The following is a 57,325-nucleotide window of genomic DNA, read 5'->3' as shown; positions in this document are numbered from 1 at the left end:
GGTTCGAGCTCAACGACCGCGACTGGCTGCCCGCCTCCACCACCGCCACCATCAAGTACCGGAATCTGGTGGGGCAGCGCTATATCGCGCTGGAGCAGGGTGCGGGAGAGCAGGGGCGCAAGATCAACGAGGGCGCCACCATCCCGCTGGAGCGCACCACGCCCGCACTCAACCTCACCGAACTGTTCAACGGCTTCCGGCCGCTGTTCCAGACCCTGACACCGGATGACGTGAACAAGCTGTCCTACGAGATCATCCAGGTCTTCCAGGGCGAATCCGGCACCATCCGGGATCTGGTGGCCAGCACCGCCAGCCTCACCAACAAGATCGCCGACAAGGACGCGGTTATCGGCGCGGTGGTGGAGAACCTGAACGCCGTGCTGGACGCCGTCAACTCGCGGGACGGGCAGCTGGACCAGCTCATCGTCAACACCGAGGCGCTGATCTCCGGACTGAACGCCGAACGCGGCACCATCGGCCGGGCGGTCGGCTCGCTGGGCGATCTGGCCGCGGCCACCGCGGACCTGCTGGTGCCGACCCGGCCCAATCTGCAGGGCGCGATCGCGGGGCTCAACCAGCTCACCGGCACCCTCAACGCCAGGCAGCCCGAGGTCGACGAGGCGCTGACGAACCTGCCCATCAAGATGGAGAAGCTGGGCCGGGCCGCGAGTTACGGCTCCTGGTTCCAGTTCTACCTGTGCGGCATCGACATCGTCGCCGGGCCGGGTGTGCAGGACGCGCCGCAGCTGAACCTGCCCGCCGACATGCCCACCGTCAACCAGCCGATCTACACCAACCCCGCACCGCGCTGCCACGGAAAGGGAGGCCGCTGATGGACGACCGGACCGTACTCGGCTCGCGCAGCCCGGCCTTCATGGGCGGGATCGGCCTGGCCATGGTGCTGCTGGTGACCATGACCGCGTTCAGCCTGGACCGGCTCCCGATCATCGGCGCGGGCACCAAGTACACCGCCGAGTTCTCCGAGGCCGCCGGGCTGAAGCAGGGCAACGAGGTGCGCATCGCGGGCGTCAAGGTCGGCTCGGTGCAGGATGTGCGGCTCGACGGCGACCGGGTGCTGGTGGACTTCCGCACCCAGGACGCCTGGATCGGCAACGAGACCACCGCCTCCATCCAGATCAAGACGCTGCTGGGCCAGAAGTATCTGGCACTGGACCCCAAGGGCTCCGGCGCGGCCGACCCCTCCGAGCGAATCCCGCTGTCGCGCACGGTATCCCCCTACGACGTGGTGGACGCCTTCAGCGACGCCGCCGAGGACATCGAGCAGACCGACACCGCGCAGCTGGCCCAGAGCATGCGGGTGCTGTCGGAGGCGTTCTCGGCGACCCCGCCGGAGATCCGCGGCTCCATCGACGGCGTCGCCCGGCTCTCGGAGTCCATCGCCAAGCGGGACGAGAAGCTGCGCACCCTGTTCGCCGCGACCAAACAGACCAGCCAGGTGCTCGCCGACCGCAATGCCGAATTCGAGCGGCTGCTCGCGAACGGCGGACAGCTGCTGGCCGAACTCAATATCCGGCAGCAGGCGATCCGCCAGCTGCTCGTGGGCGCGAAGACCATCGGCGCGGAACTGAGCGCGCTGGTGCACGACAACGAGGAACAGATCGGGCCCGCCCTCACCAATCTGCGGAAGACCATCGACATCCTCAATGCCCACCAGGCCGACATCTCCAAGACGCTGACGCTGGCCGCGCCGTTCTACGGCCTCTACGCCAATGTGCTCGGCACCGGCCGCTGGTTCGACGCGGTGATCACCAACCTGATTCCGCCCGCGCTGCCGGAAGTGCCCGGCTACCGCGAGCCGATCCGGAAGATGGGAGGTTAGGCATGGCTCGCGACGTGCTGACCGGCCTGCGCGAATCCCCGCGCGGCAAGGCCCTGCTCGCCGCCGCCGTCGCGGGTGCGGTGCTCATCGCCGCCGTGGCGTGGTGGGGTTTCGACAAGTTCACCACCACCCGGATCACCGCGTACTTCGACAAGTCCATCGGCATCTACGAGGGCTCGGATGTGCGCATCCTCGGCGTGCCGGTGGGCCGGGTGGACTCCATCGAGCCCATGGGCGATCAGGTGAAGATCGTCATGAGCGTCGATCGCGAATACGACATCCCGGCCGACGCCAAGGCCGCGCAGATCACGCCCTCGGTGGTGTCGGACCGCTACGTCCAGCTCACGCCGGTGTACCGGGGCGGGCCGAAGATGGGGCGCGAGGCCACCATTCCGAAGGAGCGCACCGCCACCCCGGTCGAGGTGGACCGGCTCTACCGGAGCATCACCGAACTCTCCGACGCGCTCGGGCCCGACGGCGCGAACTCCGACGGGGCGCTCAACGAGTTGGTGCGCACCACCTCCGCCAATCTGGCCGGCAACGGTGAGGCGTTGGCCAACAGCTTCGAGCAGCTGTCCAAAGCCGCCGCGGTACTGGGTGATTCGCGCTCCGACATCTTCGACACGGTGAAGAACCTGCAGGTGTTCGTGACCGCGCTGGCGCGCAACGACGCCCAGGTGCGGCAGTTCAACGCGCAACTGGCCGATCTGGCGGGCTTCCTCGCCGACGAACGCAGCACCCTCGGGGACGCGCTGAACCTGCTGTCCGTCGCACTCGGCGACGTGGCCCGGTTCATCGACGACAATCGGGAACTGGTGCAGTCCAATGCCGACGCGCTGACCCAGCTCACCCAGACCCTCGCCGACCAGCGCGAGGATCTGGCGGCGGCGCTGCCGCTCATCCCGACCGCATTGAGCAATCTCATCAATGTGCACAACGGTGAGACCGGCACCCTCGACATGCGCCCGAACTTCACCGATCTGCAGGACCCCTTCGGAGTCATCTGCAAGATGCTGGACCTGGGCAAGCTGCGGCCGGGCGACCCGAAGTTCGACGCCATCACCCGGCAGATGCGGCCCATCCTCGACCACTGCGAGACCATTGCCGCGCAGATCACCGCGGGTGTGACGACCCCGTCGCTGATCCTGCCGTTCGGCATCCTCAGCGGCGAGAACCAGCAGCGAGCCCCGGTGCCGGGCACCGTGCCCGGCAATCCGTCGGACCAGGCCCCGCCGTCGGAAGGAGGTGGACAGCGATGAGCGCCCCCCGCTGGCCAGGCGTGCTCTCGGCCGGAATCCGCCGCCGCGGCCGCGCATTCGGCCGTCGCCTCGCCGCCGCGGCGACGGTCCTGGGTGCGGTGACGTTGCTGGCCGGATGCGGTGACGGCGCGTACAGCATTCCGCTGCCCGGCGGTCCGAGCGTCGGCGACGACCCGCTGCACCTCGACATCCGCTTCGACGATGTGCTGGACCTGGTGCCGCAGTCCACCGTCAAGGTGGACGGGGTGGCCGTTGGCCGCGTCGACAAGATCGAACTCGCGCCGGACGGCTGGACCGCCAGCGTCAAGGCCGTGGTGCGGAATACGGTGGACCTGCCCGCCAATGCCCGCGCCGAGGTGCGGCAGACGAACCTGCTCGGCGAGAAGTTCATCGAACTGTCCGTGCCCACCCACGATCCCGCCCCGGCCAAGCTGGCCGACAACGCGGTCATCCCGGTGGCGAACACCCGGGCCGCCACCGAGGTGGAACAGGTGCTCGGCGCACTGTCGTTGCTGCTCAACGGCGGCGGCGTGGCGCAGTTGCAGCCCATCGTGGTGGAGCTGAACAAGGCCCTGGAGGGTCGTGAGAGCACGGTGCGCGATCTGCTGGAGCAGGCGAACACCCTGATCGGCGGGTTGAACCAGCAGGTCGACGACATCACCCGCGCGCTGGACGGACTCGACACCCTCAGCAGTCGGCTGAGCGGGCAGACCCAGCAGATCTCGCTCGTACTCGACGAACTGCCCGCGGGCATCCGGATTCTGGAGGAGCAGCGGCCGCAGCTGATCCAGCTGCTCGGCCAGCTGGACCGGGTCGGCCAGGCCGGATTCGACGTCCTGGACAACTCCAAGGACGACCTGATCCGCGACCTGAATTCCCTGCGCCCCACGCTGCAGGCGCTGGGCAACGGCGCCGATGACCTGATCACCGCGTTCCCGCTCATTCCGACCTACCCGTTCCCGGACGAGGCCATCAAGTCGGCCTTCGGCGGGCAGGTCAACACCTGGTTGTCGGTGGATCTGCAGATCGGCACACTGCTGTCGAATCTCGGTGTGGGCAAACAGGATCCGGTGTACATCCCACCGAACGGGCGGCCGGTGCCGGTGGACGGCTCCAACCCGTACTACAACGGCAACGGCCCGCGTCCGGGCTGGCCGACGGTCTCGCTGCTGCCGCTGCCGCCCACCGTGGTGCGCCCGCAGCTGCCCGCCGGGCTGCCGATTCCGACCGATCCGCTCGGTTCACTGCTCGACCAGCTGGGAGTGGGTGGTCCGCGATGAGCAAACTGGTGCGCTACCAGCTGATCGCCTTCGGACTGATCGCCGTGCTCGGCGTGGTGTTCGTGGGCGCGAAATACGTGCGCCTGGACAATATGCTGGGCTTCGGCCAGTACCGGGTGCAGGTGCGGATCGTCGACACCGACGACAAGCGGGCGACCACGGGCAATCTGTCCCCGCGCGCGGAGGTCACCTATCGGGGCGTTCCGGTGGGCCGGGTGGGGGAGCAGGAGATCATCCCCGACGGCGTGCTCATCACGCTCGAGCTGGACTCCGGCGCGCCCAAGGTGCCGCAGAGCGCGAAAGCCGTGGTGGCCAACCGATCCGCCATCGGTGAGCAGTACGTGGACCTGGTGCCCGGCACCGCGGGCGCGCCGTATCTGCGGGACGGCTCCGTCATCGACGGCGCGCGGACCCCGATCCCGGTCGAGGATCTGCTCGCCAGCGTGAACCACTTCGCCAGCACCACCGATCTGGTGGCGCTGTCCACCACCATCACCGAACTCGGCAAGGCGTTCGACGGCAAGGGCGACGAACTCCAGGTGCTGGTGGATTCGCTGGCCCGGTTCACCGAGACCGGCGTGGACGCGCTGCCGCAGACCCTGCAGCTCATCCGGGACGCGCAGACCGTGCTGACCACCCAGGCCGAACAGTCCCCGGCCATCCGGCAGTTCAGTGACGGCCTGGACCGGCTCTCGGCACAGCTGCGCTCCAGCGACCCGGACGTGCGGCGGCTGATCGGCACCGGCACCGACGCGGGCAGCCAGATATCGCAGCTGCTGCGGGAGAGCGGTGACGCGCTCACCCGCGACCTGGCGAACCTGCGCACCCTGCTGCTCACCATCTCGCCGAAGTTCTACGCGCTCGGACCGGTGCTGCAGATGCTGCCGCTGCTGTCCATCGGCGCGTCCGCGACCGCGCCAGGGGACGGCACCACCCACTTCGGCCTGGTGCTGGAGACCAACAATCCGCCCGCCTGCACCGTCGGCTACGAGGGCACCCGGCGGATTCTGGACGAGATGCGGGCGCAGAACCCGGATTTCGATGACAGCCGCGATGACTTCCCGTTCAATACCGAAGCCAAATGTCTTGTGCCACAGGGGAATCCAACGGCCGTACGCGGTGGTGAACGCGCGGAATTCGCCGATCCGAGCGTGCCGCAGCCGTGGGACGACACCCCCAAGGTCGATCCAGACAAGCTGAATCTCAATCCGGTCGCCACCCAACTGGCCACGCTGCTCGGCGTGACGCCGAAACGGTGAGGAATCCGGCGGAAAGTATGGTGGCGGCGTGAGTCAGCAACACGACAGCGATTCCGTCGACGGCTCCGTGCGCACGGGCGTCACGGTGGCCGCCGTCGCCCTGCTCGTGGTGGCCGCGGTGGCGGCGGCGTGGTTCGGCTACGCCTGGATCGCGGGCGGGCTGGTGCGGGACAACGGCCGTGCCGACGCCCGCGACACCGCCTTGAACGACGCCCGGCAGGCCGCGGTCAACCTCATGACCTTCGACCCCGACGACGTCGACGGATCGCTGCGGACCATGCTGTCCTCCACCACCGGTTCGCTCCGGGCGGAGCAGACCGAGGATCTGGATTCGCTGAAAGCCAAGGTCTCCGAGGCGCAAACCCGCATGCGGGCGGAGGTGGAGGGGGCGGCCATCACCTCGCTCGCCGGCGAGAACGACCGTGCCACCGCCTTCGTCGTGCTGCGCATCACCCGCGCCTGGCCCGGCGGCCAACCCGCCACCTTCCGTCAACTGTGGAATCTGGACATGGTGAAGGAGGGCGACACCTGGAAGGCCGAACAGGCGCGGAATCTGGGTGAGCCGGTATCACTCGACGCGGGCGCACCGCCCACCGAACCCGCCCCCGCCGAGCAGCCCGAACCCAACGGTCAACCGCAGTCCGGCGATCAGCCCGAGTCCGCCGGGCAACAGCCAGCCGATCAGCAGCCGCAAGAGCCGGGCCGGTAGGAGGCAGCGACCATGGCCGACAAGCGACCCGTCAACCGCGTCACCCCCAAGCGCCGCACCTCCGGCACACCCCAGGACTCCTCCTCCCGCCGCGCCCTCGGCCGCGAGGGACAGCCCGCATCGACGCGACGGACATCGGCGGATGCCGACCACCCGCGCGCCAGCACCGCGCACGGGAGCGCCCGCACGAATACCGGGGGCGCGGAGACCAGAGCTGCGGAGATCGGGGCCACGAAGGCGGGGGCCGAGGTCGGGTCTGCGAAGGCCGAGTCCGCGAAGGCCAGGACCGCGAAGGCCGAGTCCGCGAAGACTAGGTCCGCGAAGGCCGAGATCGTGAAGACCGGGTCCGCGAACACCGGGACCGCGAAGGCCAGGACCGCGAAGGCCGAGATCGTGAAGACCGGGTCCGCGAACACCGGGACCGCGAAGGCCGGGGTCGCGAAGACCGGGACCACCGAGGCGACAGGGTTCGCGAAGGCTGGGCTCGCGAAGGTCGGGCTGGTGAAGACGCGTGCCGCCGTGAATTCGTCGCGGGGGAGGTCCGCGTCCCGCGGCGCCGATGCCGCGTCCGGTCCCGATCGGCCCGCGCGCGGCGGTTCCTGGCGGCTCGCCATCGGCTGCGGCCTCGCCGCGGTCCTGCTCGGCGTCTTCGCCGTCGTGGCGGCCCTGCGTCCCGGTGTCGACGACGACAATCTCGCCTATGTCGACAATCAGGCCACCGATGAGGTGAAGGCCGCCGCCGATCACGCCCTGTCCACGCTCTACGGCTACCGGGCCGCCGAGATCGACCGGTGGAAGGACGACGTCGGCGCGGTGCTGACCGAGCGGATGCGCGCTGACCTGGAGAAGTACATCGACACCACGGTCAGCACCATCAAGCAGGCCGCGACCGATACCGAGGTGACCACCGATCCGATCGGTGTGACTTTGCTCACTTCCGATCGTGCCGAGCTGCTGGTGAACCTCAATGTCTCCGCGGTCCGGGACGGCACCCCGGAACCGCTCGCGTCCGGTCCGGTGGTGCTGCGCATGCAGAAGGTGGACGGCCGCTGGCTGGCCGCCGAGATCGCCGACAACTGATCCGTCAAGGAAATTCGCGCCCCTGGTGGGGGCCGCTTTTTCGGTGATCCGCCAGCGCGCCAAACGATCTCGCGCCACGCGTCGGACCGGCCGCACTTGACGAGTTTCGTCCGAGCCGTCACGCTATTCACAACAGCGGCAGCTGTCACAGGGGTTCGCCCCGATCGGTGACCCGGCAATCGCAGCCAGCGGACGACGGGACTCCCGGTGCGCAGCGGATGTGCCTGTCCTGGGCGCGAATTGTGCACCCCGGCGGGCCAGGGATGCGCACCCCGCCGAGCGGGAAATGCGCACCCCGGCGAGCCGGGAATGTGCACCCCGGTGGGGCCGGGAATGTGTACTCCCGGCGAGCCGGGAATGTGTACAGCGCCACAGTTGAAGCGATACGGCGCGCCAGCCCGCCGCAACCCGCTACGGGTGGTACTTTGACACCCCCGTAGGTTTGGGTGTAGTTTTGGACGTTGCGCTGGCTGCCTCCTGTCCATACCTTGTTCGCATCGACGAAAGTTCACCCTTCCGGTGTTACTTCCGCTGGTTGCTGTTCGGGTTCGTTCGGGTGGGGACCAGCGGAATTCGTAGCAGACAAGCGACGGTCGCGGACCACCACGCGACTGCGCGTGAGGTGCTGGAAGGACGCATCTTGGCAGTCTCCACCCAGACCAAGGCCACCACGGCGGGCCGTGATTTCTACACAGTCCCCGGAGCCCCGAAGCGGGTGTCTTTCGCGAAGATCCGTGAGCCTCTCGAGGTTCCGGGTCTTCTCGATCTACAGACCGATTCGTTCGACTGGCTGATCGGCGCGTCAGACTGGCGGGAGCGAGCGGCGGCGCGCGGCGACGTCAATCCCACCGGCGGTCTCGAGGAGGTGCTCGAGGAGCTCTCGCCGATCGAGGACTTCTCCGGCTCCATGTCGCTGTCCTTCTCCGACCCGCGCTTCGAAGAGGTCAAGGCCTCCATCGAGGAGTGCAAGGACAAGGACATGACCTACGCGGCGCCGCTCTTCGTGACCGCGGAGTTCATCAACAACAACACCGGTGAGATCAAGTCTCAGACGGTCTTCATGGGCGACTTCCCGATGATGACCGACAAGGGCACGTTCATCATCAACGGCACCGAGCGCGTCGTCGTCTCGCAGCTGGTGCGTTCGCCCGGTGTCTACTTCGACGAGACCATCGACAAGTCCACCGAGAAGATGCTGCACTCGGTGCGCGTCATCCCGTCGCGCGGTGCGTGGCTGGAGTTCGACGTGGACAAGCGCGACACCGTCGGCGTGCGCATCGACCGCAAGCGCCGCCAGCCGGTCACCGTGCTGCTGAAGGCCCTGGGGCTGACCACCGAGGAGATCACCGAGCGTTTCGGCTTCTCCGAGATCATGATGTCCACCCTGGAGAAGGACAGCACTCCGGGCCAGGACGAAGCGCTGCTCGACATCTACCGCAAGCTGCGTCCGGGCGAGCCGCCGACCAAGGAGTCCGCGCAGACCCTGCTGGAGAACCTGTTCTTCAAGGAGAAGCGCTACGACCTCGCGCGCGTCGGCCGCTACAAGGTCAACAAGAAGCTGGGCCTGCACGCCGGTGAGCCGGTCGTGGGTTCGGTGCTGACCCGGGAAGACATCGTCGCGACCATCGAGTACCTGGTCCGTCTGCACCAGGGCGACAAGGTCATGACCGCGCCCGGCGGCGCGGAGGTGCCGGTCGAGGTCGACGATATCGACCACTTCGGCAACCGCCGCCTGCGCACCGTCGGCGAGCTGATCCAGAACCAGATCCGCGTCGGCCTGTCCCGCATGGAGCGCGTCGTGCGTGAGCGCATGACCACCCAGGACGTCGAGGCCATCACGCCGCAGACCCTGATCAACATCCGCCCCGTGGTGGCGGCGATCAAGGAATTCTTCGGCACCTCGCAGCTGTCGCAGTTCATGGACCAGAACAACCCGCTGTCGGGTCTGACCCACAAGCGCCGCCTGTCGGCGCTGGGCCCGGGCGGTCTGTCCCGTGAGCGCGCGGGCCTCGAGGTCCGCGACGTCCACCCGTCGCACTACGGCCGCATGTGCCCCATCGAGACCCCGGAAGGCCCGAACATCGGCCTGATCGGCTCGCTCTCGGTGTACGCGCGGGTCAACCCGTTCGGCTTCATCGAGACCCCGTACCGCAAGGTCGTGAACGGCATCGTCACCGATGAGGTCGTGTATCTCACCGCCGACGAGGAGGACCGCGAGGTCCGCGCCCAGGCGAACTCGCCGATCGACGCCGACGGCAACTTCCTCGAGGGGCGCGTGCTCGCCCGCCGCGGCAACGAGGAGATGGAGTACGTCTCCCCGGCCGAGGTCACCTACATGGACGTCTCGCCGCGCCAGATGGTGTCGGTGGCGACCGCCATGATCCCGTTCCTCGAGCACGACGACGCCAACCGCGCCCTCATGGGCGCGAACATGCAGCGTCAGGCCGTGCCGCTGATCCGTTCCGACGCGCCGCTGGTCGGCACCGGTATGGAGCTGCGTGCCGCCGTCGACGCCGGCGACGTGGTCGTGAACGCCAAGGCCGGTGTGGTGGAGGAGGTTTCGGCCGACTTCATCACGGTCATGCACGATGACGGGACTCGTCGCTCGTACCGGTTGCGGAAGTTCGAGCGCTCCAACCAGGGCACCTGCGCGAATCAGCGTCCGATCGTGGACGAGGGTCAGCGGGTGGAGGCCGGGCATGTGCTCGCCGATGGTCCGTGCACCGAGAACGGTGAGATGGCCCTGGGTAAGAACCTGTTGGTGGCGATCATGCCGTGGGAGGGTCACAACTACGAGGACGCGATCATCCTGTCGCAGCGTCTCGTGGAGGAGGATGTGCTGACCTCGATCCATATCGAGGAGCACGAGATCGACGCTCGCGACACCAAGCTCGGTGCCGAGGAGATCACCCGCGATATCCCCAACGTCTCCGACGAGGTGCTCGCGGATCTGGACGAGCGGGGTATCGTGCGGATCGGTGCCGAGGTGCGTGACGGTGACATCCTGGTGGGCAAGGTGACCCCGAAGGGTGAGACCGAGTTGACGCCGGAGGAGCGGTTGCTGCGTGCGATCTTCGGTGAGAAGGCGCGTGAGGTGCGTGACACGTCGCTCAAGGTGCCCCATGGTGAGTCGGGCAAGGTCATCGGTGTGCGGGTGTTCTCCCGTGATGACGATGATGATCTGCCGCCGGGTGTCAACGAGTTGGTGCGGGTGTATGTGGCGCAGAAGCGCAAGATCCAGGATGGTGACAAGCTCGCGGGTCGGCACGGTAACAAGGGTGTGATCGGCAAGATTCTGCCCGTCGAGGACATGCCGTTCCTGCCGGACGGCACGCCGGTGGACATCATCCTCAATACCCACGGTGTGCCGCGCCGTATGAACATCGGCCAGGTGCTCGAAACCCACCTGGGCTGGATCGCCAAGACCGGCTGGAAGGTCGAGGGCGATCCGGAGTGGGCCAAGAACCTGCCGGAGGAGATGTGGGGCCAGGAGGCCGACACCAATATCGCCACCCCGGTGTTCGACGGCGCCCGCGAGGAGGAGCTGACCGGTCTGCTCGGCTCCACGCTGCCCAACCGCGACGGCGAGAGCATGGTCGACGAGAACGGCAAGGCGGTGCTGCTGGACGGCCGCTCCGGTGAGCCTTTCCCGTACCCGGTGGCGGTGGGCTACATGTACATCCTGAAGCTGCACCACCTGGTGGACGACAAGATCCACGCGCGTTCGACCGGCCCGTACTCGATGATCACCCAGCAGCCCCTCGGTGGTAAGGCGCAGTTCGGTGGTCAGCGCTTCGGTGAGATGGAATGTTGGGCCATGCAGGCCTACGGCGCGGCCTACACGCTGCAGGAACTGCTCACCATCAAGTCCGACGACGTGGTCGGGCGCGTGAAGGTATACGAGGCGATCGTCAAGGGCGAGAACATTCCGGAGCCTGGTATTCCGGAGTCGTTCAAGGTGCTGCTCAAGGAACTCCAGTCGCTGTGCCTCAATGTGGAAGTGCTGTCCTCGGACGGTGCGGCCATCGAGATGCGCGACGGCGACGACGAGGACCTGGAGCGCGCCGCGGCGAACCTGGGTATCAACCTGTCCCGCAACGAGGCTGCGACGGTCGACGACCTGGCGCAGTAAGAGCGATCGGTCCCGGAGCTCTGAAAGGAGCTCCGGGGCAACGGATTTAGCGAACTTTTGCTCATACTCAACCCGAACAGGGGAAAGGAAGTTACGTGCTAGACGTCAACTTCTTCGATGAACTCCGGATCGGCCTGGCCACCGCCGAAGACATTCGCAACTGGTCCTTCGGCGAGGTCAAGAAGCCGGAGACCATCAACTACCGCACGCTGAAGCCGGAGAAGGACGGCCTCTTCTGCGAGAAGATCTTCGGTCCCACCCGGGACTGGGAGTGCTACTGCGGTAAGTACAAGCGCGTCCGCTTCAAGGGCATCATCTGTGAGCGCTGCGGCGTCGAGGTGACCCGCGCCAAGGTGCGCCGTGAGCGGATGGGCCACATCGAGCTGGCCGCCCCGGTCACCCACATCTGGTACTTCAAGGGTGTGCCGTCGCGCCTGGGCTACCTGCTCGACCTGGCGCCGAAGGATCTCGAGAAGATCATCTACTTCGCCGCCTACGTCATCGTCGGTGTCGACGAGGAACTGCGCCACAACGAACTCTCCACCCTCGAGGCGGAGATGGAGGTCGAGAAGAAGGCCGTCGCCGATCAGCGCGACGCCGATCTCGAGGCGCGGGCACAGAAGCTCGAGGCGGATATCGCCGAGTTGGAGGCCGAGGGCGCCAAGTCCGATGTGCGCCGCAAGGTCAAGGACGGCGGCGAGCGCGAAATGCGTCAGCTGCGCGACCGCGCCCAGCGTGAGCTGGATCGTCTCGACGAGATCTGGACCACCTTCACCAAGCTGGCCACCAAGCAGCTCATCGTGGACGAGGTGCTCTACCGCGAGCTGCAGGACCGCTACGGCGAGTACTTCACCGGTGCCATGGGTGCCGAAGCCATCCAGAAGCTGATGGAGAACTTCGACATCGAGGCCGAGGCCGAGAACCTGCGCGAGACCATTCGCACCGGCAAGGGCCAGAAGAAGCTGCGCGCCCTCAAGCGCCTGAAGGTCGTCGCCGCGTTCCAGGCCAACGGCAATTCGCCGATGGGCATGGTGCTCGACGCCGTGCCGGTGATCCCGCCGGAGCTGCGCCCCATGGTGCAGCTGGACGGTGGCCGCTTCGCGACCTCCGACCTGAACGACCTGTACCGCCGCGTCATCAACCGCAACAACCGCCTGAAGCGCCTCATCGACCTCGGTGCGCCCGAGATCATCGTGAACAACGAGAAGCGCATGCTCCAGGAGTCGGTGGACGCGCTGTTCGACAACGGCCGCCGCGGCCGCCCGGTCACCGGTCCGGGCAACCGTCCGCTCAAGTCGCTGTCGGATCTGCTCAAGGGCAAGCAGGGTCGTTTCCGTCAGAACCTGCTCGGCAAGCGCGTCGACTACTCGGGCCGTTCGGTCATCGTGGTCGGTCCGCAGCTGAAGCTGCACCAGTGCGGTCTGCCCAAGCTGATGGCGCTCGAGCTGTTCAAGCCGTTCGTCATGAAGCGGCTGGTGGACCTGAACCACGCGCAGAACATCAAGTCCGCCAAGCGGATGGTGGAGCGGCAGCGGCCCCAGGTGTGGGATGTCCTCGAAGAGGTCATCGCCGAGCACCCGGTCATGCTGAACCGTGCGCCCACCCTGCACCGCCTGGGCATTCAGGCGTTCGAGCCGCTGCTGGTCGAAGGTAAGGCCATTCAGCTGCACCCGCTCGTCTGTGAGGCGTTCAACGCCGACTTCGACGGTGACCAGATGGCCGTGCACCTGCCGCTGTCCGCGGAGGCGCAGGCCGAGGCCCGCATTCTGATGCTGTCCTCGAACAACATCCTGTCGCCCGCCTCGGGTCGTCCGCTCGCCATGCCGCGTCTGGACATGGTGACCGGCCTGTACTACCTGACCCGCCTGCAGGAGGGCGCGCAGGGCGAGTACCGCGCGGCCACCAAGGACGAGCCGGAGTTCGGCGTCTACTCCTCGCCCGCCGAGGCGCAGATGGCCGTCGACCGCGGTGAGCTGACGGTGCGTTCGCTGATCAAGGTCCGCCTGACCGATCAGCGTCCGCCCAAGGACGTCGAGGCCGAGCTGTTCCCGGACGGCTGGCAGCGGGGCGACGCGTGGACCACCAAGACCACGCTGGGCCGCGTCATGTTCAACGATCTGCTCCCGGCGGACTACGCGTTCATCGACGAGCCGATGCCGAAGAAGCGGCAGGCCGCGATCATCAACGATCTGGCCGAGCGCTACCCGATGATCGTGGTGGCGCAGACCGTCGACAAGCTCAAGGACGCGGGCTTCTACTGGGCCACCCGCTCCGGTGTCACCGTCTCCATGTCGGACGTGCTCGTTCCGCCGGAGAAGGCGGAGATCATGGAGCGCTACGAGGCGCAGTCGGATCAGATCGAGAAGAAGTACCAGCGTGGTGCGCTCGATCACCAGGAGCGCAACAACGCCCTGGTCAAGATCTGGCAGGAGGCCACCGAAGAGGTCGGTCAGGCGCTGCGCGCGCACTACCCGGCCGACAACCCGATCATCACGATCGTCGACTCGGGTGCGACCGGTAACTTCACCCAGACCCGGACCCTCGCCGGTATGAAGGGTCTGGTGACCAACCCGAAGGGTGAGTTCATCCCGCGGCCGATCAAGTCCTCCTTCCGTGAGGGCCTGACGGTGCTGGAGTACTTCATCAACACCCACGGTGCGCGTAAGGGTCTGGCCGACACCGCGCTTCGCACCGCCGACTCGGGTTACCTGACCCGTCGTCTGGTGGACGTGTCGCAGGACGTCATCGTGCGCGAGACCGACTGTGGCACCGAGCGTGGCATCGTCGTCCCGATCGCGGAGAAGCTGGCCGACGGCACCGTCATTCGTGACGCGCACGTCGAAACCAGCACCTACGCACGCACTCTGGCCGCCGACGCGATCGACGCCAAGGGCAACGTGGTGGTCGAGAAGGGCCACGACCTGGGCGACCCCGCCCTGGAGGCGCTGCTCGAGGCCGGTATCACCGAGGTGAAGGTCCGCTCCGTGCTGACCTGCACCACCGGCACCGGCGTGTGCGCGACCTGCTACGGCCGCTCCATGGCGACCGGCAAGCTGGTCGACATCGGTGAGGCCGTCGGTATCGTCGCCGCGCAGTCCATCGGTGAGCCCGGTACCCAGCTGACCATGCGTACCTTCCACCAGGGTGGTGTCGCGGGTGACGACATCACCGGTGGTCTGCCCCGCGTGCAGGAGCTCTTCGAGGCTCGGGTGCCCAAGGGCAAGGCCCCCATCGCCGAGGTCTCCGGCCGCGTGCGCCTGGAGGACGACGACCGCTTCTACAAGATCACCATCATTCCGGACGACGGTTCGGACGAGGTGCTCTACGACAAGCTGTCGAAGCGTCAGCGTCTGCGGGTGTTCAAGCACGAGGACGGCACCGAGCGCCTGCTCGCCGACGGCGATCACGTGGAGGTCGGTCAGCAGCTGCTCGAGGGCTCGGCCGATCCGCACGAGGTGCTGCGCGTGATGGGCCCGCGTCAGGTGCAGGTCCACCTGGTCCACGAGGTCCAGGAGGTGTACCGCTCGCAGGGTGTGTCCATCCACGACAAGCACATCGAGGTGATCGTCCGCCAGATGCTGCGCCGCGTCACCATCATCGACTCGGGTGCGACGGAGTTCCTGCCCGGTTCGCTGGTGGAGCGCGCCGAGTTCGAGGCCGCCAACCGCCGCGTGGTCGCGGAGGGTGGCGAGCCCGCCTCGGGTCGCCCGGTGCTGATGGGTATCACCAAGGCGTCGCTGGCCACGGATTCCTGGCTCTCGGCGGCCTCCTTCCAGGAGACCACCCGCGTGCTCACGGACGCCGCGATCAACTGCCGCTCCGACAAGCTGATCGGCTTGAAGGAGAACGTCATCATCGGCAAGCTGATCCCGGCCGGTACCGGCATCAACCGCTACCGCAACATCCAGGTCCAGCCCACCGAGGAGGCCCGCCAGGCCGCGTACGCGGTGCCGTCCTACGACGACACCTACTACACCCCGGACGGCTTCGGCACCACCACCGGTGCCGCGGTCCCGCTGGACGACTACGGCTTCAGCGACTACCGGTAGTCAGCGGAGCTGTCAGCTCGATACCGTTCGGCCCCCGTTCCTCGGAACGGGGGCCGAGCCATGTTCTTCACCGTCGTATCCGATCGGTCGCCAAAAGGAACCGATTGGGTGCCTCGTGCCCCCGATTGGGTGCCACGGTCGGATCGATGGGCGGTAGTGTGCTGGTATGACTGCCGCCCAGCCCTCCGGCGAACCGATTCACGGTCGGATGGTGCTGCTGCCCACGCCACCGCTCGACGGATTCACCGCCGCGGATCTGCCGCGTCTGATAGAAGTTGTCGATGGCCGCTTCGAGCTGCTGGACGGTGAAGTCATGATGATGGCTCCCGCCACGCACTGGCATGACGAGGTAGTCGACATCTTGAAACACCTACTACGTCCGGCTGCGCCGCGACAGTTCGTCATCGCGACGGAAAAGGGCATCGATCTTGGCACGAGCGTGCCGGAACCCGATGTGCTGGTAGTCAATCGCGAGGTGGTGCACTCCCGCAGCTTGGTCTTCCAGCCCGAAGACGTTCACCTCGCAATCGAGGTGATGTCTCCAGGAACGAAAACCAAGGATCGCCGACTCCGGCCAGCGCAGTACTGTGAAGCCGGCATCAAGTGCTTCTGGCGTGTGGAGAACGAGGACGACGCTATCGTCGTCTACACGTTCGAACTGCTTCCCGAGGGCGGCTACGCGCCCACCGGAGTGCATCGTGGGCGGGTGAAAGTCGACCGGCCTTTCCCTATCGATATCGAAGTGCCCGAAGTGACCTGGTAGTTCCTCGGCGAGGAGGGTGGCGTGCACGGTTCTCGCGGCATCGTTCTGGTTGTGTTCGTCGGTGCGGTGGTGGCACAACCGCTGCCCGGTCCGGCCGCGGCCGGACCGGGCAGCGAACTCGGGGGGTGCTATCGGGGCAGCGTGCTTACCGCCGAACTGTTACCGGGGAGCGGCAGCGCCGGACAGAGTGTGCGGCGGGCAGGGGAGGTGTGGGACTGCCGGAGTTCGCTGCTGCCGGGGATCACGGCGGGGCGATTCCGCGCCGAATTGCCCTGGCGTGGTTTCGGATCGCCGACATCGGGCAGTTTCACCTGGTCGGACGGCAGTGTCAGCGCGGTGGCCGGGTTGCCCAACAGTCTGTGGACGATCACGTCCGGGCCGGGGAGCGGGCATGCGGTGCGCTTCGACCTCGCCATGGAGATGACCGGGGACTGGTATTACACCGAGCATCCCATGGCGATCGAGTCCTTGTCCTTCGTGTCGTGACGCGCGCTCGAATTCCGACGTGCGCTCGAATTCCTCAGCGCGGCTGGGGTTCCGGGAGGGCGTCGAAGGCGGGGCGGATGGTCTCCGCGGCACCCGGGACGAGGGATTCGGCGTAGGCGAGGGCGGCTTCCACCGCCGGGTCGCCGCCCCCCTGCTGCAGGCCGACGGCCCCGCCGATCAGGGCTCCCACCACGGTGGTGATGGGGATGGTGATGAAGTCCAGGATGAACAGCCCCGCGGGGAAGCCGATGAGGAAGCCGATCGCACCGCCGATGGCGGCTCCGGTCGCCACGGCGGGCAGGTTGGCCTGCACCACGTCGAAGAAGTGCTGCTGGGCGTTGATGTCGCGCAGCGGGACCGGGGATTGGGCCACCGGGGTGAGGGTGAGGCGGCGGCTGCCGTCGGTGATGCCGGGGGTGAGTTCCAGGGTGTGGCCGACGATGTCGTGCCGCAATGGCACGGTGGCGGCGAGCAGGCCGTCGTCGTCGGTGACTATGACCGCCTCGCCGTCCCAGGTGGGCAGGAAGCGGCCCGAGGCGATGGTGGCGACGACGGCGCGGTTGTCCGGCGACAGTTCCACCGCGTAATCGATGCCGTCCTCGCTGCCCTGCACTCGCAGCGCGGGCTGTGCCGGTCCGGCCGTCGCGGTGGTGGCGACGGCGACCGACATCGTCAGGCAAAGCAGCAGTGGCGCAATCGTTCTGGCTAGGCGCATCGGTGTCCCTCGGGGTTGCGGGCCATACGGCCCCGACGTCTGCGAAGAACCTACCCGGGCGGTGCGCGGATCGGAACCCCGCCGACACATAGTGGACACCTCACCCCGAGCGGTGCTCGCACGCGTAGGCCGGTCGGGCTACCCGGTCTCGGTGGTCTCCTCCTCGCCGCGGCGCACCGCCACGACGCCGATGAGAATCAGTGTGCCGCCCAGCAATTGGATGGGCCGCGGCGCTTCGCCGAGCAGCACCCAGGCGAAGGCCAGCGCCGCCAGCACCTCGAACAGCGCCACGAAGGAGGCCAGGCGCGAGCCGAGCATCCGGGTGGCCGCGATGCCGGTGACATAGGCCAGCGCCGCCGTGACCACGCCGAGGAAGATCAGCGGCAGCCACCAGGTGGTGGTGAAGCCTTGGAAGACAACGGGTTCGGTGGTCGCCCGGAACGGCAGGACGCCCACCGCACCCGCGGCCAGCAGCGCCGCGCCACCGATCAGCAGCCCGCTTGCCGCCAGCACCGTTCCGGGCAGGGAACCGTCGCCGTGCGCGGAGAGCACGAAGTAGGAGGCCGCGCCGACCATCGCCGCCAGCGCCCACGCGATCCCGACCCCGCTGGTTTCCGCCCCGGAGGTCAGGTCCAGCACCAGCACCAGCCCGGTCAGGCCGACCACGGCGCCGCCGACGGTGGTGGCGCCGGGCCGTTGCCGGTGCCGCAGCCACAACCAGCCCACCACGGCCACCGGTGCGGTGTACTCGACGAGCAGGGCCACGCCCACCTCCATGTGGGCGACGGCGTTGAAATAGGCGAGCTGGGTGCCCGCGACCGCCAGCAGGCCGTATCCGACGATGAGAGCGGCGTTGTCGCGCAACAGCTTCCAGTTCCCGCGCAGGTGCACCAGCGCGATGGGCGCCAGCACGGCGGCGGCCAGCAGCACGCGTACCGCCACCACCGCCGCGGAACTCCACCCGGCGTTCATCATGCCGCGCGCCAGCGACCCCGAGAGTCCGAACGACGAAGCCGACAGCAGGGCGAACAGCAGCCCGGTACGCAATCTGTTCCGAACGGCCGTGTCATGAGTCAACTGCGTCATGACAAATGACGCTAAGGTGGGCTTGGTAATATGTCAACATGATTTTCGCTCATGACACCGAAGCGTCCATGGCCGCTGCGGTGGAGCTGGTGAACTCGGCCGAGGAACCGGACACCATGACCGAAACCGCCCAGCTCGCCGATTTCTTCGTGCGGCACGGCTACACCGGCGTGCGCTCCGGCGACGAACGCGAACTCGACCGGGTCCGCGCGCTGCGCCCGGTGCTGCGCGAGCTGCTCACCAGTGACCGGGATACGGCGGTGGAGCTGGTGAACGACATCCTCGCCGAGCATCGCGCCGTCCCCCGTCTGGTCCGCCACGACGACCTCGACTACCACATCCACGCGGTTCCGCCCGAAGCGCCGCTGCCCGTCCGCATCGCCGTCGAAACCGCCATGGCGATGATCGACCTCATTCGCGCCGACGAGCTCTCCCGTCTCGCCGTCTGCGCCGACGACAACTGTGCGGGCATCGTCCTCGACCTCTCCCGCAACCGCTCCCGCCGCTATTGCAGCACCGCCTGCGGCAACCGCAACGCCGTCGCGGCCTACCGGGCGCGGAAGAAGTAATCCGCGACGGTCGCCCAGCCCTTCGCGCCGGGTGGAACGAAACGCCGACCGCGACCGGAATCGGAGCGCCCGACTCGGAAATGCGCGACCAATTCGCCCTCCGACGTCGCAAAAGTGTCAGCTGTTGGGTTTCTCACTGTCGCTTCCGCTTCGGCTATACGCGCGTACAACTCCGGTGTTAGCGTGCCCGTGCTCGCTCGAGGATCGGTTGGGAGTCTTTCGGCAATGACGACGAGACGGCATGGGCCGCTGGGTACTTACGACGTGGTGTTGATCGGCGGTGGAATCATGAGCGCCACGCTGGGAATCCTGCTGCGGCACCTGGAGCCGACCTGGTCCATCGCGGTGTACGAGCGTCTGGCGGAGGTCGCGGCCGAGGCGTCGGCGGCGTGGAACAATGCGGGCACCGGGCACGCGGGACTGTGCGAACTGAACTACACCTCGGAAAAGCCGGGCGGTGGCGTCGATATCGAGAAGGCGCTGCGGGTGAATGAACAGTTCCAGCTGACCCGCCAGCTGTGGGCGCATCTGGTGGAAGAGGGAATCCTGGACAAACCGCGGGAATTCATCAATCCGGTACCGCATATGACTTTCGTGCGGGGCGCCGACGATGTGGATTTCCTGCGCCGCCGCCATGCCGCGCTCACCGAGCATCCGCTCTTCGGTTCCATGCGGTTCAGCGCGGACCCGGAGATCATCGGGGAATGGGCTCCGCTCCTGCTGCGCGGTCGCGCCAAGGGCGAACCGATCGCCGCCACCCGCGATATCACCGGCAGCGATGTCGATTTCGGGGCGCTCACCCGGAAACTGTTCGCGCACTTGGAAACTCTCGGTGTAGACGTGTATCTGCGGCACGAGGTGCGTGGCCTGCGCAAGAACAACGACGGCTCCTGGAAGCTGCGACTGGTCGCGGCCGATGACACCGGCGACCGCATCACCTCCCGGGTGGACGCCCGCTTCGTCTTCGCCGGTGCGGGCGGTTGGGCGTTGAAACTGTTGCAGCGGGCCGGAATTCCCGAGGTGCGCGGTTACGGGCTGCTGCCGGTGAGCGGGCGCTTCCTGCGCTGTGACAATCCGGCCGTGGTCGAGCGGCACGACGCCAAGGTGTACGGCAAGGCCCCGGTCGGAGCGCCGCCGATGTCCATGCCGCATCTGGACACCCGAATCATCGACGGCCGCCAGTCGCTGCTGTTCGGCCCGTACGCCGGTTCCAGCCCGAAGTTCCTGAAGCAGGGCTCGCTGCTCGATGTCGCGGCCTCGCTGCGGCCGCACAATATCGGCCCGCTGGCGGCCATGAGCGCGAACAATCTCGGATTGGTGCGGCTGCTGGCCGGCCAACTGGTGTCCACGCGGCGGCGCAAGGTCGCCGCATTGCGGGAGTTCTTCCCCGCCGCGGTGGGCGACGAGTGGACCATGATCAGCGCCGGGCAGCGCGCCCAGATCGTGAAGGCCGACCCGGTGCGCGGCGGCGTCCTCGAATTCGGCACCGAGGTCGTCGCCGCCCAGGACGGGTCCATCGCCGCCGTGCTCGGTGCCTCACCCGGTGCGTCGACCGCCCCCGCCATCATGCTCGAGGTGCTGCGCCGCTGCTTCCCCCACTATCGCCGCCTGTGGGCGCCGCGCCTGTGTGAACTCATGCCCACCGTCGGCCGCTCGCTGATCGACAACGAGGCTCTGGCGCGGCGCACCGCCGCCCGCACGGCCGAGATACTCGGCCTGGCGGCCCCGGTCACCGACTGACCCGACTCCGGCACGGTTGCCCGGCCGGTCATGATGGCGGAGCCTGTCCCGCACGCCCGTCGGGCCGCCGGGTGCGTCGTGACGACAATGTCCCGCGGCACCGGAATGTGCGGCGGGGCATCGTCTTCGGTGTTCTTCGGCCGGGTCAGGGTTGTCCGGTGGCGTAGGCGACCGCGGCGTCGATGAGGGGCTGCCCGCCGCCGACGGCCAGGCCCGCGAGCCCGCCGATGACGCCGCCGACCACGGCGGCCACCGGCACGGTGATGAAGTCGAGGACGAACAGGCCGAGCGGGAAGCCGAGCACGGCGCCGATGGCCGCGCCGATGACCAGTCCGGCGATACCGGCGGTCTTGGCCTTCTCGAATTCGGCCCAGAAGGTGTCCTGCGCGGAGATGTCACGCAGCGGTGTCGCGGCCGCGCCGCCGGGGGAGAGGGTCAGCTGTCGGCCCGACGCATCCACGGACGGCAGCAGTTCCACGCGCTGTCCGGCGACATCGAAGGCCAGCGGCAGGGTGGTCACCGTGCGCCCGGCGTCGTCGAGCAGGGTGACGGTGTCGGCGGCCGCCACGAAGCGGCCCGAGCGCAGGGTGGTGACCGCCGAGCGCTGGTCATCGGACAGCGCGACGAGATAGCCGACGCCGTGGTCGTTCCCGTGGATCGCCACCGTCCGGGGCGCGGGCTGGACCCGGGTCGGCGAATCGGCGTGGACGATTCCGGCGGAGAGGCCGGTGGCTCCCAGGGCGAGCAGGGCGGTCGCGGTGATCTTGCTGAGGGTCATCGGGGGGAGGGTCATCGTGTTCTTTCGTCGGCGGCTGCGGTGGGCACGTCGCAGAAAACTTACCGCTTTTGCCGTTTCGTCCGCTTGTCGAGCATGGACAACCACCGTGCGCACCCGGTATAGAAAGTGAAACACGTTTCAATTCGATCGGAGATGCGATGGACAGCGCGACCATGGGTGCCCTGGTGATGGACGGTTTCAAGAAATTGGGCTTCATTCAGTTCGCCGGTATCGACGCCGAGGAGTTCGCCAGCGGCCGCAATGTGGTGCGAATGGCGGCGCGGCCGGAGCACCTCAACCACAACGGTGACGTGCACGCCGCCATCCTGTTCGGTTTCGCCGAGACCGCGGCCATGGGCGCGGCCGTCTCCGGCATCGTGGATCTGATGGGGGAGACCTTCATCGTCGCCCGGGACGGGAGGATCGAGTACCTGGCCCGTGCCAAGGGCACGGCGAGTCCCTTCCTCGCCACCTCCGAGTTGCCCGAGGGCGCCGTTGCGAGCATGCGCGCGAATATCGAGTCGCGTACCGAGATCGAACTCGCCGTCCCGGTCACGATCACCGACGGCACCGGAAAAGCCGTCGCCACAGCGAGTTTCACCGCCGTCATCCGGCCGCGGCGGAGCTGACCGGCCGCGCCGGAGTTGACCGGCCCGCCGATGCCGACCGGCCCGCCGGAGTTGACCGGGCCACCGGAGTTGACCGGGCCGCACACCCGGGAGCAGCTGGATCTGTCCAGGGTCACCGGGAAGCAGGTGATGAGCGGGCACCAGCCCGAATCGTGTTGCTAGTAACGCCTTTTGCGTGGCTTCAGGTGCAGTCCGGGCAGCGGTGGTGCCGGGATGCGCTGCTCTCGTGTGTGCCCCGCGATGTCCGGGAAGCGCTCGAGATCGTGTTTCTCCCAGTCGTTTCGGGCCGCCTCGATCTCTTCGTGACTGCGTCCCACGAAGTTCCACCACATGACCAGATCCTCGCCGAACGGTTCGCCGCCGATCAGCAGCAGCCGCGCTCCCGCCGTATCGTGCAGGCGGATTCCGGTGCGATCACTGCCCAGGTAGAACAGGCTGCCGGGCTCGACCGGGGTGCCCGCGACGGACAGTGCGCCGTCCACCACCAGCACGGCGTGCTCGTACGCCGGGGTCAACGGCAGTTCGACATCGGTCCCGGCCCCGACGCGCAGATCCGCGCCCACGATCGGGGTGTAGGCGGTGGCGGGTGAGGTCACGCCGCCGAGCGATCCGATCAGCACGGTCCCGGACAGTCCGGGCAGCTCGAAACTCGGCAGCGTCGCATGCTGTTCGAAATGTGGTGCGATACCGCGACTTTCGTCCGGTAGCGCGATCCACAGCTGGAGCCCCCGTCCGGAGGGGTGCCCCGGCACGCGGTACTCCGAATGTGCGATACCCCGTCCGGAGGTCATCAGGTTCAGCTGACCGGGCCGGATCTCCACATCCGAGCCGACGCTGTCGCGGTGGCGGACGCGGCCCTCCAACGGCCAAGTGACCGTTTGCAATCCGATGTGCGGATGGGGGTCGATGTCGTGGCCCGCCGGATTCGCGGGCGAATTCGATCCGAAGTAGTCCAGGAAGCACCACGCGCCGACCGTCGGCAGGTCACGCTGCGGCAGCGTACGGTGCACGGTCACCCCGCGCACCCCACCGAGGGGCACCTCGCGGGACGGGAAGAACTCCGCCCGCGGCCCCGGTTTTCCGGAGGACTCGCACAGCGACTCCTCCGGACGCGACTCGAGGTCGCTCACCGTTTGATGCCCTTGCCGACGACGTGCTCGTCGTACTCCGGATGCTTGTCCAACCAGCCCTTGATGAAGGGGCAGCGCGGCACGATGACCCGCCCTCGCTCGATCACGTCCTTGACCGCCTCCTCGGCGAGCACCTTGCCCAGCCCCTTGCCGCCGAACTCGCTATCCACCTCGGTATGGATGAAAACGGTGTCGTTGTCGCGTTCCCGAAACTCGCTGAAACCCGCGAGCGAGTTGCCGTACCACACCTCGTACCGGTGTTGCGTGTCGTTGCGCACGACCGCGGCCACGACGGCCTGTTCGCTCATTGTTCAGTTCTCCTTCCGCACCCGCACCGGATGTTTGCTCAGGATCGACACTCGGTTGAACGCGCCGATAGTGGTCGCAGCCCAGATCACAACGGATAACTGGTCATCCGACAAATGTTGCCGCGCAGCAGCATACTCACGCTCCAAGATCGCATCATCCGGAAGATTCGTGACACTCTCGGCCAGGGTCAGCGCCGCTCGCTGCCGGTCGGTGTACAGCTCGGGGTTGCGCCGCCAGGCGGGGAGCACCGCCAATTGCTGCCGGGTGACCCCGGCCGCCCGGGCGGCCCGCTCGTGGACGTCGAGGCAGACGGGGCAGGCGTTGAGCTGGGAGACGCGCACGTTCACCAGTTCCATCACGGCTCGATCGAGATCGACGGCCGCGGCGGCGGTGCGTACGGACAGCGCCACACCCGCGAGGGCTTGGTATATCGCCGGTGACTGTTTGTCGATCCAGACCCGGGCAGGAACCGCTGGAGACTGCATAGTCGGTTCATCGTAAGCGGAAGGGTGGCTCCGCGCTCCCCGATCCGCGCCACCGCGCGTCGCGAACCGGGGATCGAGCGTGGAAGACACACCGCGGGAGCCGAATTCACGTCTCAGACGACGGTGAGCACCATCTTGCCGCGGGTACGCCCGCGCTCGCCCGCGACGTGCGCCCGCGCCGCCTCGGTGAGCGGCAGCACGGTGTCGATCTCGACCCGCAGAAGGCCCGCGGTGATCAAACCGACGATCTGCCGCAGCCCCGCGGCGTCGGGCTCGACCACGGTCCAGCCCGCCCGCACGTCCAGGCCGGTGGTATCGGGCACCGAGTCCGCGTCGGGCAGGGTCACCAAGCGGCCGCCGGGCCGCAGCACGCGCAGTGAGCGTTCCCCGTACGTCCCGCCGATTCCGTCGATCACGATGTCCACATCCCGCAGCGCCTCCGCGAAATCGACGGCGCTGTAATCGATCAGCTCGTCCGCACCCAGGTCGCGCAGGAAGTCGTGGTTGTCCGCGCGGGCGGTGCCGATGACGTACGCGCCGCGCGCCTTGGCGATCTGCACCGCCAGGTGGCCCACCCCGCCCGCGGCGGCATGGATCAGCACGCGTTGCCCCGCGTGCACCCCGGCGGTGTCGACCAGCGCCTGCCATGCGGTGAGGGCGGCCAGCGGCAGGGCGGCGGCCCGGATGTGGTCGATCTCCCGCGGTTTGCGCACGAAGTGCCGGGTCGGACCGACCACGTACTCGGCGTACGCGCCCGCCTGCGCCGGGAAGCTCGGCATGCCGAACACTTCGTCGCCGGGTTGGAAAAGGCTCACCCCCGGGCCGACGGCGGTCACGACGCCCGACACGTCCCAGCCCACGATCGGCGGCGTACCCCAGCCGATCAGCGCGCCGCTCGCCCGGGTCTTCCAGTCCACCGGGTTGACGCCCGCGGCGTGCACGCGCACCAGGATCTCGCCGACGCCCGGCTCCGGACGCGCGATCTCGGCGAGGGTGAGGACCTCCGGGCCGCCCCACTCCCGAACGACCATGGCGCGCATGGTGTCACCGGTGCTCATCAACTGTCTCCTCTCGTCGGTGAATTACCGGTCACCACAGTGCGTCGGATTCGCGGGCCGCAGTAGTGGCCGAAAGGACAACATGTGACAGGATTCGGCCATGCCCGTTCCGCACCGTGTCGTCGTCCTCGCGCTCGATCAGGTGCCGGTGCTGGAGCTCGGCATCCCCTCGCGGGTCTTCGGATTCGCGGACGACGAGGGCGGCGGCGGGCTGTACGAGGTGGTCGTCTGCGGCGTGGACGGTGGGCCGCTGCGGACCGCCGAAGGGCTGTCGCTGGCGCCGGCGCACGGTCCCGAGGCCCTCGCGAGCGCCGACACCGTGATCGTGCCGCCCACCGAGGACCTCGGTGACCTGGAGCCCGGCGGTGCGCTACCGGAACCGCTGGCCGCCGCGCTGGCCCGGATACGGCAGGGAACCCGCATGGTCTCCATCTGCACGGGCAGCTACGTGCTGGCGGCGGCCGGGCTGCTGGACGGCCGGACCGCGACCACGCACTGGATGCACTCCGCGGCATTCCGTCGCGCCTACCCTCGGGTCAAGATCGACGAGGACGTGCTGTTCGTGGACAACGGCGACGTGCTCACCGCCGCCGGGGTCGCCGCGGGCCTGGACCTGTGCCTGCACCTGCTCCGCCGGGACCACGGCGCTACCCTCGCCAATCGGGTCGCCCGCCGCCTCGTGGTGCCGCCGTGGCGGGACGGCGGTCAGGCCCAGTTCATCGAGCGCCCGGTGCCGCAGCCTGACGCCGCGTCCACCGCCCCCACCCGCGCCTGGCTGCTGGACCGGCTGGCGGACCCGGTCACCCTGGACGAGATGGCCGCGCACGCGCGGATGAGCGTGCGCACCTTCACCCGGCGATTTCGCGCCGAAGTCGGTACCACACCCGGCCGCTGGCTCACGGTCCAACGGCTGGACCGCGCCCGGGAGCTGCTCGAGCACACCGACCTGAGCATCGATCTGGTGGCCGAACGGTCCGGCTTCGGCACCGGCAACTCACTGCGGCAACACATGCGTGCCCTGCTGAACACCTCGCCCCACGCCTACCGGCGCACCTTCCGCCGCACCGCCTGAGCCGCGTCCGGCCGCGGTGGGCCTCCGCCCGGAATAACCGGGCGCGCGATCGAGTTCACTGTCGATCGAACGGTCACTGCGATCTCGGAGCCGCTATGGAGAGCAGTACTCGCGTCGGCGCGGGCGTGCGGACGCGCGTGCGCATTCCGCTGACATTCGGGGACGGGTATTCGACCACTGCCGAGGCGGTCACCTTCGACGGGCTCAGCGACGGCCGGGAACATCTCGCTCTGGTGCTGGGCGAACCCGACCCGCGGCGGGCGCCGCTGGTGCGGCTGCACTCCGAATGCCTGACCGGTGACGTCTTCGGCTCCGCGCGCTGCGACTGCGGTCCGCAGCTGCGCGAAGCGGTGGAGCGCATCGCCGACACCGGCGGCGTGCTGCTGTATCTGCGGCAGGAAGGACGCGATATCGGGTTGTACAACAAACTCGACGCCTACGTGCTCCAGGATTCCGGGCTCGACACCTACCAGGCCAATGCCGCGCTCGGCCTGCCCGAGGACGCGCGCGACTACACCGCCGCCGCCCAGATGCTCACTGCGCTGGGCATTTCCGAACTGGAACTGCTCACCAACAACCCCGACAAGGCGCGCCAGCTCGGCGTGCTCGGGGTGGCCGTGCGCCGCACCGTCCCGACGGGCGTGCACGCCACCCCCGGCAACCTGCGCTACCTGCGGGCCAAGGCCGACCACACCGGCCACACCATTCAGATCGCCTGAGAGTCGGCGGACTGCGCGTAGTCCTGGGCGTACTCCCCGCTCGGCGGGATGGGCGTGATCACGTCGACCAGCGCACCGCTCGGGTCGACGGTCATGAAGTGGCGCTGGCCGAAGTCCTCGCTGCGCAGCTCGAGCGGCATCTTCAGCCCCATTTCCACGGCCCGGGCGTGCACGGCGTCCACATCGTCCACCTCGATGGCGACCAGGAATCCCGACGGCAGCACCCGGTACGCCTCCGGCACGCTTTCGTGCGTGCGCTCCACCACACCGATCTGCGGCTTGGCCCCGTCCGGCGCTTCCAACTGCACGTACCACCCGCTGTCGAACACCACCTGGAAGCCGAACAGCTCCACGTAGAAGTCCCGGACCGCCGCCACATCGTCGGCGCAGAGGGTGGGGAAGATGCTGGTGATCATGGCTGAAACCCTTTCTCGTTGGTATGACCAGCATCGGGTCTCCCGCGGCGGGAGAGTCAACCCCCCGGGTTCGCGGACGTGGCACCATCCGGCCGCCGAGCGTTTCGACATGACCCCCACCCGGGCTTCGGCCGACGGAACACGCGAAGCCGACGGAACAACGGTGGCGGTCTTCGCTATTCGCGACCGGCTGAGGTGAAGTTCATGTCCGCGTACCGGTTTCCGGCGACCCGCTCGGCGATCGGTTCCAGGGCGGCCAGCTCGTCGGCGGTCAGCTCGACCGTCGCGGCGGCGACGTTCTCCGCCACCCGGTTTCGGCGGCGGGTGCCGGGAATCGGCGCCACCGACAGGTTGTGCACCCGCGACTGCGCGTGCACCCAGGCCAGCGCGACCTGCCCCGGGGTGATGCCGCGCGACTCCGCGATGGTCCGCAGCGGAGTCAGCAGCTCCGCGTTGCGCACCGCGTTGTCTCCGGACAGCCGCGGGAACGCCCGGCGCACATCACCTTCCGCCAGTTCGCCGGTCACCGCCACGGTGCCGGTGAGGAAACCCCGCCCCAGCGGCGAGTAGGGCACGAAGGTAACGCCCAGTTCGGCGGCGGCGGGTACCACGGCCCGCTCCACATCCCGGGAGAACACCGACCATTCCGACTGCACGGCCGCGATCGGGTGCACCGCGTGCGCGGCGCGCAACTCCGGCCCGGTCACCTCGGAGAGCCCGAGCTGACGCACCTTGCCCGCCGCCACCAGCTCGGCCATCGTGCCGACGGTCTCCTCGATCGGCACCCGCGGATCCCGCCGATGCATGTAGTACAGGTCGATGACGTCGATACCCAGCCGGGTCAGGCTGGCGTCCACCGCGCGCCGGATGTATTCGGGGGAGTTGTCGATACCCCGGTAGCTCGGTTCGTCCGCCTTGCGCACGATGCCGAATTTCGTCGCCAGCACCACCTTGTCGCGGTGGGCGCGGACGAATTCGCCGACGAACTCCTCATTGTGTCCGGACCCGTACATATCGGCGGTGTCGAACAGGGTGACCCCGAGTTCGAGGGCGTGCTCCAGTGTCGCCCGCGCCTCGTCGGCATCGGTCGGACCGTAGAACTCGCTGATGCCCATGCAGCCGTAGCCCTGTACCCCGATCCGGATCTCGCCGAGGGCCGTGGTGGGCAGTACCCGCGTCGTGGTCATGTGCGCTTCCCTTCGCTTGCGTTCGGTGTGACCACGGTCCGCCAGTCGCGCGTCGGATCGCCCTCGTAGAGCGCGATCTTGCAGTCGAGAACGGCCACGGTCTGCTGTAGTTCGGCGATGCGGGCGAGCACGTCCTCGCGGGTGCGGCGGAACATCTCGAGTCGCTGTGGGAAGGTGGCGTCACCCTCGCGCACCAGTTCCGCGTAGCGGACCATGTCGGCGACCGACATCCCGGTGCGGCGCAGTTTCCCGATGAGCGTCAACCAGTCCAGATCCCGGTCACTGAATCGCCGCTGCCCGGTGTGATCGCGGCCCACGTAGTCCATCAGCCCGATCCGCTCGTACCACCGCAGCGTGTCCCGCGTCAGCCCCGACCGCTCGGACACCTCACCGATCGAGTACCTCGGCAGCTCGTAGTCCGCCTCGTACCGCACCGCCGCCACGCTCACCGCTCGCTCCTCTCGTCGAACTCCACCGACGCTAATCACCTGGAGTGCACTCCAAGCAACCCCTGAACTCGGCTACGTTGCCGAAGACGAGGCGACCGGGATCTACCGCACCGGCTCACCCTGCGAACTCACCATCGACTTGGATCGACTGCGCTGACCTCGCCGCCGGACGCGCCTACGCTGGTGCCATGGCTGGAAAAGACATAGATCGCATCCGGGGCCGGTCGGCGCTGGAGACGGTGCGGGAGAATCCCGTCATCGCCGGGATCGCACTGTTGCCCGTGGCCGCTGTCTTCGGTGTGGTGTGGTGGCTGCTGGGGTTCTTCCCGGCGCTGCTGCTCCTGCTGGTGTTCGGCGGTGTCGTGGTGTGGAAGGGGAAGCTGCTCGGCTGAGCCGGGTCCCTCGATCGGGGGTGCGGTCCCTCAGCGTGGCACGTGGAAGAGCCGGAGATCGCCCGTGCCCGGATCGGCGTCCCGCCATGCCCGATCGAACTCCAGCACCGCCAGGGCGGAGGTGGGGAACTTGCGGCTCATCCGCTCCGCCGGTTCCGAGTCGCGGTTGCTCGCCAGCTCCCATGCCGTCCACGGCATTCCGGGCGCGTGCCCGATCACCAGCAGCGTGTCCACCGTGTCGTCGGTGAGCTGGACGAGTTCGACAAGGGTGCGCGGGGACGCCTCGTAGATCGATTTCTCGAAGGACACCGGTGCGCTGATTCCGGTCGCGGACAGGGTTTCCCGGGTGCGGGTGGCCGTCGAGCACAGCACCGCGTCCACCGCCGGTTGCGTCTCCCGCAACCAGTCCCCGGCCAATGCCGCCTCCCGCCGCCCGCGCGGGGCCAGGGGCCGATCGTGGTCGGCGACCCCGTCCGGATAGCCCGATTTGCCGTGCCGCATGAGGATGAGCGTCCGCGCCATGCGCACCACCGTAGGTCCTGCGGTGCCCGCTCGGTGGCAGGATGCGGACACGGTTTCACCCGATCGGCCACGGGTGGTCATGCGGGCTACCGGGGCCGGGAGACGCAGTTCACATTTCGGTCGGTGGCCCGACGGGAGATCGTCGTCACACTCGAGGCACACTGAAGGGGACGTCACGTCGGTGTGCCGATCCATGCCGCGTGGCACCTATATTAGAACGTGTTCTACCGACCCCTGCTCGAACCCGAGCTGAGTAGCACCGCGACTGTTTCGAGGATCTGCGAGATATGGCCTATGTGATCACGCAGCGTTGTTGCAACGACGCCAGCTGCGTTCCGGAGTGTCCGGTCGACTGCATCCGTCCTACGCCGGAGTCTCCGGAGTTCGCGACGGCGGAGCAGTTGTATATCGACCCTGACACCTGTATCGACTGTGGTGCGTGTGTGGACGCGTGTCCGGTGGAGGCCATTTTCTCCGAGGACGATCTGACCGCGTCGCTGGCCCGGTTCCGCGATGTCAACGCCGCCTACTTCCAGCGGCATCCGCTGGAATCGAATTTCGATCCGCTGGTCGCGCCCACGCGCGTGCCCAAGGAGTTGGGCACGTTGCGGGTGGCGGTGATCGGGGCGGGTCCGGCCGCCTGCTACGCGGCGGAGGAGTTGTTGCGGCGCGCGGACGCGGAGGTGGAGCTGTTCGACAAGCTGCCCACCCCCTACGGGCTGGTGCGTGCGGGTGTGGCTCCCGATCACGCGGGCACGAAGCTGGTGGCGAATATGTTCGAGACCGCGTTTCGCCGCGACGCCTTGCAGTACTACCTGAACGTGGAGGTGGGCAGGCACATCAGCCATGCGGAGTTGATGGCGCACCATCACGCGGTGGTCTACGCGGTGGGCGCGTCGACCGACCGGCGTCTGGGGGTGCCCGGCGAGGACCTTCCGGGGTCGCATTCGGCGACGGAGTTCGTGGCCTGGTACAACGGGCACCCCGACTACGCGGATCGGGAGTTCGATCTGTCGGGACAGCGGGCGGTGATCGTGGGCAACGGCAATGTCGCCCTGGACGTGGCGCGGATTCTGACGATGGACCCCGAGGACCTGGCCAAGACCGATATCGCGGATTACGCGGTGGATGCGTTGCGGCGCAGCAGCATCACCGAGGTGGTGGTGCTGGGGCGGCGTGGCCCGTTGCAGGCGGCCTACAGCAGCCCGGAGTTCATGGCGCTCACCCATCTGAAGGGGGTGGACGTGGTGGTGGACCCGGCCGATCTGGAGTTGGATCCCGAGTCCCGGGCGTTGCTGGATGATCCGGAGGTCGAACCGCACCTGAAGCTGAAGTACACCCTGGCGCGGGAGTACGCGGCCACGACGCCGACGCCGGGCAACAAGCGGATCGTGTTCCGGTATCTGGTCTCGCCGACCGCCATCACCGGTGACGGCAAGGCCGAGTCGGTGGAGTTCGTGCACAACGACCTGGTGACCGAGAACGGTCGCACCGTCGCCCGCGCGTCGGAGCGGACCGGTTCGCTCGACGCGTCGTTGGTGTTGCGGTCGATCGGGTATCGAGGTGAGCCGGTGGCCGATATTCCCTTCGACGAGGTCAACGGGGTGATCCCGAACGAGAAGGGTCGGGTGTTGGCCGCGGATGGGTCCCCGGTGCCGGGGGTGTATGTGTCGGGGTGGATCAAGCGGGGTCCGCGGGGGGTGATCGGGTCGAACCGGGTCGATTCCGCGCAGACGGTGGATCAGGTGATCGAGGATTTCACCGCCGGGAAACTCGCCGCGCCGAGCGCGGACCGTGCCGCGTTGAAGGCGTTGCTGGCGCGGCGGCAACCGGATCTGGTGGATCGGGCGGGGTGGAAGGCCATCGACGCCGCGGAGAAGACCGCGGGCAAAGCCGCCGGCCGCCCCCGCGTGAAATTCACCAGCGTCGAGAACCTGCTCAAAGCCGCCGAGGGCTAGCCGAACGAACCGCGCGGCCCCACCCGAACCCGGTGGGGCCGCGCGCCGTTCGACGGTCGGCTCAGCCCGGCAGCGGACCGATCCGCACGGTCGTCGTGGTGATGCCGCCGACCACGAACCACAGCCGCAGGACCGGATGCCCGGTGCGATCACCCGGCTCGTAACGGGCCCGCACACTGAGGTGCTGTCGCGCCTGCACCGGCGCGATGTACTCGATCACCGCCCGGTGCGGTGCGGCGACCAGCTTCGGATAGTCCACCAGATACTGCTCCACGGCCTGCCAGTACACCGCATTGTTCACATGGTTGTACTGGTCGATATCGGTGGCGCGCAGCGGAAACGGCAGATCCACGTCGGATTCCGGCGGCATCGGATCGGTCAGCCAGGGCCGCCACCGCAGCCGGTGCTCATCGGTGGTGCGGGCCAGCTGGGCCAGCCCCTCGTCACTGATGCGGGTGGGCATATTGGTGGATTCGTTGATATTGATCCAGAAGCCCTCGGTCTCGATGAGACCGCCGTTCTCGCTGGTGATCCGCACCCGCATATTGGTCCAGCGCGTGGACAGGGCCGAACACCAGCGGCGTAGCTCCACCCGATCCGGCCAGTACACCGGCCGGACCACATCGATGACCGTGCGGCGCACGATCCAGCTCGGGTCGGTGCGGTGGAAGATGCCGGAGTGCAAGTCTTCCCAGGCGATGTCCTGCAGGTAGCGGGCCATGCCGTCGAAACGCAGCCGGTTGTACGGATCCACATCGCCAGCCCGGACGGGCCACGCCGAGGCGAAGCCCAAGCCCTCCTGACGCAGCGGGGCGAGTGGCTCATCGAGTGACACTGGTGCTCCTCGCGCGGCACGGTGACCCATGGTGCCGGGTCCGGTGTGCCGCGTTCTCGTGCGGTGCTTGCTGGACACGACTTTACGGTGCGGTCGCCCGCCCCTCGCGTCGAGTCACCTACTCATTTTCCAGGGCATGACAGGGTGGCTGTCCAGGCCGTAGCCTGTTTGGTTGTAATCCAGGCAGGGGAGGCGCGCGTGGTTGCCGGGTCGCGGACCGGATCGCGGTTCGGGCAGTACGAGCTTCGTACGCTGCTCGGGGTCGGCGGCATGGGCGAGGTCTACGAGGCGTTCGACACCGTCCGGGACCGGGTGGTGGCGCTGAAACTGCTGGATCAGGAGCTGGCCAAGACGCCGAGCTATGTGGAGCGGTTCCGGCGCGAATCCCGGACCGCCGCGAGACTGCAGGAGCCGCACGTCATCCCGGTACACGACTGGGGCGAGGTGGACGGGGTCCTCTACATCGACATGCGGCTGGTGCGCGGGCGCGACCTGAAGGCGCGGCTGCGGGCGGAGGGGCCGCTGTCGCCGGACGCGGCGGTCTCGGTGGTCGAGCAGATCGCCGCCGCGCTCGATGCCGCGCACGACAGCGGGCTGGTGCACCGCGACATCAAACCCGCCAATATTCTGCTGACCGGTGAGATGTTCGCCTACCTGGCGGATTTCGGAATCGCGCACGCGGAGTCCGATGCGCAGCTGACCGGTACCGGCAGCGCCATCGGCTCCTTCGCCTACATGGCCCCTGAGCGGTTCGAGCACGGCAGCCCCGGAGCCGCTGTCGACGTCTACGCCCTGGCCTGCGTGCTGTACGAATCCCTCACGGGCGAAGCGCCTTTCGTCGCCGACAGCAATCTGGCGGCCATTCGCGCACATATGATGACGCCCCCGCCCCGCCCGAGCGCCCGCCCCGGCGTCCCCGTCACCTTCGACCAGGTCGTCGCCACCGGCATGGCCAAGGACCCGGCCCGCCGGTACGCCTCGGCCGGGCGGCTGGCCCGCGCCGCCCGCGCCGCCCTGCTGCGGGCGGGCAGTGCCGACCGGACGCGCACGACCGCGCCGCCCGCCCCGCCGACGGTGGCCCTCCCGTCGCGGCACCCGAGCCCCCCGCCCCGGCCGCTCCGACCACCTGGCGACCGGGGCCCCGCCGATCCCCATCCCGCCGATGCGGGACGGGCGGCCGAAGGGAATGCGGCGCGTCCCGCCGGTGCGACGCGTTCTACGGGTGCCGACCGAGTTCCGACGGTCGATGCGGGGTGGCCGGACCACCCGTCCGCGCCGCCGGAGGCGAAGCGTTCGCGGCTGCCGGTGCTGGCCGGTGTGCTCGGGGTCGCCGTGCTGGGACTGGCGGCCGCGCTGGGGTGGGTGGCGCTGCGGGACGACGGAACGCCCGGCCGGCCGGGGGCGATCACCTCGCCCGTCCCGGCGTCGCCGACGCCCGGGGCGCCGCTCGGCCCGACCTCGCTGGCCCGGACCCCTGCGACGCCGACCTCCGCGCCCCCGGACTCCGCGGCCCCCACCGCGGCCGTCACCACGTCCATCGGCGCGGGCACCACGCCCGCGCCGACGGCTCCGCCCCTCGGCCCGGTGTCCGGCACCGATGGCCAGGGTTTCGTGGACGCGGGCGGCCCCCGGTGCAATGCCGACGATCCGGCCCACGCCGTCGGCCACACCGCCGCCTCGCGACTCGTGGTGTGCCGCACCGGCGTCGGCCGCTACTACTACAAGGGTGTGCGGATCCGCGATGGCGCGGTGATCGAACTCGACGATCCGGTGCCCTCGGCCGATGGCTTCACCGCCACCAATCCCGCCGACGGCACGCGGTACGAGATCGGTCCGGGTGCGCTGACCATCGTGCGCAACGGCGAGGTGCTCGCCAATGAGGCGATGATCGAGTACGCCAGCCGCTGAATACGCCCGAACAGGACGGATCGCCCGCGAATCGGTTAGGTTCGGGAGGCATCCAACGCCGGGTAGATCGGAGATTTCGCATGCGTGCAGCCGTGGTGAGCAAGCTGGAAGGGCCGGAGGCGATCGAGGTCGTCGATATTCCGGAGCCCGCGCCCTATCCCGGCGGCGTCGTCATCGACGTGCACGCGGCCGGAGTGGCCTTCCCCGACGTCCTCATGACCCGCGGCCTGTACCAGATGAAACCGGCCATGCCGTACGTCGTGGGCTGCGAGATCGCCGGAGTCGTCCGCGAAGCCCCCGAGGGCGCGCAGGTGGCCCCCGGCGACCGGGTGGTCGCGCTGACCCTGCTCGGCAATGCCATGGCCGAGGTCGCCGTCGCACCCGCCGACATGGTGTTCAAGCTGCCCGACAATATCGCCCTGGAATCGGGTGCCGGTGTGCTGTTCAACGATCTGACCGTGCACTTCTGCCTGCGCAACCGCGGGCGCATCGCCGCTGGCGAGACGGTGCTGGTGCACGGCGCGGCCGGCGGCATCGGCACCTCCACCCTGCGCATGGCGCAGGCGCTGGGCGCGGGCCGGGTGATCGCGGTGGTCAGCACCGAGGAGAAGGCCGAGGTCGCCCGCGCCAACGGCGCGACCGACGTGGTGCTCACCGACGGCTGGCTGGCGGCCGTCAAGGACCTCACCGGCGGCCGGGGCGTGGACATCGTGCTCGACCCGGTCGGCGGCGACCGCTTCACCGACAGCATCCGCTCCCTCGCCTCCGGCGGCCGCCTGCTGGTGGTCGGCTTCACCGCCGGCGAGATCCCCACCGTCAAGGTCAACCGCCTGCTGCTCAAGAATGTCGAGGTCGTCGGCGCGGCCTGGGGCGAATGGGTGATGAGCCACCCCGGATACCTCCAGGAGCAGTGGGCCGAGGTCGAGCCGCTGCTCGCCAACGGCAAGATCCTGCCGCCCGAACCGATCCTCTACACCCTCGACCACGCCGCGGAAGCCGTTGCCGCACTGGACAAGCGCACCGCGACCGGCAAGGTCGTCGTCACCCTGCGCTGAGTCGCTCGCGGAGATCATGATCGTCGTGCCGGTCGTGCGACCGGCGCGGCCGGGGAGGGAAGGCGAACCATGAAGCTGTCGAACAGGGTGCTCAATCGGACGCTGCTCGCCCGCCAGCATCTGCTGGAGCGGTCCACGCTGTCGGTGGCCGAGATGTGCGAGCACCTGATCGGCCTCCAGGCTCAGGATGTCCCGCCGCCGTTCGTCGCATTGTGGAGCCGCATCGCCGATTTCGACCCGAAGCCGGTGTCGGCCGGGCTCGAGGATCGCTCCCTGGTGCGAATCACCCTGATGCGCGGCACCATTCACCTGGTCACCCCGCCGGACGCACTGCGCATCGCCCCGCACATCCAGCCCGAACTGGAGAAGGTCCCCTTCCGCAAGGGCTTCAACTACGGGGCCATGGTCGGCCTCGATCCGGAACGGGTGCGCGCCGACGGTGAGGCGGTGCTCGGCGACGAACCCATGTCCGCCACCGCGCTGCGCGAACGCGCCGCCGAACTCTACCCGGACCGCGATCCGGGGGCGGTCGTCCAGACCTGGCTGTACCAGCTGCCGGTCCTGCAAACCCCGCCGCGCGGGCGCTGGCGCGACAACAGCCGCCCGGTGTGGTCCCGGGTCGAGCCCTGGCTCGGCGCACCCCTGGACCCGGCCTACCCGCTGGAAGAACTGCTGCTGCGCTACCTGCGCGCCTTCGGCCCCGCCACCACCATGGATATGCAGACCTGGTGCAAGCTCCCCGGCATGAAGTCCGCGATGGCCCGTCTCGGCGACCGCGTGCGCACCTACACCGACGAGAGCGGCCGCACCCTCTACGACGCCGCCGACGCCGAACTCGTCGACCCGGACACCCCCGCCCCCGTCCGCCTGCTCGGCTGGTACGACAACGCCGTCCTCTCCCACCGGGACCGGACCCGCATCGTCCCGGAGGGCGGCGCACCCCCGCTGCGCGCCTTCGCCGCCGCCGTGTCCCCGATCCTGGTGGACGGCTATCTCGCCGCCGTCTACAAGATCTTCTCCGAGCGCGGAACCGCCCGCCTGCGCATCAGCCCCCGCACCGAATGGAGCCGCGCCGACCGCGACGCGGTGACGGCCGAGGCGCAAGCACTGCTCGCCTTCCTGGAACCGGAGCTGCGGCCCAGCGTCGAAATCCTCTCCCCCGGAGCGGAGCTGCGCCCCTGACCCGTTCCGGCCCGTTCCCGCGCCCGGTGCGCCTCCGGTTGCCTGCGCAAGCTTAATCCGGTGGAAACACCGCGCCGCTACGCTTTCGGCTACCACGTTCATGGCTGCAACGGACGCGGTGCACCGTCGGATCGAGACGGGCGAACCAGCCGCATTTCGAGAGGAATGCCGCATGGTGCCGCAGTCAACAGCCGTCCCGGACGACGCCGTGATCGACAGCGTCGTGATCGGCGATGTCACCGTCTACACCGCGACCGTCGGGGGGCCTCGGTGGGCGACCGGACAGGACGTGGTCGTCGAGCACGGCCGCGTCACCGCCATCGGGCCGAAAGCCGGTGCGGGCAGGGCGCTTCCCAGGGTCGACGGTAGCGGCGGCCACCTGCTCCCGGGCTTCGTCAACACCCACACCCACCTGCAGCAGTCCGTGCTGCGCGGCGCGGGGGAGGGGTTGCCGCTGCTCGAATGGCTGCACTGCGTCGGCGAATTCACGGTGGCGGCCACGCCCGAGCAGACCTACGCCGCCGCGCTCGCGGGCGGTCTGGAGCTGCTGCGCGGCGGTGTCACCACCGTGGTCGAGCACATGTGGCCGAATCCGTCGGAGGGCGTGCACGACGCGGCCCTGCGCGCCCTGCGCGAGTTGGGTATCCGCGTGGTCTTCGGCCGCGGTATGGCCGACCGGGCCGATGCCTCCCGCCGCTGGGGTATGGATCACCGCCTGCTGCAACCGCTTTCGGAGGTGTTCGAGCATATCGACACGCTCGACGACCGGCTCGCGGGCACGCGCGTCACGACCGCGCTCGCCGTGCCGAATCCGCGCTGTCTCACCCCCGAGGGGATGGCGGCGGTGCGCGACTACGCCGAACGGACCGGCAAGACCATCTCCATCCATCTGCTGGAGACCCGCACCGACGAGGACATGTGCCGCGCGCACGCGTCCTGCTCGGCGGTCGACTACCTGGAACGCGGCGGCCTGCTGGGGCCGCGCACCCTCGCGGTGCACTGCTGTCACCTCGACGAGTACGGCCGCCGGGTCTTCGCCGAACGCGGTGTCGCGGTGTCCTACAACCCGCTGAGCAATATGCGGTTGGGCAGCGGGGTCGCGCCGATTCCCGCCATGCTGGCCGCCGGCATCGGTGTCGGGCTGGGGGTGGACGGCGCGGCCAGCAACGACACCCAGGACATGCTGTCGGCGCTGCGTATGGGCGCGTACCTGCAGCGGGTCACGCACGCGCGCGCCGATCTGCTCGGCTTCGACGACATGATGCGGATGGCCACCCGCGGTGCCGCTGCCGCCCTCGGTGTTTCGGACGGGCCGGTCGGTGTCGCGGTGGGGGACCGCGCGGACCTGACCCTGTTGCGGTTCGACCGGGACTTCGCCTGCCTGCCGGTCCGCGATCCCGGGGCCACCGTGCTGACCACCGCGTCCCCGCGGGTGGTGGACACCGTCTGGGTGGACGGTGAGGCGGTCGTTCGCGACGGGCGCAGCACGCGCATCGACGAGCAGGCCCTGATCTCGCTGCTGCTGGATATGCAATAACAGTTAATGACTTCGAAACACGACATCGACTGCATGTAATTCGGCACGTACACACTGGATTCGACGCTGTGATTGCAGGCAAGATCATCGAGAGAAGGTGAGCGCGGTGGTGCTCTACGACACGGTGCACGACACCGAAATCGCCCGGAACGCCGAGCAGCGCCCGGCCATCGAGACCGATCCGCTCGCGCCGGTACCGGAAATCACCTGCACGGGGGTGGGCAAGCGCTACGGCGGACAGGGCTCCGGCGATATCGTCGCCCTCACCGATATCGATCTGGAGGTGCGCCGCGGCGAATTCGTGGCCGTGGTCGGGCCTTCCGGCTGCGGTAAATCCACACTGCTGCGCCTGGCCGCCGGATTGGAGCAACCGACCTCGGGAAACGTTGCGGTCCACACGGATTCGGTCGGGTTCATCTTCCAGGAGGCCACGCTGCTGCCCTGGCGGCGGGTGCTGCGCAATGTCGAACTCGCCGCCGAACTGCGCGGTGTCGACCGCGGCACCCGCCGGGCCCGCGCCACCCGCGCCCTGGCCGCGGTCGGCCTGGCCGATTTCGCGGGCAAACTCCCCGGCCAACTCTCCGGCGGCATGCGCATGCGCGTATCCCTCGCTCGCGCACTGGCTTTGCAGCCGCGGCTGCTGCTGCTCGACGAACCCTTCGGCGCGCTCGACGAGATCACCCGCCTGAGCATGCAGGAGGAACTGCTGCGGCTCTACCGCGACAACGCCTTCACCGCCCTGTTCATCACCCACTCCGTCTCCGAGGCGGTCTTCCTGGCCGGGCGCGTGGTGGTCATGTCCGCCCGGCCCGGTCGTGTGCACGAGGTGATCGATATCGACCTGCCCTACCCGCGCGACCGGGACCTGCGGTTCGACAGCGCCTTCACCGGCCTGGTCGCCCGGGTCTCCGGCTCGTTGAAGGCGGCCTGCTGATGGCCGGTCTCCCCCTGGATGCGGCACCCGCGCCGACCCGCTCGGCCATCCGGCTGCTGCTCGCCAAGGCCCTGGTGCCCGTGGTGTGCGTCGGTCTGGCCCTCGGCGCGTGGTACGCGGTATCGCTGCTGCTGCTCGCCCCCGACCGCCGCTTCCTGCTGCCGCCGCCGCACGCCGTGCTCACCGAATCGCTGCTGGACCCGGCCACCGTGGAGACCATGCTGCGGGCGCTCGCGGTGACCGCCCGGGTGGCCCTGGTCGGGCTGTTCGTTGCCGCGGTCCTCGGCGTCGCCATCGGGGTGCTGATGAGTCAGGCCAAGGCCATCGAACGCGTGGTGTACCCGTACGCCGTTGTGCTCCAGGCTATTCCGGTGCTGGCCGTGGTGCCGCTCATCGGCCTGTGGTTCGGCTACGGCATGTCCGCGCGGACCATCGTCTGCGTGCTCATCGCCGTGCACCCGATCATCGCCATGACCCTGTTCGGCATCCAGTCCGTGGACGCCAACCTGCGCGAACTGTTCACCCTCGGTCGGGCGAATCGGCTGCGCCGGCTGCTGTCGCTGGAATTGCCCGCCGCGCTGCCCTCCATCCTCACCAGCCTGCGCACCGCCGCCGGACTCGCGGTGACCGGCGCGATCATCGGCGACATGTTCTTCGCCAAGGGGCAGCCGGGCATCGGCACCCTGCTCGACACCTACCGGGCGCGGTTGCAATCGGAAGACCTGCTCGCCGCACTGCTGCTCGCCGCCCTCCTCGGCGTCGTCGTCTTCACCCTCTTCACCGCCGCACAGCGCCTCACCGTCGGCCGCTGGCACGCCTCCGGCCGCTGAATTACATCCTCACCCTGTGGAGAACCCATGCACACCTGTCTTCGCCGTGCCCGCGTGGCCGCGCTTGCCGCTCTCGCTGCGGTCGCCCTCACCGCCTGTTCCGGTACGGACGCCGACCCCGCCGCCGTCGAATTGCCCTCCGCCCCAGCTGAACAGCAGTTGGCCGGAGCCTGCCCCGACACCGTCGTCGTCCAGCTCCAGTGGGAGCCCGAAACCGATTCCGGCCCCATTTTCGGTCTGCTCGGTCCCGGCTACCGTGTCGACTCCGACAACAACAAGGTCACCGGACCGCTGGCGGTGGACGGCAGGGACACCGGCGTGGACCTGGAGATCCGCGCCGGCGGCCCGGCCATCGGATTCCAGACCGTGCCCTCCCAGATGTACGTCGACGACTCCATCACCCTGGGCCTGGCGCATTCCGAACACGCCATCGCCGCGGCCGGACAGCAGCCGCTGATCGGCGTCACCACCCTGCTGCGCTACAGCCCGCAGCTCCTCATGTGGGATCCGGCGACACACCCGGACTGGCGGGGCATCGCCGATATCGGCGAATCCGGTGCGCCCCTCGTGGTTTCGCAGGGACAGCTGTATCCGGACTGGCTGGTGGCGCGCGGACTGGTGCGGGCCGAGCAGATCGACGCCTCCTACGACAGTTCACCGTCGCGCTTCGTCGCCGATCCGTCCTTCGCCCAGCAGGGCTTCGCCAACTCCGAACCGTACGTCTACGAGCACGAGGTGCGGGCGTGGAACAAGCCGGTGGCCTATCAGCTGCTGCGCGACGTCGGCTACGAGGGCTACGCCCGCACCGTGAACGTGCGCGCCGACAAACTCGACGAACTGCGCCCCTGCCTGCGCCGCCTGGTGCCCATGATCCAACGGGCCACGGCCGAATTCCATGCCGACCCAGCGCATGTCAACGAGGTGGTCGTCGATGTGGTCGCCAAGAGCGCCAACTTCGGTCCGTACAGCGCCGAACTCGCCGCCTTCGGCTCCCGGGCCCTCATCGACAACGGCTTGGTCGGCAATGACACCGACGGTGTCATCGGCAGTTTCGACCCCGCGCGGGTGCAGCGTGTCATCGACGAGTTCGCACCGATCCTGCGCCGCGGTGGTGCGGACATCCCCGCCACCCTGACCGCCGCCGACCTGATCACGACCGAGTTCCTGGACCGCGGCATCGCCGCCGCCGACTGAGGCGACCGCCGACCGAGCAACCCGCCATCCGGGCGGACCACCGCCCGGAACCGACCGAAAGGGCAACCATGACAACCGGATACGGCCTGTCCGAAGTCGACCGTGAGAAGCGTATGGGCGGACCGGGCGCGGAGACCGCCCGCGAGATCCGCGTCATCGACCTCACCGACTTCGACCACCGCCGCGCCGAGATCACCGACCAGCTGTGGACCGCCGCCACCGAGATCGGCTTCTTCCAGCTCTCCGGTCACGGCATCCCGCAGTGGCAGCTGGACGATGCCTTCGCCCGCGCCGCGGCGTTCTTCGCGCTGCCGGAATCCGTGAAGGCCAAATACCCGCTGGTCAAGGCGGACAACGTGGGTTGGGAGAGCCTGAGCCAGGTGCGCCCCTCCATCGGCGTGCCCGATCAGAAGGAGTCCTACCAGATCACCCGCCCGCATATGACGGGCCGGTGGCCCACCGAGGCCGAACTGCCCGGATTCGTCTCCGCCGTCCTGGATTTCGAGCATCGCTGCTGGAGCGTGGCCATGCGCGTGCTGTCCTGCTTCGCCGACCGGCTCGGGCTGGCGCGCGAGCACTTCACCGCCGCGCACGATCCGGCGTCGGAGCACTACCAGAGCACCCTGCGACTGCTGCACTACTTCGCCGTCCCCGAGGAGCTGCGCGATGCGCCCGGCCGCTGGCGGGCTGGCGCGCACACCGATTTCGACTGCCTCACCCTGCTTTTCCAGCGCGACGGCCAGGGCGGGCTGCAGGTCTGCCCCGGCCGGGAGATGGACGACCAGCGGTGGACCTCCATCACACCCTCCTCCTCGCTCATCACCTGCAATATCGGCGATATGCTCACCCGCTGGAGCGATGACCTGCTGCCCTCCAACTTCCACCGGGTGCGCAGCCCGGGCCGCGACGAGTACCAGGGCGAGCGCTACAGCATCGCCTACTTCGCCCAGGCCGACCGCGACGCCGTCATCCAGGGCCCGCGCGGCGTCTACCCGCCCGTCACCGCCGCCGAGTTCCTGGCGGAGCGGGTGCGGGCCAACTACCGGCCGCGGATGTAATTTCGAGCCGGAGAGAAAGGACCCCATGGCCGACGACACCACCGCCGACCTGCTCGGCCCCTCGGTACACCGGCAGCTGCGGCAGCTGGTGCTCTCCGGCGAACTGGAACCCGGCGCGCCGCTGAGCGTGCTCGCGCTGTCCGGCCGCCTCGGGGTCAGCCGCAGCCCGGTCCGCGAGGCCGTGCAGCAGCTCATCTACGAGGGGTTGGCCGTCAACGTCCCGCACGCGGGGGCGCGGGTGGCCGTGGTGGACGACGCCCGGATTCGCGAGGTGCTTGCCGTGCGCGCGGTGCTCGACGGTCTCGCCGCCGCCGAGGCCGCCACCCGCCTCACCGAAGCCGATCTCGGCAAGCTCACCGGCCTGCTCGCCGTCCAGGCCGACAACCTGCACGGGGACGCCGACCCGGCTCGCGACACCGCCCTCGACCTGGAATTCCACACCTTCATTCGGGACCGCGCCGGAAACGCCACCCTCGCCGAGGAACTCGGCCGCCTCGAAGCCCAGGCCCACCTCTACCGCGGCGACCTGTGGACCCGTGACCGCAACCGCCGCACCGCCCTGCGCGAACACCGCCGCATCGTGGAGGCCCTCGAATCCGGCGACCCCGTCCAGGCCCGCACCGCCGCCGAAGCCCACGTGCGTGGTCTCATCACCCGCCTGCACCGCCGCTGACCCGACGGTTCCGCGGCGGCGCTCCAGGTCCGAGCCGCTACCCGTCCTGCAGACTCCGGGCGAGGCGGGCGGCCTCGGCGGCCAGGCCGGGCGGGTTGGTGGCGATGAACATCGATGTGGCCGCGAGGTTTCCGAGGATGTGCCAGGTCGGATCGGGGTGGCCGCCGACGAGGAGGCTGCGGGTGGCCGGATCGACGGTGAGGCCACCCGCCGGATGGAGTTCGGCGGCGTGGGCTTCGAGCAGGGCGCTCAGCAGTGGTTCGCTGTCCTGCGGCGTGGTGTAGGCGGAGGGGTTGACGGCGTTGAACACCGCGTCCGCGGTCCACTCGGTGGCGTCGAAGACGGTGAATCCGCCGCCGGATCGGGCCTCGATCTTGCGTACCCCGGGCCGCAGCCGCAACTGTCCCGAATCCAGCAGGCGCAGCACGATTTTCGCATTGTGCGGCACCATCGGCGAGCTGAGGCCGTTGACGGTCCGGAAGTAGCGTTCGCGCAGCAGGGTCCGGTCCGCCTCGGCGAGTCGCGGCCAGGCGACCGGGCCGGTGATGCGAATGAGCATGGTGAGCAGGCGCAGTCCCAGATACGAGGAGTCGACCGCCGCCAGCTGCCGCCGCAGGCGATCGACCGGATGCTCGGTGTCGGCGGTGAGGATTTCGGTGGCGAGGGTGCTGAAATCCTGGCCGAGCTCGGCGAGTTCGGCGCGCATGAGTGAAATCAGTTCCGTGAAGTCGAGTTCGCCGCGCCGGGCGATGACATCCGGCAGCAGATGCCGTGGTTCCAGGCGCGCGGGGCGCTGCTGCACGAACGGCAGTGCGCCGGTGCGGGACAGGAAACTGATCGGGCCGGTGTGGCCTCGGGCGGTGAGACCGGCCGCGATGTCGACCGCGGTGAGACCGCTGCCGATCACCGCGACGTGCGCGTCGGCGGGGACGGCGGGCAGGGTGTGCGCCAGCGGATACGGCTCGTTCACATAGCCGCGTGCCCCCGTCAGTCCGTAATGGTCACGGGGACGGCCACTTCCGACGCTCAGCACGGCCCGATCGACCGGGACAGCGCTGCCGTCCTCGGTGTGCAACACCGCGTGGTCCGCGCGCGTGAATCCGGTGACTCGTGACTGAACGACGCTCACCCGCCAACCGGCCGCGCGCAATTCGGCGATGGCGGCGCGAGCGGTGTCCTCGAGGTAGCGGCCGTAGACTGCGCGCGGGACGAGCGGCTGACCGAGGGCCTCGTCGAGATACCCGGCCGCATCATCGCGTTCGTCGAGCCAGCGCTGATAGTGCCCCGGATCTCCGGCGCGAATCGACATGATCGGCGGCGGCGCATTGACGCGGACGGCTTCGATATCGGGCTGATACGCCCGGCCGCGCCACAGTGCGGCCGCTCCGTCGAAAACCGTGACCGCGCCCGGCTTGCCGCCCGCCGCGGCGAGGGCGTCCAGCAGTCCGACCGTGGCGGCGCCCGATCCGATGATCCCGATGTGCATGGCGGTGCTCCCTTTTTCGATCCGGTAGTGATGCGCTGACCAGCCTCATCGGACCGCCGCCCGGTTCCCATCCCGCAAATGCGGGGAATTCCCGGCGTACTCGGCGGTTCCCCCTCATATGCGGGATGGCGGACGTGCGGGCGCGCGCAGCAGGATGGCGGACATGACCACTCCGACCCGGAACACGGTGGCGGCGCTGCTCTCCGATATCGCGGCGGCCCCGGACGCCCACACGCTGTTCGCCGAGACCTCCGCTCGCCTGCGTCGGATCGCCCCGTTCGACGCGGCGGTGTGGGTGGCCACCGATCCGGTCAACGGCCTGACCACCGCGCCGGTGCGGGTGGAGAACCTGCACGAGGGCGGCTGCGGCACCTATTGGGAGTCGGAGTTCTTCGCCGAGAACGTCAATCTCTTCCGCGATCTGGCCCGCGCCGCCGTCCCGGTCGCGGGCCTGCGCGCCGTCACCGGTGGCCGCCCCGGGCGGAGCCCGCTGTACCGGAACTTCATGCGCCCGCGCGGTTTCGACGACGAACTGCGCGCGGTCTTCCGGATCGACGGCCGGCCGTGGGGCCAGCTGAGCCTGTTCCGCGAGCGCGGCCGCGCCGAATTCGCCGCCGCCGACCTCGCTCTCGTCGAATCGCTGTCCACGCCGATCGCCCAGCGCCTGCGCTCCTTCGCCCAGCCCGCAGCCGATCAGCAGCCGGTCCCCGAGGACGCCTCCGATGCCCCCGGCATGCTGCTCTTCGACTCCGAAGGCGCACTGGTCTCCATCAACGACGAGGCCCGCGACCTGCTCGCCCGCCTGCCGCCCGGCCCGGCCACGCCCACCCCGCTCGGCATCGACCTACCGCTGCCGGTCTGGATTCTCAGCACCGCGGGCCGCGCCCGCCTGACCGGGACCAGCGCCCGCATCCGCATCCGCTCCGGCTCCGGCCGCTGGCTGGTCTGCCACGCCTCCTGCCTGCGCGACGCCAACGGCCGCCCCGGCATGACCGCCATGGTCATCGAGCCCGCCACCCCCTCCGAGGTCGCCGCCCTCGTTCTGGCCGCCTACGAACTGACACGCCGTGAACTCGACGTCGTCGAACAGATCGCCCGCGGCCTGCCCACCGCCGAGATCGCCGAAAAGCTCCATCTCTCCCCGCACACCGTCCGCGACCACGTGAAGGCCATCTTCGACAAGGTCGGCGTCACCAGCCGCGGCGAACTGGTCGCCAAACTCTTCACCGAATTCCAGCTGCCCGCCGCCGAACGTCGCACCATCCGCGTCGAGGCCGACTAGCACCACCACGGTGCCCGCGAAATCGCCCCGCTCCACCCCGGTGATCGGGGCGTCCGACGCGATGCCGGGCGAGTCGAAATACCGCAGCATGGCCGGATCGGAGCGTCGGCATCGAGGACGAGCCGCTGGCGGCCTCGCTGGCGGGGGCAGTGCGTGTGCTCGAGCCCGGCTGCCGCGGATACAGGGACTCATGGAAGCCGCGGGCCGCACGGTGACCGATCACGCGTCGGCGACAGCGAAGGTCCGCGCCGGTAGCCGCCCGTGTGCGAATGCCCATCGCTGGCTACCGGGGAAGCCGCCATTCCGCGCTACGCGTGCGCCGGTCCGCGCCGCGCGGGCCGCTCAGTGCGCGTTGCGGTAGGCGGGGGCCTTGCTGGTGGCGGTCGGGGTGAGGGTGCGCAGCAGGGGCAGGGTGCGGCGCGCGACGACCGTGGACAGCACGATCACGCTGTGCGAGCGCACCACCGAGGAGGTGCGGTCGATGCTCAGCAGCACCGTTTGCAGACCGGCGTGCGAATCCGCGCCGATGCGGCACAGCACATCGCTGGAACCGGTGGTGGCATACGCCTCCAGCACGCCGGGGATGGCGGCCAGATCGGCGGCCACCGCCTCCAGCGCACCCTGCGCGATCTCCAGGGTGACGAAGGCTTCCACGTCGAAACCGGCTGCGCTGACATCGATCTGGGGGTCGTAGGAGGCGATGACCCCGGCTTCCTCCATCCGGGCGATGCGTGATTGCACGGTCGCGCGGGCCACTCGAGTGCGGCGGGACAGCTCGAGGATGCCCGCCTTCTGATGCTCGTGCATGGCGGTGAGGATGGCCAGGTCCAGCTCGTCCAGCTTGGCGGGAGTGCGTGCCATGGCGGATCTCCGTTCGCAGGGTGTTCTATTCAAATTGTCCAGCACCAACGGCAAGATGGTGACGTAATTCACCAGGGTGTCTACTGAAATTCGGCGATATTGCCCATCAGCGGCCGTGGGCCTTTCCTGGTTTCATGAGCATCGAGGCAACCGCCGCACCTGTTCAACCGCCGGATCGGCCCACGGCCACCGACCTGCCGCCCGAGGACGAGTTGCGTCGCCTCGTCGGCCTGGTGGACCACGACGCGGCCGCCGACCCGTTCCCCGTGCTGGGCTGGGACGCGTTGGTCTGGGTGGTGGGCAACGCCACCCAGGCCGCGCACTATCTGGAATCCGCCTTCGGGCTGCGCTTGGAGGCGTACTCGGGTCCCGAGACCGGCAACCGTGACCACAAATCGTACGTGCTGCGCAGCGGTGGCGTCCGATTCGTCGTCAAGGGTGCGGTGAATCCCGCGAGTTCCCTGGTGGCACACCATGATCGGCACGGGGACGGGGTCGTCGACATCGCCCTGGAGGTCCCGGACGTGGACCGCTGCATCGCCCACGCCCGCGCCCAGGGCGCGACCGTGCTGGTCGAACCGTACGACGAGACAGACGAATTCGGCACCGTGCGCGCCGCCGCCATCGCCACCTACGGCGAGACCAGGCACACGCTGATCGACCGCTCCCGCTATTCGGGCCCCTACCTGCCCGGCTATATCGCGCGCACCTCCGGCTACGAGCCGCGCCCCGGCGCGCCGCGCCGCCTCTTCCAGGCCATCGACCACGTGGTCGGCAACGTGGAGCTGGGGCGCATGGACGAGTGGGTCGAGTTCTACCGCCGCGTCATGGGTTTCGAGAACATGGCCGAATTCGTCGGCGACGACATCGCCACCGACTACTCGGCGCTCATGTCCAAGGTCGTCGCCAACGGCAACCACCGCGTGAAGTTCCCCCTCAACGAACCCGCCGACGGACCCAAGCGCTCCCAGATCGACGAGTACCTGGAGTTCTACCGGGGCCCCGGTGTCCAGCACATCGCCCTGGCCACGGGCGACATCCTCACCGCCGTCGACTGCCTGCGCCGCGAGGGCATCGAGTTCCTCGCCACGCCCGACGCCTACTACGAGGACCCGGAGCTGCGCGCCCGCATCGGCCACGTCCGCGTCCCGGTGGAGGAACTCCAGCGCCGCGGCATCCTGGTCGACCGCGACGAGGACGGCTACCTGCTCCAGATCTTCTGCAAACCGGTCACCGACCGGCCCACCGTCTTTTTCGAGCTCATCGAACGCCACGGCTCCCTCGGTTTCGGCAAGGGCAACTTCAAGGCCCTCTTCCAGGCCATCGAACGCGAACAGGAGGCCCGCGGCAACCTGTGAACGGTCGCGGTGCGCTCGATTCCGGTAACGTCCAGGACATGCACGCAGATGGTTCGCGGCCGTCTCGATTCTGGACTGACGGAGCGGGGGAGCGAAGCGGAGGAGCGCAGCGGAGGCGCAGATCGAGCACCGCGATTGTCGCGGGGATGACCTTCGCTCTGCTGCTGTCGGCGTGCGGGGGTAAGCAGGAATCCGATGAGCCGACCGGGCTGCGCCCACCGCCCAGGGTGGCCGCCCTGGGCCCCTTCGTGGGCGAGTGCGGTCATGTCACCGACGACGAGGTGCGCGATATCGGCGCGCTCGGCGCGGTGACCCGGGTCTTCAAGAACTCCGTCGGCTGCAACTGGCAGGGCGGCGGGGTCGGCGGCGCGAGCGTCACCTTCGCCTCCTATCGCGGCAGTCCCATCGACCGCGAGAAGGCGTGGGTGGCCAGCGTCGGTCGCGACCCGGAGACCATCGAGGTCGGCGGCAAGACCGGTTTCCAGGCGCTGGATCCCAGCAACCGGGTGTGCGACCTGGCGGTGCAGCTGGACGACGACTTCTTCGAATGGTCCATCTCCTACGGTCTTTTCGGCGACGAGGGGCTCGGCAATCCGTGCGACCGCAGCCGCCGACTGGCCGAACTGACCGTGCGGCGACTCGGATGAGGGGCGGACTCGGGATGCGGGGCAACGGCATGACGGACGGCGGCATGACGGACGGCGGCATGACGGACGGCGGCATGACGCGCGGCGGCGCGGTGCGCACGCGTGGGCGGCGCGGTATCCGGCTGACCGGTGCGGCGCTGGCCGCCCTGGCGCTCACCGCCACGCTGGCGGGCTGCGGCCGGACCATCGAGGGCACCGCCCTCCCGGCGGGCGGCACCACCGACGACGGCGGCGGGCGCATCAACACCAACTTCGACAAGCTGCTGCGCGAATGCGAGGTCGTCTCGCTCGAGGACATCGGCAAAACCGTCGGCGAGGGCACCTATGTGAATCCGTCCTTCAACGGCGCGGTCTGCATGTGGGATCTGGACGGCGGGTCCTCGGGCAGCGGCATGGTGACCCTGAGCTGGTACGAGCTCGGGTCGCTCGCCAACGAGAAGAAGAACAACGACCGCCTCGGCTATGTGACCAACGACATCACCGTGCAGGGTCGTCGATCGCTGGAGACGCGGCGTCCGGACGACCCCGACTCCTGCGGTGTGTTCGCCCCGGCCGCCGATGCCGGAATCGTGGGCTGGTGGGTGAACTACCGTGCGGGAGGGTCACATCCGGATCCCTGCGAGGCCGCGCGCAAGCTGGTGGAGCTCACCCTGAACCTGGCCCGCTGACCGCCCGACCTGCCCGCTTCCATACCATCCGGGGGACCCCTTTTTGCCCCTGGAAACGCCGACGGGTATCGTGGATCGCTGTGCCCGGAAGCATGCGGGCAGGTTCGTGCGCAGTACGTAGGCCAGCGAGAGCGGCTGACCGGTTCAGCGTGCCCTGAACAGGGCGTGTAAGCTGCGCACGACACGCCCGACCTCGTGACAACGAAATGTCGCGGGAACTGGGCGGGAAGCTCGAATGACCGCAGCGTGAACGACGGGTCCGGAGGCGGCAACCTCCGTAACCACTTCGGGGCCTCGGGCGCGCCGCAAACGACAACAGACATGAAGTTCCAGACACCTGGTTACTAATAAGGAAAGCCGGTCTATGCCAACCATCAACCAGCTGGTCCGCAAGGGTCGCCGCGACAAGGTCGCCAAGACCAAGACCGCGGCCCTCAAGGGGAGCCCGCAGCGTCGTGGCGTGTGCACCCGCGTGTACACCACGACCCCGAAGAAGCCGAACTCCGCGCTGCGTAAGGTCGCGCGTGTTCGCCTGACCAGCGCGGTCGAGGTCACGGCCTACATCCCCGGTGAGGGCCACAACCTCCAGGAGCACTCGATGGTGCTCGTGCGCGGCGGTCGTGTGAAGGACCTCCCGGGTGTGCGCTACAAGATCATCCGCGGCTCCCTCGACACCCAGGGTGTGAAGAACCGCAAGCAGGCCCGCAGCCGCTACGGCGCCAAGAAGGAGAAGAGCTGATATGCCGCGCAAGGGCCCCGCTCCCAAGCGTCCGCTGATCAACGACCCGGTCTACGGCTCCCCGCTGGTGACCCAGCTGGTCAACAAGATCCTTCTGGACGGCAAGAAGTCGACCGCCGAGCGCATCGTCTACGGTGCCCTCGAGCAGGCTCGCGAGAAGACCGGCACCGATCCGGTCGTGACCCTCAAGCGCGCGCTGGACAATGTCAAGCCGTCGCTCGAGGTCAAGCCCCGCCGCGTCGGTGGCGCCACCTACCAGGTGCCGGTCGAGGTCCGTCCGGGCCGCGCCAACACCCTCGCGCTGCGCTGGCTGGTGAACTTCTCCCGGCAGCGTCGTGAGAAGACCATGGTCGAGCGTCTGGCCAACGAGCTGCTGGACGCCAGCAACGGCCTGGGCGCTTCGGTGAAGCGTCGCGAGGACACCCACAAGATGGCCGAGTCCAACCGGGCCTTCGCGCACTACCGCTGGTGATTCGGTGCCCGGCGATGCCCGGGCGTCGAGTCACGGTCCGGCGCGGCACCTTGCGGCCGCGCCGGACGTTGAGACAGAGATGACCCGGAACAAAGCCAGGGTCGCACCCGAAGATCCCACTAGCTAAGAGCGGGGAAGATTTCCGTGGCACAGGACGTGCTCACCGACCTGAACAAGGTCCGCAACATCGGCATCATGGCCCACATCGATGCCGGTAAGACGACGACCACCGAACGCATCCTCTTCTACACCGGTATCACCTACAAGATCGGTGAGGTGCACGACGGCGCCGCCACCATGGACTGGATGGCGCAGGAGCAGGAGCGCGGCATCACCATCACGTCGGCCGCGACGACCTGTTTCTGGAAAGACAACCAGATCAACATCATCGACACCCCGGGTCACGTCGACTTCACCGTCGAGGTGGAGCGCTCGCTGCGCGTGCTCGACGGTGCCGTCGCCGTCTTCGACGGCAAGGAGGGCGTCGAGCCGCAGTCCGAGCAGGTGTGGCGGCAGGCGGACAAGTACGACGTGCCGCGCATCTGCTTCGTCAACAAGATGGACAAGCTGGGCGCGGACTTCTACTTCACCGTCCAGACCATCAAGGACCGCCTGGGCGCCAAGCCGCTGGTCATCCAGCTGCCGATCGGTGCCGAGAACGATTTCGAGGGCATCATCGACCTGGTCGAGATGAACGCGAAGGTCTGGAAGGGCGAGACCAAGCTCGGCGAACAGTATGTCGTCGAGGAGATCCCGGCCGATCTGAAGGAGAAGGCCGAGCAGTACCGCCAGGAGCTGCTCGAGACCGTCGCGGAGTCCGACGAGGCGCTGCTGGAGAAGTTCTTCGGCGGCGAGGAGCTCTCCATCGAGGAGATCAAGGGCGCGATTCGCAAGATGACCGTCAACTCCGAGCTCTACCCGGTGCTGTGCGGTTCGGCGTTCAAGAACAAGGGCGTGCAGCCCATGCTCGACGCCGTGATCGACTACCTGCCGACTCCGCTGGACGATGGCGGCACCGACGGCCACGTCCCGGGCAAGGAAGAGGAGATCCTGCACCGCAACGCGGATGTTAACGAGCCTTTTGCTGCGTTGGCGTTCAAGATTGCATCACACCCGTTCTTCGGAAAACTGACCTACGTCCGGGTGTACTCGGGCAAGGTCGACTCCGGTGCTCAGGTCATCAACTCGACCAAGGGCAAGAAGGAGCGTCTGGGCCAGCTGTTCCAGATGCACTCCAACAAGGAGAATCGGGTCGGAGAGGCCCAGGCCGGCCACATCTACGCGGTCATCGGCCTGAAGGACACCACGACCGGCGACACCCTGTGCGATCCGCAGAACCAGATCGTGCTGGAGTCCATGACCTTCCCGGACCCGGTCATCGAGGTGGCCATCGAGCCGAAGACCAAGGCCGACCAGGAGAAGCTGGGCACCGCCATCCAGAAGTTCGCGGAGGAGGACCCCACCTTCAACGTGAAGCTGGATCAGGAGACCGGCCAGACCGTCATCGGCGGCATGGGCGAGCTGCAGCTCGACATCTACGTCGACCGCATGAAGCGCGAGTTCAAGGTCGAGGCCAATATCGGCAAGCCGCAGGTGGCCTACCGCGAGACCATCACCAAGAAGGTCGAGAAGCACGAGTACACCCACAAGAAGCAGACCGGTGGTTCGGGCCAGTTCGCCCGTGTCATCATCGGCCTGGAGCCCTTCACGGGTGAGGACGGCGCGACCTACGAGTTCGAGAACAAGGTCACCGGTGGCCGCGTTCCGCGCGAGTACATCCCGTCGGTCGACGCCGGTATCCAGGACGCCATGCAGTACGGTGTGCTCGCCGGATTCCCGCTGGTCAACGTCAAGGCACAGTTGCTGGACGGCGCTTACCACGAGGTCGACTCGTCGGAAATGGCGTTCAAGATCGCGGGTGCGCAGGCCCTCAAGGAAGCGGCCCGCAAGGCCGGTCCGGTGATCCTCGAGCCCATGATGGCTGTCGAGGTCACCACGCCCGAGGACTACATGGGCGAAGTGATCGGCGACCTGAACTCCCGCCGTGGCCAGATCCAGGCCATGGAGGAACGCAGTGGTGCCCGTGTCGTCAAGGCGCTGGTTCCGCTCTCGGAGATGTTCGGCTACATCGGTGACCTGCGGTCGAAGACCCAGGGCCGGGCCAACTTCTCCATGGTGTTCGATTCGTACGCGGAGGTTCCGGCCAACGTGTCGAAGGAGATCATCGCCAAGGCGACCGGCGAGTAGTTCGCTGCCGGGGCGGATTCGCGAGTATCCGCCCCGAGTCGGTCGGCTGAACGACCCCCTGTAAGAAAAACAACGCACTGCTGCAAAGCAACGCACTACTAGTCCAGGAGGACAACAGTGGCGAAGGCGAAGTTCGAGCGGACGAAGCCCCACGTCAACATCGGCACCATCGGTCACGTCGATCACGGCAAGACCACGCTGACGGCGGCCATCACCAAGGTGCTGCACGACAAGTACCCGGACCTGAACCAGAGCTTCGCGTTCGACCAGATCGACAAGGCTCCGGAGGAGAAGGCTCGTGGTATCACGATCAACATCTCCCACGTCGAGTACCAGACCGAGAAGCGGCACTACGCCCACGTCGACGCCCCCGGTCACGCCGACTACATCAAGAACATGATCACCGGTGCCGCCCAGATGGACGGCGCGATCCTGGTCGTGGCGGCCACCGACGGCCCGATGCCGCAGACCCGTGAGCACGTGCTGCTCGCCCGTCAGGTCGGCGTGCCCTACATCCTGGTCGCGCTGAACAAGGCCGACATGGTCGACGACGAGGAAATCCTCGAGCTCGTCGAGATGGAGGTCCGCGAGCTGCTGGCCTCGCAGGAGTTCGACGAGGACGCTCCGGTCGTCCGCGTCTCCGGCCTGAAGGCGCTCGAGGGCGACGAGAAGTGGGCCCAGTCCGTGGTGGACCTGATGAACGCCGTCGACGAGTCGATCCCGGACCCGGTCCGTGAGACCGACAAGCCGTTCCTCATGCCGATCGAGGACGTCTTCACCATCACCGGTCGTGGCACTGTGGTCACCGGTCGTGTCGAGCGCGGCGTCATCAACGTGAACGAAGAGGTCGAGATCGTGGGTATCCGCGAGAAGTCGACCAAGACCACCATCACGGGCATCGAGATGTTCCGCAAGCTGCTCGACCAGGGCCAGGCGGGCGACAACGTCGGTCTGCTGGTCCGTGGTATCAAGCGCGAGGACGTGGAGCGCGGCCAGGTCGTCATCAAGCCGGGCACCACCACCCCGCACACCGAGTTCGAGGGCCAGGCGTACATCCTGTCGAAGGACGAGGGCGGCCGCCACACCCCGTTCTTCAACAACTACCGCCCGCAGTTCTACTTCCGCACCACCGACGTGACCGGCGTCGTGACCCTCCCCGAGGGCACCGAGATGGTCATGCCGGGCGACAACACCGAGATGAGCGTCAAGCTCATCCAGCCGATCGCCATGGAAGAGGGCCTGCGCTTCGCGATCCGTGAGGGTGGCCGCACCGTCGGTGCCGGTCGCGTCACCAAGATCATCAAGTGATTCGCTGAATCGCTGAAAGGGCCGTTCCCTCAAGGGGAACGGCCCTTTTCAATTGCTAGCCGTCCTAGCTAAGGCAAGGGCAGGTTGCTAGCGTCACTGGCATGGTTAGCTCCGGTTACGTTCCACCGCACATGTATTCGATTTCAATCAAGGGCGTTGTCGTTCGTGACGGCCGAGTACTGTTGCTGAAGCACAAGCACGACGAGTGGGAGCTACCGGGCGGCCGTATCGAACCTTACGAGACCCCGGAGGAATGTGTCGCCCGCGAGGTTCTTGAGGAGACACAATTGCGAATCACGACCGGGCCTATTCTCGACTCCTGGATCTACTACGTCAACGACGTCGAAAAGCATGTGTTCATCGTGACTTATGGCTGCTACCTGGACTCCGCTGCGGAGCCGGTTGTGTCGCATGAGCACCAGGAGGTCGGCCTGTTTGGTGCTCATGAGATCGCCGGGTTGAATATGCCTGACGGCTTCAAGCGCTCGATTATGGCTTGGTTCGCTCAGCAGCGGACAGCGGGGAATGCCCAAGCCAAGCGTGTGTGATCCGATTGCTGATTCCCGTTTGCGGGCTAGCGGACTGCGGAAGTCTTTGGCAGCCAACGGATCGAAGCCGTTGCGTCACGACGCGCATAGGTATCCGACGAGGTCATCCACAGCAGTATGCCGGGCCGACGCACCCGGCGTCGGGGCCGTCGCCAGCTCGGTCTTGATCCCCGGTCATGTCCGGACGGCTATGTCCGAGGCCGCTTTCGCCCCACTCGCCGGAACAAGCTTGATCCCCGGCATCATCGGGAAACGCGGTACGCCACAGGCTGAACTGTCGCGGTGATTGTTCCACATATCGGCGAATTTCGAGACCACCGAGATGCGGTCCGGCGCGGTCCGCATCGGTGGGTTTCGAGACCACCCCGAGCACGGCGTCCGCCGCGCTCGACCGCAAGATGGGTCGGACCAGCGGGTTCCCGGCTGGCTGGCTTGGCCGAGTGAGTGGTGCCCAAATTCGCCGATACGGGCGGAGTCGCTGGCGGGTGTCAACGGAACGTGAATCCTGGATCTGGCACAAATTCCGTGATTCGGCCGGTCCGGGTTGCTCAGCCGCTCAACAGGATTCGCTTCCGGAGAAGGTCTGGTTTCGCGCGCCCGAACATCTGGCGTTTGATCGTCTTGATGCGGTTGACGTGCCCTTCGACCGGGCCGCTGCTCCAGGGCAGGGTCAGTCCGGCGGTCACCGCATCGAAGTCGCGGCGCAGGCCACGGACGAATGAGTGCAGGGCCGGCAGGTCGTCGGCGTCGGCGGCTTTCATCCATTGTTCCAGTTCGTGGCCGCGTAGCTGGCGCATCATCGTTGCGAAGGCCCGGATGTGACCGGCCAGGGCGGTGAGTTCGGGGCTCGCGGTGAGGATCGTATCGAGCCGCTGCCGATCGTCGGGATCGAGGTTGGTGGGGTCGCTCATGAGCCAGCTCACGACACGACGGACCGACGGTGGCTTGCGGACAGTGCGAGGAATGTGGCCGCTCGTGCGGAATGGGTGGAGGTAGTTCAGGACGATCTTCGGTCCGCCGCGGTAACCGCGGGCCTTGATCTCGTGGAACAGCTCGGTGGCGTTGGTGCAGCCTTCGTTCCATCGCTGATGCAGGTAGGGCTTGAACTCCTCGAGCAGACTCCGGCGCTGCCCGGTGCCGGTGTTGACCAGCAACTCCTCGACGGTGGCGGCACGCGCGAACCGCCGAACGGTTCCCCGGGCAAGACCGAGTCGAGCGCCGATCGAGCGCATGCTCACGCCGTCGGCAAGAAGCGTATGGACCGCGGCGTAACGTTCGCGGGTCCGCACGGCCCACTTGTCCGTCCGGTCCGCCGGTGGCGCAACCAGTTCGGGGATGATCGGGATCTCCTGCCGGCCCGTGCTTACTGGATCGGTGTCGCCCTCGGTATCGGTGCTGGTGTCGAGGCAGTTTCGGTATCGGGCCACGACGCGCTCGACGGCCTCGCCGAGGTTGCGCCAGATGTGCCAGCGGTCCGCGACCTAGCACCGCGTCGGGCGCTCCGGCAGCGATGCCCTCGACGTAGGCGCCGGCGCGGTCACGGCAGACGATCTCGACACCGGGATGGGCATGCAGCCAGGCGGCCAGGGTTGCGGCGGTCCGGTCGCCGAGCACGTCGACGGGTCGCCGGGTCTCGATGTCGATCAGGATCGTTGCGTAGTGGTGCCCGCGGCGCAGGGCGAAGTCGTCGACGCCGAGCACACGCGGGGTCGCCCGATCCGGATCGGGCAGCGCGCGGATCTGCCGCAGCAGCGTCATGCGGCTGACCGTGGCTGACAGGTGCCGTGTCATCCGGGCGCCCGGACGACCACCCAAGGCCAGCGCGACCGCACACAGCAGGCGTTGCAGGATGGCGGTGCGGCGGGCATGCCGCGCTGCCAGCAGCGGCGCCTGTTCGGCGAAAGTCCTTCTCCCGCAGTCGGAGTTGTCGCAGAACAACCGCCTCACCTGCAACCGGATCACCACCTCCCTACCGGTGATCGCGGTGTCGGACAATCGGCGTCCGTAGCGGCTATGGACTCGGCGGGACAGCATGCCGCACCCGGGACACGCGGCTGATTCGTCCCCCCGTCCTCGCGTCGATTCGCACCCGGACTCCTGTCGAGTCCACACCGTCGATCTGCAACCCGTCCAGATGAGGGAACAGGACCGCGATCGGTCCAAGATCAGAACACCGGCCACATGATCGATCATCAAGCGCCCGTTGGCAATCCAGGCCGGGTCAATCACGCAAACCGTGCCAGATCCAGTATTCACGTGCTGTCGACAGCGGGATGGTGTCAGCTTTCACCGATAGATGGTCTCGGGATTCATCGATAGAGCCAGCCGGCCAGTCGCTGATGCCGCCACACCGCGATCGGGGCTGCTGCAGGGGTGGGTGACGACCGAGCTGGCTTGCCGAGTGGTGAGCCTGAGAAGATTCTTTTTGTCGC

The 57,325-nt window shown here is 68.2% G+C and carries 51 protein-coding genes and 1 pseudogene (1 of these 52 cut by a window edge); 36 read left to right on the top strand and 16 right to left on the bottom strand.

Annotation, left to right across the window (positions count from 1 at the left end; translation table 11 throughout):
* The 11 genes from QMO76_RS20840 to QMO76_RS20790 form a co-directional block, all read left to right on the top strand.
* On the top strand, positions 1 to 833 hold the 3' portion of the coding sequence (locus QMO76_RS20840) for an MCE family protein (RefSeq protein WP_306363011.1). Its footprint begins 247 nt before the window's first position; the window shows 833 of its 1,080 coding nt (coding positions 248–1,080); the start codon falls outside the window, past its left edge; it ends in the stop codon at positions 831 to 833.
* Complete coding sequence (locus QMO76_RS20835) at positions 833 to 1,840, top strand: MCE family protein (RefSeq protein WP_306363010.1); 1,008 nt, start codon at positions 833 to 835, stop codon at positions 1,838 to 1,840. Before QMO76_RS20840 ends, QMO76_RS20835 begins: the two co-directional genes overlap by 1 nt.
* Positions 1,841 to 1,842: 2 nt before the next feature.
* Entirely contained in the window at positions 1,843 to 3,099 is a 1,257-nt protein-coding gene (locus QMO76_RS20830) for an MCE family protein (RefSeq protein ID WP_306363009.1), read from the top strand.
* Complete coding sequence (locus QMO76_RS20825) at positions 3,096 to 4,379, top strand: MCE family protein (RefSeq protein WP_306363008.1); 1,284 nt, start codon at positions 3,096 to 3,098, stop codon at positions 4,377 to 4,379. The genes QMO76_RS20830 and QMO76_RS20825 overlap by 4 nt, the downstream gene beginning before the upstream one ends.
* Positions 4,376 to 5,638, top strand: coding sequence for an MCE family protein (locus QMO76_RS20820; RefSeq protein WP_306363007.1), 1,263 nt, complete (start codon positions 4,376 to 4,378; stop codon positions 5,636 to 5,638). The genes QMO76_RS20825 and QMO76_RS20820 overlap by 4 nt, the downstream gene beginning before the upstream one ends.
* Positions 5,639 to 5,666: 28 nt before the next feature.
* The gene (locus QMO76_RS20815; protein ID WP_306363006.1) at positions 5,667 to 6,347 is read left to right on the top strand and encodes a hypothetical protein; all 681 of its coding nucleotides are present in this window, start codon (positions 5,667 to 5,669) and stop codon (positions 6,345 to 6,347) included.
* A 12-nt stretch (positions 6,348 to 6,359) separates the two neighbouring features.
* The gene (locus QMO76_RS20810) at positions 6,360 to 7,427 is read left to right on the top strand and encodes a hypothetical protein (RefSeq protein WP_306363005.1); all 1,068 of its coding nucleotides are present in this window, start codon (positions 6,360 to 6,362) and stop codon (positions 7,425 to 7,427) included.
* A gap of 622 nt (positions 7,428 to 8,049) precedes the next feature.
* Positions 8,050 to 11,559, top strand: coding sequence for a DNA-directed RNA polymerase subunit beta (locus tag QMO76_RS20805; protein ID WP_306363004.1), 3,510 nt, complete (start codon positions 8,050 to 8,052; stop codon positions 11,557 to 11,559).
* 95 nt (positions 11,560 to 11,654) lie between these two features.
* Complete coding sequence (locus tag QMO76_RS20800) at positions 11,655 to 15,608, top strand: DNA-directed RNA polymerase subunit beta' (RefSeq protein WP_306363003.1); 3,954 nt, start codon at positions 11,655 to 11,657, stop codon at positions 15,606 to 15,608.
* Between the two features lie 166 nt (positions 15,609 to 15,774).
* Positions 15,775 to 16,371, top strand: coding sequence for a Uma2 family endonuclease (locus QMO76_RS20795; protein ID WP_306363002.1), 597 nt, complete (start codon positions 15,775 to 15,777; stop codon positions 16,369 to 16,371).
* A gap of 21 nt (positions 16,372 to 16,392) precedes the next feature.
* Positions 16,393 to 16,857: a hypothetical protein gene (locus tag QMO76_RS20790; RefSeq protein WP_306363001.1), complete on the top strand. Its 465-nt coding sequence runs from the start codon at positions 16,393 to 16,395 to the stop codon at positions 16,855 to 16,857.
* 34 nt (positions 16,858 to 16,891) lie between these two features.
* Here the strand turns inward: QMO76_RS20790 and QMO76_RS20785 are convergent, their stop codons facing one another.
* The gene (locus QMO76_RS20785) at positions 16,892 to 17,527 is read right to left on the bottom strand and encodes a hypothetical protein (protein WP_306363000.1); all 636 of its coding nucleotides are present in this window, start codon (positions 17,525 to 17,527) and stop codon (positions 16,892 to 16,894) included.
* A gap of 183 nt (positions 17,528 to 17,710) precedes the next feature.
* Positions 17,711 to 18,658: a DMT family transporter gene (locus tag QMO76_RS20780; RefSeq protein ID WP_306362999.1), complete on the bottom strand. Its 948-nt coding sequence runs from the start codon at positions 18,656 to 18,658 to the stop codon at positions 17,711 to 17,713.
* 38 nt (positions 18,659 to 18,696) lie between these two features.
* Here QMO76_RS20780 and QMO76_RS20775 point away from each other — a divergent pair, with 38 nt between their 5' ends.
* Both QMO76_RS20775 and mqo read left to right on the top strand, forming a co-directional pair.
* Complete coding sequence (locus QMO76_RS20775; protein WP_306362998.1) at positions 18,697 to 19,227, top strand: CGNR zinc finger domain-containing protein; 531 nt, start codon at positions 18,697 to 18,699, stop codon at positions 19,225 to 19,227.
* A 225-nt stretch (positions 19,228 to 19,452) separates the two neighbouring features.
* Positions 19,453 to 20,967, top strand: a complete 1,515-nt coding sequence (gene mqo / locus QMO76_RS20770; RefSeq protein WP_306362997.1) for a malate dehydrogenase (quinone) — start codon at positions 19,453 to 19,455, stop codon at positions 20,965 to 20,967.
* Between the two features lie 145 nt (positions 20,968 to 21,112).
* Here mqo and QMO76_RS20765 read toward each other — a convergent pair whose 3' ends face one another.
* Entirely contained in the window at positions 21,113 to 21,745 is a 633-nt protein-coding gene (locus QMO76_RS20765) for a hypothetical protein (RefSeq protein WP_306362996.1), read from the bottom strand.
* Between the two features lie 158 nt (positions 21,746 to 21,903).
* Between QMO76_RS20765 and QMO76_RS20760 the strand changes: the two genes are divergently transcribed.
* On the top strand, positions 21,904 to 22,374 hold the full coding sequence (locus tag QMO76_RS20760; protein ID WP_306362995.1) for a PaaI family thioesterase: 471 nt from the start codon (positions 21,904 to 21,906) through the stop codon (positions 22,372 to 22,374).
* A 158-nt stretch (positions 22,375 to 22,532) separates the two neighbouring features.
* Here QMO76_RS20760 and QMO76_RS20755 read toward each other — a convergent pair whose 3' ends face one another.
* The 4 genes from QMO76_RS20755 to QMO76_RS20740 form a co-directional block, all read right to left on the bottom strand.
* Positions 22,533 to 23,504, bottom strand: a complete 972-nt coding sequence (locus tag QMO76_RS20755; RefSeq protein WP_306362994.1) for a pirin family protein — start codon at positions 23,502 to 23,504, stop codon at positions 22,533 to 22,535.
* On the bottom strand, positions 23,501 to 23,812 hold the full coding sequence (locus QMO76_RS20750) for a GNAT family N-acetyltransferase (protein WP_306362993.1): 312 nt from the start codon (positions 23,810 to 23,812) through the stop codon (positions 23,501 to 23,503). The genes QMO76_RS20755 and QMO76_RS20750 overlap by 4 nt, the downstream gene beginning before the upstream one ends.
* A gap of 3 nt (positions 23,813 to 23,815) precedes the next feature.
* Entirely contained in the window at positions 23,816 to 24,298 is a 483-nt protein-coding gene (locus QMO76_RS20745; RefSeq protein ID WP_306362992.1) for a carboxymuconolactone decarboxylase family protein, read from the bottom strand.
* A 113-nt stretch (positions 24,299 to 24,411) separates the two neighbouring features.
* A complete protein-coding gene (locus QMO76_RS20740; protein WP_306362991.1) occupies positions 24,412 to 25,356 on the bottom strand; it encodes an NADP-dependent oxidoreductase in 945 nt (314 codons plus the stop codon).
* Between the two features lie 100 nt (positions 25,357 to 25,456).
* Between QMO76_RS20740 and QMO76_RS20735 the strand changes: the two genes are divergently transcribed.
* Together QMO76_RS20735 and ribA are read left to right on the top strand one after the other, a co-directional pair.
* On the top strand, positions 25,457 to 26,428 hold the full coding sequence (locus QMO76_RS20735) for a GlxA family transcriptional regulator (RefSeq protein ID WP_306362990.1): 972 nt from the start codon (positions 25,457 to 25,459) through the stop codon (positions 26,426 to 26,428).
* Positions 26,429 to 26,523: 95 nt separating this feature from the next.
* A complete protein-coding gene (ribA, locus tag QMO76_RS20730; protein WP_306362989.1) occupies positions 26,524 to 27,147 on the top strand; it encodes a GTP cyclohydrolase II in 624 nt (207 codons plus the stop codon).
* Here ribA and QMO76_RS20725 read toward each other — a convergent pair.
* From QMO76_RS20725 to QMO76_RS20715, 3 genes are all read right to left on the bottom strand, one after another.
* Positions 27,135 to 27,563 (bottom strand): VOC family protein, encoded by a 429-nt coding sequence (locus tag QMO76_RS20725; protein WP_306362988.1) that lies wholly within the window; start codon positions 27,561 to 27,563, stop codon positions 27,135 to 27,137. The genes ribA and QMO76_RS20725 overlap by 13 nt on opposite strands.
* 176 nt (positions 27,564 to 27,739) lie before the next feature.
* Positions 27,740 to 28,750 carry an aldo/keto reductase gene (locus QMO76_RS20720; RefSeq protein ID WP_306362987.1) on the bottom strand — a complete coding sequence of 337 codons (1,011 nt, stop codon included), beginning with the start codon at positions 28,748 to 28,750 and terminating at the stop codon, positions 27,740 to 27,742.
* Complete coding sequence (locus QMO76_RS20715; protein WP_306362986.1) at positions 28,747 to 29,199, bottom strand: MerR family transcriptional regulator; 453 nt, start codon at positions 29,197 to 29,199, stop codon at positions 28,747 to 28,749. The genes QMO76_RS20720 and QMO76_RS20715 overlap by 4 nt, the downstream gene beginning before the upstream one ends.
* Before the next feature lie 188 nt (positions 29,200 to 29,387).
* On the opposite strand from QMO76_RS20715, the gene QMO76_RS20710 reads away from it, so the two are divergent.
* Positions 29,388 to 29,591 carry a hypothetical protein gene (locus QMO76_RS20710; protein ID WP_029933038.1) on the top strand — a complete coding sequence of 68 codons (204 nt, stop codon included), beginning with the start codon at positions 29,388 to 29,390 and terminating at the stop codon, positions 29,589 to 29,591.
* Between the two features lie 30 nt (positions 29,592 to 29,621).
* Here the strand turns inward: QMO76_RS20710 and QMO76_RS20705 are convergent, their stop codons facing one another.
* Entirely contained in the window at positions 29,622 to 30,113 is a 492-nt protein-coding gene (locus tag QMO76_RS20705) for a histidine phosphatase family protein (protein WP_306362985.1), read from the bottom strand.
* A 287-nt stretch (positions 30,114 to 30,400) separates the two neighbouring features.
* Between QMO76_RS20705 and QMO76_RS20700 the strand changes: the two genes are divergently transcribed.
* Positions 30,401 to 32,071 carry an FAD-dependent oxidoreductase gene (locus QMO76_RS20700; RefSeq protein WP_306362984.1) on the top strand — a complete coding sequence of 557 codons (1,671 nt, stop codon included), beginning with the start codon at positions 30,401 to 30,403 and terminating at the stop codon, positions 32,069 to 32,071.
* 61 nt (positions 32,072 to 32,132) lie between these two features.
* Here the strand turns inward: QMO76_RS20700 and QMO76_RS20695 are convergent, their stop codons facing one another.
* A complete protein-coding gene (locus tag QMO76_RS20695) occupies positions 32,133 to 32,906 on the bottom strand; it encodes an acyl-[acyl-carrier-protein] thioesterase (protein WP_306362983.1) in 774 nt (257 codons plus the stop codon).
* A gap of 198 nt (positions 32,907 to 33,104) precedes the next feature.
* Between QMO76_RS20695 and QMO76_RS20690 the strand changes: the two genes are divergently transcribed.
* The 9 genes from QMO76_RS20690 (at position 33,105) to QMO76_RS20650 (ending at position 43,277) form a co-directional block, all read left to right on the top strand.
* Positions 33,105 to 34,814, top strand: coding sequence for a serine/threonine-protein kinase (locus tag QMO76_RS20690; RefSeq protein ID WP_306362982.1), 1,710 nt, complete (start codon positions 33,105 to 33,107; stop codon positions 34,812 to 34,814).
* An 80-nt stretch (positions 34,815 to 34,894) separates the two neighbouring features.
* The gene (locus QMO76_RS20685; protein WP_306362981.1) at positions 34,895 to 35,869 is read left to right on the top strand and encodes an NADPH:quinone oxidoreductase family protein; all 975 of its coding nucleotides are present in this window, start codon (positions 34,895 to 34,897) and stop codon (positions 35,867 to 35,869) included.
* 69 nt (positions 35,870 to 35,938) lie between these two features.
* Positions 35,939 to 37,051, top strand: coding sequence for a winged helix DNA-binding domain-containing protein (locus QMO76_RS20680; protein WP_306362980.1), 1,113 nt, complete (start codon positions 35,939 to 35,941; stop codon positions 37,049 to 37,051).
* A 172-nt stretch (positions 37,052 to 37,223) separates the two neighbouring features.
* Positions 37,224 to 38,588, top strand: a complete 1,365-nt coding sequence (locus QMO76_RS20675) for an amidohydrolase family protein (RefSeq protein WP_306362979.1) — start codon at positions 37,224 to 37,226, stop codon at positions 38,586 to 38,588.
* A 202-nt stretch (positions 38,589 to 38,790) separates the two neighbouring features.
* Positions 38,791 to 39,522 carry an ABC transporter ATP-binding protein gene (locus QMO76_RS20670; RefSeq protein ID WP_372342036.1) on the top strand — a complete coding sequence of 244 codons (732 nt, stop codon included), beginning with the start codon at positions 38,791 to 38,793 and terminating at the stop codon, positions 39,520 to 39,522.
* Complete coding sequence (locus QMO76_RS20665; protein WP_306362977.1) at positions 39,522 to 40,352, top strand: ABC transporter permease; 831 nt, start codon at positions 39,522 to 39,524, stop codon at positions 40,350 to 40,352. Before QMO76_RS20670 ends, QMO76_RS20665 begins: the two co-directional genes overlap by 1 nt.
* 27 nt (positions 40,353 to 40,379) lie before the next feature.
* On the top strand, positions 40,380 to 41,546 hold the full coding sequence (locus QMO76_RS20660) for a nitrate ABC transporter substrate-binding protein (protein ID WP_306362976.1): 1,167 nt from the start codon (positions 40,380 to 40,382) through the stop codon (positions 41,544 to 41,546).
* 68 nt (positions 41,547 to 41,614) lie between these two features.
* Entirely contained in the window at positions 41,615 to 42,604 is a 990-nt protein-coding gene (locus QMO76_RS20655; RefSeq protein WP_306362975.1) for an isopenicillin N synthase family oxygenase, read from the top strand.
* Between the two features lie 25 nt (positions 42,605 to 42,629).
* Complete coding sequence (locus QMO76_RS20650; protein ID WP_306362974.1) at positions 42,630 to 43,277, top strand: GntR family transcriptional regulator; 648 nt, start codon at positions 42,630 to 42,632, stop codon at positions 43,275 to 43,277.
* 37 nt (positions 43,278 to 43,314) lie between these two features.
* Here the strand turns inward: QMO76_RS20650 and QMO76_RS20645 are convergent, their stop codons facing one another.
* Positions 43,315 to 44,763, bottom strand: coding sequence for an FAD/NAD(P)-binding protein (locus QMO76_RS20645; protein WP_306362973.1), 1,449 nt, complete (start codon positions 44,761 to 44,763; stop codon positions 43,315 to 43,317).
* A gap of 163 nt (positions 44,764 to 44,926) precedes the next feature.
* Here QMO76_RS20645 and QMO76_RS20640 point away from each other — a divergent pair, with 163 nt between their 5' ends.
* Positions 44,927 to 46,045: a helix-turn-helix transcriptional regulator gene (locus QMO76_RS20640; RefSeq protein ID WP_306362972.1), complete on the top strand. Its 1,119-nt coding sequence runs from the start codon at positions 44,927 to 44,929 to the stop codon at positions 46,043 to 46,045.
* Positions 46,046 to 46,387: 342 nt separating this feature from the next.
* On the opposite strand, the gene QMO76_RS20630 is transcribed toward QMO76_RS20640, so the two are convergent.
* Positions 46,388 to 46,906, bottom strand: coding sequence for an Lrp/AsnC family transcriptional regulator (locus tag QMO76_RS20630; RefSeq protein ID WP_306362971.1), 519 nt, complete (start codon positions 46,904 to 46,906; stop codon positions 46,388 to 46,390).
* 134 nt (positions 46,907 to 47,040) lie between these two features.
* Between QMO76_RS20630 and hppD the strand changes: the two genes are divergently transcribed.
* From hppD to QMO76_RS20590, 8 genes are all read left to right on the top strand, one after another.
* Entirely contained in the window at positions 47,041 to 48,264 is a 1,224-nt protein-coding gene (hppD, locus tag QMO76_RS20625; RefSeq protein ID WP_306362970.1) for a 4-hydroxyphenylpyruvate dioxygenase, read from the top strand.
* Between the two features lie 146 nt (positions 48,265 to 48,410).
* Positions 48,411 to 48,911 (top strand): DUF3558 domain-containing protein, encoded by a 501-nt coding sequence (locus tag QMO76_RS20620; RefSeq protein WP_306362969.1) that lies wholly within the window; start codon positions 48,411 to 48,413, stop codon positions 48,909 to 48,911.
* A complete protein-coding gene (locus QMO76_RS20615; protein WP_306362968.1) occupies positions 48,908 to 49,579 on the top strand; it encodes a DUF3558 domain-containing protein in 672 nt (223 codons plus the stop codon). Before QMO76_RS20620 ends, QMO76_RS20615 begins: the two co-directional genes overlap by 4 nt.
* Before the next feature lie 364 nt (positions 49,580 to 49,943).
* Positions 49,944 to 50,318, top strand: coding sequence for a 30S ribosomal protein S12 (rpsL, locus tag QMO76_RS20610; RefSeq protein WP_014353064.1), 375 nt, complete (start codon positions 49,944 to 49,946; stop codon positions 50,316 to 50,318).
* Between the two features lies 1 nt (position 50,319).
* On the top strand, positions 50,320 to 50,790 hold the full coding sequence (gene rpsG, locus QMO76_RS20605) for a 30S ribosomal protein S7 (protein WP_040722238.1): 471 nt from the start codon (positions 50,320 to 50,322) through the stop codon (positions 50,788 to 50,790).
* Positions 50,791 to 50,934: 144 nt separating this feature from the next.
* A complete protein-coding gene (gene fusA, locus QMO76_RS20600) occupies positions 50,935 to 53,037 on the top strand; it encodes an elongation factor G (RefSeq protein WP_306362967.1) in 2,103 nt (700 codons plus the stop codon).
* A gap of 117 nt (positions 53,038 to 53,154) precedes the next feature.
* Positions 53,155 to 54,345, top strand: a complete 1,191-nt coding sequence (gene tuf, locus QMO76_RS20595; protein ID WP_306362966.1) for an elongation factor Tu — start codon at positions 53,155 to 53,157, stop codon at positions 54,343 to 54,345.
* Between the two features lie 101 nt (positions 54,346 to 54,446).
* Positions 54,447 to 54,893 carry an NUDIX domain-containing protein gene (locus QMO76_RS20590; protein ID WP_306362965.1) on the top strand — a complete coding sequence of 149 codons (447 nt, stop codon included), beginning with the start codon at positions 54,447 to 54,449 and terminating at the stop codon, positions 54,891 to 54,893.
* A 548-nt stretch (positions 54,894 to 55,441) separates the two neighbouring features.
* Here the strand turns inward: QMO76_RS20590 and QMO76_RS20585 are convergent.
* Positions 55,442 to 56,320 carry a transposase gene (locus QMO76_RS20585; protein ID WP_306362964.1) on the bottom strand — a complete coding sequence of 293 codons (879 nt, stop codon included), beginning with the start codon at positions 56,318 to 56,320 and terminating at the stop codon, positions 55,442 to 55,444.
* Positions 56,321 to 56,438: 118 nt separating this feature from the next.
* Positions 56,439 to 56,927, bottom strand: a pseudogene (locus QMO76_RS20580) (transposase); the annotation flags it as partial.
* Positions 56,928 to 57,325: the final 398 nt, after the last annotated feature.

The organism is Nocardia sp. CC227C (assembly GCF_030767025.1).
Taxonomy (GTDB): domain Bacteria; phylum Actinomycetota; class Actinomycetes; order Mycobacteriales; family Mycobacteriaceae; genus Nocardia.
Note: the sequence above shows the minus strand (reverse complement) of the source record. Positions and strands in the feature narration are given on the sequence as shown.

What these genes read in the sequence shown, in the direction of transcription:
- QMO76_RS20825 (WP_306363008.1), top strand. Translation starts at nt 3,096, where the DNA reads ATGAGCGCCCCCCGCTGGCCAGGCGTGCTCTCGGCCGGAATCCGCCGC.
- QMO76_RS20710 (WP_029933038.1), top strand. Translation starts at nt 29,388, where the DNA reads ATGGCTGGAAAAGACATAGATCGCATCCGGGGCCGGTCGGCGCTGGAG.
- QMO76_RS20660 (WP_306362976.1), top strand. Translation starts at nt 40,380, where the DNA reads ATGCACACCTGTCTTCGCCGTGCCCGCGTGGCCGCGCTTGCCGCTCTC.
- hppD (WP_306362970.1), top strand. Translation starts at nt 47,041, where the DNA reads ATGAGCATCGAGGCAACCGCCGCACCTGTTCAACCGCCGGATCGGCCC.
- QMO76_RS20705 (WP_306362985.1), bottom strand. Translation starts at nt 30,113, where the DNA reads ATGGCGCGGACGCTCATCCTCATGCGGCACGGCAAATCGGGCTATCCG.
- QMO76_RS20835 (WP_306363010.1), top strand. Translation starts at nt 833, where the DNA reads ATGGACGACCGGACCGTACTCGGCTCGCGCAGCCCGGCCTTCATGGGC.
- QMO76_RS20760 (WP_306362995.1), top strand. Translation starts at nt 21,904, where the DNA reads ATGGACAGCGCGACCATGGGTGCCCTGGTGATGGACGGTTTCAAGAAA.
- QMO76_RS20740 (WP_306362991.1), bottom strand. Translation starts at nt 25,356, where the DNA reads ATGAGCACCGGTGACACCATGCGCGCCATGGTCGTTCGGGAGTGGGGC.
- QMO76_RS20795 (WP_306363002.1), top strand. Translation starts at nt 15,775, where the DNA reads ATGACTGCCGCCCAGCCCTCCGGCGAACCGATTCACGGTCGGATGGTG.
- QMO76_RS20590 (WP_306362965.1), top strand. Translation starts at nt 54,447, where the DNA reads ATGGTTAGCTCCGGTTACGTTCCACCGCACATGTATTCGATTTCAATC.
- rpsG (WP_040722238.1), top strand. Translation starts at nt 50,320, where the DNA reads ATGCCGCGCAAGGGCCCCGCTCCCAAGCGTCCGCTGATCAACGACCCG.
- QMO76_RS20620 (WP_306362969.1), top strand. Translation starts at nt 48,411, where the DNA reads ATGACCTTCGCTCTGCTGCTGTCGGCGTGCGGGGGTAAGCAGGAATCC.
- QMO76_RS20630 (WP_306362971.1), bottom strand. Translation starts at nt 46,906, where the DNA reads ATGGCACGCACTCCCGCCAAGCTGGACGAGCTGGACCTGGCCATCCTC.
- QMO76_RS20735 (WP_306362990.1), top strand. Translation starts at nt 25,457, where the DNA reads ATGCCCGTTCCGCACCGTGTCGTCGTCCTCGCGCTCGATCAGGTGCCG.
- QMO76_RS20785 (WP_306363000.1), bottom strand. Translation starts at nt 17,527, where the DNA reads ATGTCGGTCGCCGTCGCCACCACCGCGACGGCCGGACCGGCACAGCCC.
- QMO76_RS20775 (WP_306362998.1), top strand. Translation starts at nt 18,697, where the DNA reads ATGATTTTCGCTCATGACACCGAAGCGTCCATGGCCGCTGCGGTGGAG.
- QMO76_RS20685 (WP_306362981.1), top strand. Translation starts at nt 34,895, where the DNA reads ATGCGTGCAGCCGTGGTGAGCAAGCTGGAAGGGCCGGAGGCGATCGAG.
- QMO76_RS20720 (WP_306362987.1), bottom strand. Translation starts at nt 28,750, where the DNA reads ATGACCACGACGCGGGTACTGCCCACCACGGCCCTCGGCGAGATCCGG.
- QMO76_RS20780 (WP_306362999.1), bottom strand. Translation starts at nt 18,658, where the DNA reads ATGACGCAGTTGACTCATGACACGGCCGTTCGGAACAGATTGCGTACC.
- QMO76_RS20700 (WP_306362984.1), top strand. Translation starts at nt 30,401, where the DNA reads ATGGCCTATGTGATCACGCAGCGTTGTTGCAACGACGCCAGCTGCGTT.
- QMO76_RS20665 (WP_306362977.1), top strand. Translation starts at nt 39,522, where the DNA reads ATGGCCGGTCTCCCCCTGGATGCGGCACCCGCGCCGACCCGCTCGGCC.
- QMO76_RS20680 (WP_306362980.1), top strand. Translation starts at nt 35,939, where the DNA reads ATGAAGCTGTCGAACAGGGTGCTCAATCGGACGCTGCTCGCCCGCCAG.
- QMO76_RS20640 (WP_306362972.1), top strand. Translation starts at nt 44,927, where the DNA reads ATGACCACTCCGACCCGGAACACGGTGGCGGCGCTGCTCTCCGATATC.
- mqo (WP_306362997.1), top strand. Translation starts at nt 19,453, where the DNA reads ATGACGACGAGACGGCATGGGCCGCTGGGTACTTACGACGTGGTGTTG.
- QMO76_RS20830 (WP_306363009.1), top strand. Translation starts at nt 1,843, where the DNA reads ATGGCTCGCGACGTGCTGACCGGCCTGCGCGAATCCCCGCGCGGCAAG.
- QMO76_RS20745 (WP_306362992.1), bottom strand. Translation starts at nt 24,298, where the DNA reads ATGCAGTCTCCAGCGGTTCCTGCCCGGGTCTGGATCGACAAACAGTCA.
- ribA (WP_306362989.1), top strand. Translation starts at nt 26,524, where the DNA reads ATGGAGAGCAGTACTCGCGTCGGCGCGGGCGTGCGGACGCGCGTGCGC.
- QMO76_RS20765 (WP_306362996.1), bottom strand. Translation starts at nt 21,745, where the DNA reads ATGACCCTCAGCAAGATCACCGCGACCGCCCTGCTCGCCCTGGGAGCC.
- QMO76_RS20645 (WP_306362973.1), bottom strand. Translation starts at nt 44,763, where the DNA reads ATGCACATCGGGATCATCGGATCGGGCGCCGCCACGGTCGGACTGCTG.
- QMO76_RS20675 (WP_306362979.1), top strand. Translation starts at nt 37,224, where the DNA reads ATGGTGCCGCAGTCAACAGCCGTCCCGGACGACGCCGTGATCGACAGC.
- QMO76_RS20810 (WP_306363005.1), top strand. Translation starts at nt 6,360, where the DNA reads ATGGCCGACAAGCGACCCGTCAACCGCGTCACCCCCAAGCGCCGCACC.
- QMO76_RS20750 (WP_306362993.1), bottom strand. Translation starts at nt 23,812, where the DNA reads ATGAGCGAACAGGCCGTCGTGGCCGCGGTCGTGCGCAACGACACGCAA.
- rpsL (WP_014353064.1), top strand. Translation starts at nt 49,944, where the DNA reads ATGCCAACCATCAACCAGCTGGTCCGCAAGGGTCGCCGCGACAAGGTC.
- QMO76_RS20655 (WP_306362975.1), top strand. Translation starts at nt 41,615, where the DNA reads ATGACAACCGGATACGGCCTGTCCGAAGTCGACCGTGAGAAGCGTATG.
- QMO76_RS20650 (WP_306362974.1), top strand. Translation starts at nt 42,630, where the DNA reads ATGGCCGACGACACCACCGCCGACCTGCTCGGCCCCTCGGTACACCGG.
- QMO76_RS20615 (WP_306362968.1), top strand. Translation starts at nt 48,908, where the DNA reads ATGAGGGGCGGACTCGGGATGCGGGGCAACGGCATGACGGACGGCGGC.
- QMO76_RS20820 (WP_306363007.1), top strand. Translation starts at nt 4,376, where the DNA reads ATGAGCAAACTGGTGCGCTACCAGCTGATCGCCTTCGGACTGATCGCC.
- QMO76_RS20725 (WP_306362988.1), bottom strand. Translation starts at nt 27,563, where the DNA reads ATGATCACCAGCATCTTCCCCACCCTCTGCGCCGACGATGTGGCGGCG.